At 69.0% G+C, this 45,345-nt stretch carries 50 protein-coding genes and 1 pseudogene; 29 read left to right on the top strand and 22 right to left on the bottom strand.

The annotated features are described in order from the left end of the window. Nucleotides 1–132: 132 nt before the first annotated feature. Both ABZ552_RS32385 and ABZ552_RS32380 read right to left on the bottom strand, forming a co-directional pair. Complete coding sequence (locus ABZ552_RS32385) at nucleotides 133–1,938, bottom strand: acetyl/propionyl/methylcrotonyl-CoA carboxylase subunit alpha (RefSeq protein WP_281875304.1); 1,806 nt, start codon at nucleotides 1,936–1,938, stop codon at nucleotides 133–135. A 197-nt stretch (nucleotides 1,939–2,135) separates the two neighbouring features. Beyond that, nucleotides 2,136–3,053, bottom strand: a complete 918-nt coding sequence (locus tag ABZ552_RS32380) for a sulfurtransferase (RefSeq protein WP_281881139.1) — start codon at nucleotides 3,051–3,053, stop codon at nucleotides 2,136–2,138. A gap of 168 nt (nucleotides 3,054–3,221) precedes the next feature. Here ABZ552_RS32380 and ABZ552_RS32375 point away from each other — a divergent pair, with 168 nt between their 5' ends. Further along, a complete protein-coding gene (locus ABZ552_RS32375; protein ID WP_281875303.1) occupies nucleotides 3,222–3,998 on the top strand; it encodes a transcriptional regulator in 777 nt (258 codons plus the stop codon). Here the strand turns inward: ABZ552_RS32375 and ABZ552_RS32370 are convergent. The 3 genes from ABZ552_RS32370 to ABZ552_RS32360 form a co-directional block, all read right to left on the bottom strand. Continuing rightward, nucleotides 3,927–4,559, bottom strand: a complete 633-nt coding sequence (locus ABZ552_RS32370; RefSeq protein WP_281875302.1) for a Maf family nucleotide pyrophosphatase — start codon at nucleotides 4,557–4,559, stop codon at nucleotides 3,927–3,929. The two genes, ABZ552_RS32375 and ABZ552_RS32370, sit on opposite strands and share 72 nt — an antisense overlap. Then, nucleotides 4,556–4,891, bottom strand: a complete 336-nt coding sequence (locus ABZ552_RS32365) for an acyl-CoA carboxylase subunit epsilon (protein ID WP_281875301.1) — start codon at nucleotides 4,889–4,891, stop codon at nucleotides 4,556–4,558. Before ABZ552_RS32365 ends, ABZ552_RS32370 begins: the two co-directional genes overlap by 4 nt. 192 nt (nucleotides 4,892–5,083) lie before the next feature. Further along, complete coding sequence (locus ABZ552_RS32360) at nucleotides 5,084–6,724, bottom strand: acyl-CoA carboxylase subunit beta (RefSeq protein ID WP_357441679.1); 1,641 nt, start codon at nucleotides 6,722–6,724, stop codon at nucleotides 5,084–5,086. 204 nt (nucleotides 6,725–6,928) lie between these two features. On the opposite strand from ABZ552_RS32360, the gene ABZ552_RS32355 reads away from it, so the two are divergent. Continuing rightward, nucleotides 6,929–7,120: a hypothetical protein gene (locus ABZ552_RS32355; protein WP_281875300.1), complete on the top strand. Its 192-nt coding sequence runs from the start codon at nucleotides 6,929–6,931 to the stop codon at nucleotides 7,118–7,120. 28 nt (nucleotides 7,121–7,148) lie between these two features. After that, complete coding sequence (locus tag ABZ552_RS32350) at nucleotides 7,149–7,949, top strand: biotin--[acetyl-CoA-carboxylase] ligase (RefSeq protein WP_281875299.1); 801 nt, start codon at nucleotides 7,149–7,151, stop codon at nucleotides 7,947–7,949. Nucleotides 7,950–8,047: 98 nt separating this feature from the next. Here ABZ552_RS32350 and ABZ552_RS32345 read toward each other — a convergent pair whose 3' ends face one another. Next, nucleotides 8,048–9,001 carry an acyl-ACP desaturase gene (locus ABZ552_RS32345; RefSeq protein WP_281881138.1) on the bottom strand — a complete coding sequence of 318 codons (954 nt, stop codon included), beginning with the start codon at nucleotides 8,999–9,001 and terminating at the stop codon, nucleotides 8,048–8,050. A gap of 158 nt (nucleotides 9,002–9,159) precedes the next feature. Between ABZ552_RS32345 and ABZ552_RS32340 the strand changes: the two genes are divergently transcribed. From ABZ552_RS32340 to ABZ552_RS32330, 3 genes are read left to right on the top strand one after another with little or no spacing between them, the layout of a single operon-like run. Beyond that, complete coding sequence (locus tag ABZ552_RS32340; protein ID WP_281916732.1) at nucleotides 9,160–9,705, top strand: PH domain-containing protein; 546 nt, start codon at nucleotides 9,160–9,162, stop codon at nucleotides 9,703–9,705. A 17-nt stretch (nucleotides 9,706–9,722) separates the two neighbouring features. After that, nucleotides 9,723–10,400: a response regulator transcription factor gene (locus tag ABZ552_RS32335; protein ID WP_039796233.1), complete on the top strand. Its 678-nt coding sequence runs from the start codon at nucleotides 9,723–9,725 to the stop codon at nucleotides 10,398–10,400. A gap of 1 nt (nucleotide 10,401) precedes the next feature. Further along, a complete protein-coding gene (locus tag ABZ552_RS32330; protein ID WP_357441676.1) occupies nucleotides 10,402–11,706 on the top strand; it encodes a HAMP domain-containing sensor histidine kinase in 1,305 nt (434 codons plus the stop codon). A 1-nt stretch (nucleotide 11,707) separates the two neighbouring features. On the opposite strand, the gene ABZ552_RS32325 is transcribed toward ABZ552_RS32330, so the two are convergent. Next, nucleotides 11,708–12,247 (bottom strand): GtrA family protein, encoded by a 540-nt coding sequence (locus tag ABZ552_RS32325; RefSeq protein ID WP_350356349.1) that lies wholly within the window; start codon nucleotides 12,245–12,247, stop codon nucleotides 11,708–11,710. 87 nt (nucleotides 12,248–12,334) lie between these two features. Here ABZ552_RS32325 and ABZ552_RS32320 point away from each other — a divergent pair, with 87 nt between their 5' ends. Further along, on the top strand, nucleotides 12,335–13,507 hold the full coding sequence (locus ABZ552_RS32320; protein WP_357441685.1) for a 5-(carboxyamino)imidazole ribonucleotide synthase: 1,173 nt from the start codon (nucleotides 12,335–12,337) through the stop codon (nucleotides 13,505–13,507). Further along, on the top strand, nucleotides 13,500–14,015 hold the full coding sequence (gene purE / locus ABZ552_RS32315) for a 5-(carboxyamino)imidazole ribonucleotide mutase (RefSeq protein ID WP_281875297.1): 516 nt from the start codon (nucleotides 13,500–13,502) through the stop codon (nucleotides 14,013–14,015). The genes ABZ552_RS32320 and purE overlap by 8 nt, the downstream gene beginning before the upstream one ends. Before the next feature lie 11 nt (nucleotides 14,016–14,026). Here purE and ABZ552_RS32310 read toward each other — a convergent pair whose 3' ends face one another. Both ABZ552_RS32310 and ABZ552_RS32305 read right to left on the bottom strand, forming a co-directional pair. Further along, the gene (locus ABZ552_RS32310) at nucleotides 14,027–14,578 is read right to left on the bottom strand and encodes a PIN domain-containing protein (protein ID WP_357441674.1); all 552 of its coding nucleotides are present in this window, start codon (nucleotides 14,576–14,578) and stop codon (nucleotides 14,027–14,029) included. 17 nt (nucleotides 14,579–14,595) lie between these two features. Beyond that, entirely contained in the window at nucleotides 14,596–15,063 is a 468-nt protein-coding gene (locus tag ABZ552_RS32305; protein WP_357441672.1) for an excisionase family DNA-binding protein, read from the bottom strand. A 165-nt stretch (nucleotides 15,064–15,228) separates the two neighbouring features. On the opposite strand from ABZ552_RS32305, the gene ABZ552_RS32300 reads away from it, so the two are divergent. The 8 genes from ABZ552_RS32300 (at nucleotide 15,229) to ABZ552_RS32265 (ending at nucleotide 22,073) form a co-directional block, all read left to right on the top strand. Continuing rightward, entirely contained in the window at nucleotides 15,229–16,428 is a 1,200-nt protein-coding gene (locus ABZ552_RS32300; protein WP_357441670.1) for an FAD-dependent oxidoreductase, read from the top strand. A 152-nt stretch (nucleotides 16,429–16,580) separates the two neighbouring features. Continuing rightward, nucleotides 16,581–17,540, top strand: coding sequence for an RNA polymerase sigma-70 factor (locus ABZ552_RS32295; protein WP_357441668.1), 960 nt, complete (start codon nucleotides 16,581–16,583; stop codon nucleotides 17,538–17,540). 27 nt (nucleotides 17,541–17,567) lie between these two features. Next, nucleotides 17,568–18,608 (top strand): ABC transporter permease, encoded by a 1,041-nt coding sequence (locus tag ABZ552_RS32290; protein WP_357441666.1) that lies wholly within the window; start codon nucleotides 17,568–17,570, stop codon nucleotides 18,606–18,608. A 161-nt stretch (nucleotides 18,609–18,769) separates the two neighbouring features. After that, nucleotides 18,770–19,456 (top strand): TetR family transcriptional regulator, encoded by a 687-nt coding sequence (locus ABZ552_RS32285; RefSeq protein WP_281916738.1) that lies wholly within the window; start codon nucleotides 18,770–18,772, stop codon nucleotides 19,454–19,456. 165 nt (nucleotides 19,457–19,621) lie between these two features. Next, entirely contained in the window at nucleotides 19,622–20,779 is a 1,158-nt protein-coding gene (locus tag ABZ552_RS32280; protein ID WP_195088219.1) for an acyl-CoA dehydrogenase, read from the top strand. A gap of 171 nt (nucleotides 20,780–20,950) precedes the next feature. Then, nucleotides 20,951–21,241, top strand: a complete 291-nt coding sequence (locus tag ABZ552_RS32275) for a barstar family protein (RefSeq protein WP_281875289.1) — start codon at nucleotides 20,951–20,953, stop codon at nucleotides 21,239–21,241. 12 nt (nucleotides 21,242–21,253) lie between these two features. Further along, on the top strand, nucleotides 21,254–21,877 hold the full coding sequence (locus ABZ552_RS32270; protein WP_357441663.1) for a DUF5753 domain-containing protein: 624 nt from the start codon (nucleotides 21,254–21,256) through the stop codon (nucleotides 21,875–21,877). Next, nucleotides 21,867–22,073 carry a DUF397 domain-containing protein gene (locus ABZ552_RS32265; RefSeq protein ID WP_281875286.1) on the top strand — a complete coding sequence of 69 codons (207 nt, stop codon included), beginning with the start codon at nucleotides 21,867–21,869 and terminating at the stop codon, nucleotides 22,071–22,073. The genes ABZ552_RS32270 and ABZ552_RS32265 overlap by 11 nt, the downstream gene beginning before the upstream one ends. Before the next feature lie 115 nt (nucleotides 22,074–22,188). On the opposite strand, the gene ABZ552_RS32260 is transcribed toward ABZ552_RS32265, so the two are convergent. The 4 genes from ABZ552_RS32260 to ABZ552_RS32245 all read right to left on the bottom strand — a co-directional run bounded on the left by ABZ552_RS32260 (nucleotide 22,189) and on the right by ABZ552_RS32245 (nucleotide 25,194). Continuing rightward, complete coding sequence (locus ABZ552_RS32260) at nucleotides 22,189–22,386, bottom strand: hypothetical protein (RefSeq protein WP_281875285.1); 198 nt, start codon at nucleotides 22,384–22,386, stop codon at nucleotides 22,189–22,191. After that, nucleotides 22,383–23,294 carry a hypothetical protein gene (locus ABZ552_RS32255; protein WP_357441661.1) on the bottom strand — a complete coding sequence of 304 codons (912 nt, stop codon included), beginning with the start codon at nucleotides 23,292–23,294 and terminating at the stop codon, nucleotides 22,383–22,385. The genes ABZ552_RS32260 and ABZ552_RS32255 overlap by 4 nt, the downstream gene beginning before the upstream one ends. A 213-nt stretch (nucleotides 23,295–23,507) precedes the next feature. Continuing rightward, entirely contained in the window at nucleotides 23,508–23,792 is a 285-nt protein-coding gene (locus ABZ552_RS32250) for a GNAT family N-acetyltransferase (protein ID WP_281875283.1), read from the bottom strand. A gap of 43 nt (nucleotides 23,793–23,835) precedes the next feature. Next, nucleotides 23,836–25,194 carry an FAD-linked oxidase C-terminal domain-containing protein gene (locus ABZ552_RS32245; protein WP_281875282.1) on the bottom strand — a complete coding sequence of 453 codons (1,359 nt, stop codon included), beginning with the start codon at nucleotides 25,192–25,194 and terminating at the stop codon, nucleotides 23,836–23,838. A gap of 213 nt (nucleotides 25,195–25,407) precedes the next feature. On the opposite strand from ABZ552_RS32245, the gene ABZ552_RS32240 reads away from it, so the two are divergent. Further along, nucleotides 25,408–25,737 carry a hypothetical protein gene (locus ABZ552_RS32240; RefSeq protein ID WP_357441659.1) on the top strand — a complete coding sequence of 110 codons (330 nt, stop codon included), beginning with the start codon at nucleotides 25,408–25,410 and terminating at the stop codon, nucleotides 25,735–25,737. Between the two features lie 69 nt (nucleotides 25,738–25,806). Beyond that, on the top strand, nucleotides 25,807–26,325 hold the full coding sequence (locus tag ABZ552_RS32235; RefSeq protein WP_281881134.1) for a GtrA family protein: 519 nt from the start codon (nucleotides 25,807–25,809) through the stop codon (nucleotides 26,323–26,325). 46 nt (nucleotides 26,326–26,371) lie between these two features. Here the strand turns inward: ABZ552_RS32235 and ABZ552_RS32230 are convergent, their stop codons facing one another. The 3 genes from ABZ552_RS32230 to ABZ552_RS32220 are packed head-to-tail and all read right to left on the bottom strand — an operon-like array spanning nucleotide 26,372 to nucleotide 28,323. Continuing rightward, the gene (locus ABZ552_RS32230; RefSeq protein WP_357441657.1) at nucleotides 26,372–27,022 is read right to left on the bottom strand and encodes a Type 1 glutamine amidotransferase-like domain-containing protein; all 651 of its coding nucleotides are present in this window, start codon (nucleotides 27,020–27,022) and stop codon (nucleotides 26,372–26,374) included. A 6-nt stretch (nucleotides 27,023–27,028) separates the two neighbouring features. Continuing rightward, complete coding sequence (locus ABZ552_RS32225; RefSeq protein WP_357441655.1) at nucleotides 27,029–27,865, bottom strand: maleylpyruvate isomerase family mycothiol-dependent enzyme; 837 nt, start codon at nucleotides 27,863–27,865, stop codon at nucleotides 27,029–27,031. Next, nucleotides 27,862–28,323 carry an HIT family protein gene (locus ABZ552_RS32220; RefSeq protein WP_281875278.1) on the bottom strand — a complete coding sequence of 154 codons (462 nt, stop codon included), beginning with the start codon at nucleotides 28,321–28,323 and terminating at the stop codon, nucleotides 27,862–27,864. The genes ABZ552_RS32225 and ABZ552_RS32220 overlap by 4 nt, the downstream gene beginning before the upstream one ends. A gap of 395 nt (nucleotides 28,324–28,718) precedes the next feature. Between ABZ552_RS32220 and ABZ552_RS32215 the strand changes: the two are divergent. The 6 genes and pseudogenes from ABZ552_RS32215 to ABZ552_RS32190 form a co-directional block, all read left to right on the top strand. Continuing rightward, nucleotides 28,719–29,891: pseudogene (locus tag ABZ552_RS32215) on the top strand (Re/Si-specific NAD(P)(+) transhydrogenase subunit alpha); the annotation flags it as partial. Nucleotides 29,892–29,929: 38 nt separating this feature from the next. Next, nucleotides 29,930–30,256 (top strand): NAD(P) transhydrogenase subunit alpha, encoded by a 327-nt coding sequence (locus ABZ552_RS32210; protein ID WP_195088241.1) that lies wholly within the window; start codon nucleotides 29,930–29,932, stop codon nucleotides 30,254–30,256. Between the two features lie 4 nt (nucleotides 30,257–30,260). Continuing rightward, nucleotides 30,261–31,679, top strand: coding sequence for an NAD(P)(+) transhydrogenase (Re/Si-specific) subunit beta (locus tag ABZ552_RS32205; protein ID WP_281916744.1), 1,419 nt, complete (start codon nucleotides 30,261–30,263; stop codon nucleotides 31,677–31,679). Nucleotides 31,680–31,806: 127 nt separating this feature from the next. Next, complete coding sequence (locus ABZ552_RS32200; protein ID WP_357441652.1) at nucleotides 31,807–32,928, top strand: DUF5925 domain-containing protein; 1,122 nt, start codon at nucleotides 31,807–31,809, stop codon at nucleotides 32,926–32,928. Nucleotides 32,929–33,107: 179 nt separating this feature from the next. Then, a complete protein-coding gene (locus ABZ552_RS32195) occupies nucleotides 33,108–33,851 on the top strand; it encodes a hypothetical protein (RefSeq protein ID WP_281916746.1) in 744 nt (247 codons plus the stop codon). Between the two features lie 21 nt (nucleotides 33,852–33,872). After that, entirely contained in the window at nucleotides 33,873–34,325 is a 453-nt protein-coding gene (locus ABZ552_RS32190; protein WP_357441650.1) for a nitroreductase family deazaflavin-dependent oxidoreductase, read from the top strand. A 5-nt stretch (nucleotides 34,326–34,330) separates the two neighbouring features. Here the strand turns inward: ABZ552_RS32190 and ABZ552_RS32185 are convergent, their stop codons facing one another. Beyond that, nucleotides 34,331–35,653, bottom strand: coding sequence for an MFS transporter (locus ABZ552_RS32185; RefSeq protein WP_357441649.1), 1,323 nt, complete (start codon nucleotides 35,651–35,653; stop codon nucleotides 34,331–34,333). Between the two features lie 296 nt (nucleotides 35,654–35,949). Here ABZ552_RS32185 and ABZ552_RS32180 point away from each other — a divergent pair, with 296 nt between their 5' ends. Together ABZ552_RS32180 and ABZ552_RS32175 are read left to right on the top strand one after the other, a co-directional pair. Continuing rightward, nucleotides 35,950–36,903 (top strand): AraC family transcriptional regulator, encoded by a 954-nt coding sequence (locus ABZ552_RS32180; RefSeq protein WP_281916748.1) that lies wholly within the window; start codon nucleotides 35,950–35,952, stop codon nucleotides 36,901–36,903. Beyond that, nucleotides 36,900–37,322: a thioesterase family protein gene (locus tag ABZ552_RS32175; RefSeq protein ID WP_281875270.1), complete on the top strand. Its 423-nt coding sequence runs from the start codon at nucleotides 36,900–36,902 to the stop codon at nucleotides 37,320–37,322. The genes ABZ552_RS32180 and ABZ552_RS32175 overlap by 4 nt, the downstream gene beginning before the upstream one ends. 16 nt (nucleotides 37,323–37,338) lie before the next feature. Here the strand turns inward: ABZ552_RS32175 and ABZ552_RS32170 are convergent, their stop codons facing one another. Genes ABZ552_RS32170 through pdhA form a run of 3 tightly spaced genes read right to left on the bottom strand, consistent with a single transcriptional unit; the run spans nucleotide 37,339 to nucleotide 40,880 of the window. Beyond that, entirely contained in the window at nucleotides 37,339–38,757 is a 1,419-nt protein-coding gene (locus tag ABZ552_RS32170; protein WP_357441647.1) for a dihydrolipoamide acetyltransferase family protein, read from the bottom strand. A gap of 30 nt (nucleotides 38,758–38,787) precedes the next feature. Next, nucleotides 38,788–39,771, bottom strand: coding sequence for an alpha-ketoacid dehydrogenase subunit beta (locus tag ABZ552_RS32165; protein WP_281875268.1), 984 nt, complete (start codon nucleotides 39,769–39,771; stop codon nucleotides 38,788–38,790). Beyond that, nucleotides 39,768–40,880 (bottom strand): pyruvate dehydrogenase (acetyl-transferring) E1 component subunit alpha, encoded by a 1,113-nt coding sequence (gene pdhA / locus ABZ552_RS32160; RefSeq protein ID WP_281875267.1) that lies wholly within the window; start codon nucleotides 40,878–40,880, stop codon nucleotides 39,768–39,770. Before pdhA ends, ABZ552_RS32165 begins: the two co-directional genes overlap by 4 nt. Before the next feature lie 147 nt (nucleotides 40,881–41,027). Between pdhA and ABZ552_RS32155 the strand changes: the two genes are divergently transcribed. Together ABZ552_RS32155 and ABZ552_RS32150 are read left to right on the top strand one after the other, a co-directional pair. Then, the gene (locus ABZ552_RS32155) at nucleotides 41,028–41,519 is read left to right on the top strand and encodes an Lrp/AsnC family transcriptional regulator (protein ID WP_281875266.1); all 492 of its coding nucleotides are present in this window, start codon (nucleotides 41,028–41,030) and stop codon (nucleotides 41,517–41,519) included. Nucleotides 41,520–41,607: 88 nt separating this feature from the next. Continuing rightward, the gene (locus ABZ552_RS32150) at nucleotides 41,608–42,414 is read left to right on the top strand and encodes an SDR family oxidoreductase (protein ID WP_281875265.1); all 807 of its coding nucleotides are present in this window, start codon (nucleotides 41,608–41,610) and stop codon (nucleotides 42,412–42,414) included. A gap of 318 nt (nucleotides 42,415–42,732) precedes the next feature. Here the strand turns inward: ABZ552_RS32150 and ABZ552_RS32145 are convergent, their stop codons facing one another. Beyond that, entirely contained in the window at nucleotides 42,733–43,950 is a 1,218-nt protein-coding gene (locus ABZ552_RS32145) for a benzoate/H(+) symporter BenE family transporter (RefSeq protein WP_281916750.1), read from the bottom strand. Between the two features lie 186 nt (nucleotides 43,951–44,136). Here ABZ552_RS32145 and ABZ552_RS32140 point away from each other — a divergent pair, with 186 nt between their 5' ends. After that, nucleotides 44,137–44,943 (top strand): sulfurtransferase, encoded by an 807-nt coding sequence (locus ABZ552_RS32140; RefSeq protein WP_281919463.1) that lies wholly within the window; start codon nucleotides 44,137–44,139, stop codon nucleotides 44,941–44,943. Between the two features lie 15 nt (nucleotides 44,944–44,958). Here ABZ552_RS32140 and ABZ552_RS32135 read toward each other — a convergent pair whose 3' ends face one another. Continuing rightward, nucleotides 44,959–45,321 (bottom strand): hypothetical protein, encoded by a 363-nt coding sequence (locus tag ABZ552_RS32135; RefSeq protein WP_159839282.1) that lies wholly within the window; start codon nucleotides 45,319–45,321, stop codon nucleotides 44,959–44,961. Between the last annotated feature and the right edge of the window lie 24 nt (nucleotides 45,322–45,345).

The following is a 45,345-nucleotide window of genomic DNA, read 5'->3' as shown; positions in this document are numbered from 1 at the left end:
AACTCCTAAACCTCCAACACTCATCCAATAACAGCCCATCTGCCTCTGGGGGGGGGCGCCCGCCCTTTAAACAAAGTCGCGGCGCCCGCCCCCCCCCCCCCCCCCCGCCCGTGTGTCCGGCTCCGCCGGGTACTACTTGATCTCCGCCAGCACGGTGCCCTGCGTGATCGCCGCGCCCGCCTCGACGGACAGGCCGGTGACCACACCCGCCTTGTGCGCGTTGACCGGGTTCTCCATCTTCATGGCCTCGAGCACCACGATCAGATCGCCCGCCTCGACCGACTGGCCCTCTTCCACGGCGACCTTGACGACGGTGCCCTGCATCGGAGCGGTGACCGCGTCACCGGAAGCCGCGCCGCCGCCCGCGCCGCCCCGCTTGCGCGGCTTGGGCTTCTTGCGGATCACACCGGCGCCGTTGCCCGCCGCACCGGCCGCTCCGGCGCCGACGGTGAAGTTGCCCGGCAGCGACACCTCGACCCGGCGGCCGCCGACCTCGACGACGACCTTCTGCCGCGGCGCCTCTTCGTCCTCCTCGGCCGGGGCGCTCGCGCCGGTGAACGGCTCGACGGTGTTGACCCACTCGGTTTCGATCCACTTGGTGTAGACGTCGAACTTCTCGCCGTCACCGATGAACGCCGGGTCCTCGACGATCGCCCGGTGGAACGGGATGACCGTGGCCAGGCCGTCGACCTCGAACTCGGCCAGCGCGCGCCGCGCCCGCTCCAGCGCCTGCGTGCGGTTCTCACCGGTGACGATCAGCTTGGCGAGCATCGAGTCGAACTGTCCGCCGATCACGCTGCCGGCCACCACGCCGGAGTCCACGCGCACACCGGGGCCCGACGGCTCCCGGTACACGGTGACCGGGCCGGGGGCGGGCAGGAAGCCGCGGCCGGCGTCCTCGCCGTTGATGCGGAACTCGAAGGCGTGGCCGCGCGGCGTCGGGTCCTCGGTGATCTCCAGCTTCTCGCCGTTGGCGATGCGGAACTGCTGGCGCACCAGGTCGATGCCCGCGGTCTCCTCGGTGACCGGGTGCTCCACCTGCAGGCGGGTGTTCACCTCGAGGAAGGAGACGGTCTCGCCCTGCACCAGGTACTCGACGGTGCCCGCGCCGTAGTAACCGGCTTCCTTGCAGATGGCCTTGGCCGAGGCGTGGATCTTCGCGCGCACTTCGTCGGACAGGAACGGCGCGGGGGCCTCCTCGACGAGCTTCTGGAAACGCCGCTGCAGCGAGCAGTCCCGGGTGCCCGCGACGATGACGTTGCCGTGCTTGTCGGCGATGACCTGGGCCTCGACGTGGCGGGCCTTGTCGAGGTACTGCTCGACGAAGCACTCGCCGCGACCGAAGGCGGCGGTCGCCTCACGCACGGCCGAGTCGTACAGCTCGGGGATCTCCTCGATCGAGTGCGCGACCTTCATGCCGCGGCCACCACCACCGAACGCGGCCTTGATGGCGACCGGCACGCCGTACTTCTTCGCGAACTCGACGACCTCGGTCGCGTCCTTCACCGGGTCCTTGGTGCCCGCGGCCATCGGCGCGTTCGCGCGCTCGGCGATGTGCCGCGCGGTGACCTTGTCACCCAGGTCGCGGATGGACTGCGGGGAGGGACCGATCCAGATCAGCCCGGCGTCGATGACGGCCTGGGCGAAGTCGGCGTTCTCGGACAGGAAGCCGTAACCCGGGTGGATGGCGTCGGCGCCGGACTTGGCGGCGGCGTCGAGGATCTTGTCGAACACCAGGTACGACTCTGCCGAGGTCTGCCCGCCCAGGGCGAAGGCCTCGTCGGCGAGCTTGACGAACGGAGCGTCGGCATCCGGCTCGGCGTAGACCGCGACGCTGCCGATACCGGCATCCTTGGCCGCCCGGATCACGCGCACGGCGATCTCGCCTCGGTTAGCTACGAGTACCTTTGTGATCCGCGCGCTGGCATGGCTGGGCACTGAGCCTCCTGTGTGCATTCTTCTGGTCGCTTCGCCGGGATGGGGTCGCTGCGCAGGCTCCGCTCCCATAGTCGACAAACTTACGTCTCGGGCGAGTGTAGGCAGTCTGCCAACAGACGCCGCACTCGGCTAGCCCTACTGATCAGTAGGTCGTGGATCACAACGTACGCGGCCTGTGTTTGGGACCGCGCCCCGCCCTACCTGCTCCTGGCGCGCCGCGAACCGCCGCGAGCGGGTACTTCACCGGGTTCGTCCCCTCTGGCGATCGGCATCCGCACCGAGTTTCCCCACTCCGTCCAGGACCCGTCGTAGTTGCGTACGCCCTCGCGTCCGAGCAGGTAGGTCAGGACGAACCAGGTGTGGCCGGATCGCGCGCCGACTCGACTGTAGACGATCACCTCGTCCTGGCCGGCCAACGCGCGGTAGACGTCGTCGAGTTCGGTGCGGGATCGGAAGCTCCCATCGGCCGCGAGCGCCTCCGACCACGGGATGTTCGACGCGCTGGGAATGTGGCCGCCGCGCAGTGCGGCGTCCTCGGGATCGGCCGGTTCGCCCACGCGCGTGCCCGAGTACTCCTCGGCCGAGCGCACGTCGATCACCGGCTTGCCCAAGTGGGCGAGCACGTCCTCCCGGAAGGCGCGAAAGGTGACGTCGTCCCGGCGCACGGTGGGGTAGGCGCTGCGCACCGGGTAGTCGGGCTCGAATGTCGTGTCGCGCCCCTCGGAGATCCACGCCGCGCGCCCACCGTCGAGCAGGCGCACGTCCTCGTGTCCGAACAGCGTGAACACCCACGCGGTGTGCGCCGCCTGCGTATTGCCCCGATCCCCGTAGATCACAACCGTGTCGTCACGTTCTATCCCTTTGGCGCGCATCAGTTCGGTGAAGCGGGTTCCGTCGATATAGTCGCGCGTGACCGGATCGTTCAGATCGCTTCGCCAATCCAGCTTGGTGGCGCCCGGAACGTGCCCGATGTCGTAGAGCAGCGTGTCCTCGTTGGCCTCGATGATCTTGAGTCCGCGCGCGCCTATGTTTGCCGACAGCCACTCCGTGGTTACTAGTCGGTGAGGATATGCGTAGGAACCGAGTGAGGGATGAGGGTCCGGAGCGACGGGCACGGTGTTGGGTCCTTCACGCATGGGTGGACGGTGGTGACAGCGGTTCGAGGCCTCACAGCGATCGTAGGTGTGAGGCGACACTGACCTTCGTTTCAGATCACAAATCGGATGAGGGCCGAATAAAGGGCACCCACATCCGATAAAGTCTCCCGGGAGGAGGGGTGAGCTATGTCCGATTCTTGGCCGCGGCGGCGACTGCTCGCGATCCTACGTGGCGCCAGCGAGCCTCTCGACGCCCAGGAACTGGCCAGAATCACCGGACAGCACGTCACCACGGTCCGTTTCCACCTCGATGTGCTCACCAGAGAATCCCTCGTCCGGCAGTTCCAGCAGCCGCCACGCGGGCGTGGGCGGCCGCGCATCGGATACAGCGCGGTGCAGCGATCGGTCGGCTACCAGGATCTGGCGCAGGTGCTCGCCGACCAGCTCGGCCCGGACTCGCGGCGCAGGTCGGAGGCCGCGATCGCGGCGGGCCGCGCCTGGGGCAGCCGGCTCGACGTCGGCGACCATCGGGTGGAGTCGCTGGAGGACGCCAAGGACCTCACGATGACGTTGATGTCGGAACTGGGTTTCGCCCCGGAGCGTGACCCGTCTCCGGAGACCGAGGGCAAGGCGCTGATCCGGTTGACGGCGTGCCCGTTGCGCGAACTCGCGCGGACGCACTCCGAAGTGGTTTGCGGCGTGCACCTCGGTCTCATCGAGGAGGTGCTCGACCGGGGCGGTGCGCAGGGGACGATCGACGTGCGGATGCATCCGTTCGTCGAGCCGGAGCTGTGCGTGGCCCGGCTGGAACTCATCGCGGCCCAGCGCGCCGAGGCCCAGCAGGCGGCGACGGTGCCCCCCGGTGGCGACGCCGAAGCGCTGACCGCGCCGTCAGGCCGTGTGGCCCCACAGTTGCGTAACGCCGATCCCAACGTCGCCAAGCAATCGGCGCAGCAGTGGTAGCCCGATCCCGATGACGCTGGACGGGTCGCCATCGATGCGATCGACGAACCAGCCGCCGAGCCCGTCGAGGGTGAACGCGCCCGCCACCTGGAGCGGCTCACCGGTCGCGATGTAGGCGTCCAGCTCGTCCGGCTCCGGCTTGGCGAAATGCACGGTGGTGCTGCTGCAATCGACCGCCTCGGCGGTGATGTGGCCATCCCGCATCCGCACCACGCAGTGGCCGGTGACCAGATCCGCGCTGCGTCCGGCCATGTCGCCCCATCGTGCGCGAGCGACCTCGGGGGTGTGCGGTTTGCCCTGCAGCTCGCCGTCCACGAGCAGCATCGAGTCGCAGGCCACGACAACGCAATCGGCCGCGAATTCCGGGATCGCGGCCGCCACGGCGGCGGCTTTGGCGCGCGCCAGCTCCACCACGACCCCCTGAGGTGGCGTGCCCTCCGGGAGGGCGGCGGCGACCGCGTCCTCGTCCACGGCGGAGACCCGGACTATCGGGTCGATGCCCGCCGAGCGGAGAACCTCCCGGCGGGCCGGGGACGCGGAAGCCAGGATCAGCCGCGTCACCCGCGCAGGTGGGACAGCAGCGGGAAGGAGTAGGGGGAGAACGGTGAAGAGCCGCGGTGCATCAGCGTGGGATGGCCCCACAGGTCGGGCGGACCCGAGGGCCCGGCCGGCGCGGCGCTGTTCGCGGCGGCGGACAGCACGCATACCAGCGCGGCGAGTTCCTCATCGGTCGGCGAGCCCTTCACGACACGGAAGAACGGCTCCGGGGTGGCCTCGGCGGATTGCGCTGTCGCGGTCGGACCGGTGGACGCACCGGCCTCGTCTGCGATCGGGTCGACTGTCAGATCCAGTTCGACGGCGCTCAACACATCTTCTTCTGCCACGGTCGTCACAGTGCCAGGTCCTCTCTTCGCCCTTATCAGCGGAACTGATCAGGCTGTTCCCGTTTTCCGACAAGTTATGGATGAAGCAACTGTCCTCGGACGCACTCATTGCTTCTCTGCAACAAGCCGGTACACGCCAGAGTAAGTGTTACCGAGACCGATGCCACCCTTTGCGCGCGGCCTATCGAGGGTATCGCTCGATCACAGCGGGATGTTGCCGTGTTTCTTCGGCGGCAGGGTCACCATCTTGCGTTCGAGCAGTCGCAGCGCGGACACGATCTGGCCACGGGTGTGCGAGGGCGGAATGACCGCGTCCACGTAGCCGCGCTCGGCGGCGACGTACGGGTTCACGAGCGTGTCCTCGTACTCGTTCTGGAGCTCGAGCCGCAGCGCATCGACGTCTCCGCCGTCCTTGGCGGCCTGCTGCAGCTGCTTGCGGTAGACGAACCCGACGGCGCCGGACGCGCCCATGACGGCGATCTGCGCGGTGGGCCAGGCGAGGTTCACGTCGGCGCCCATGTGCTTGGAACCCATGACGTCGTAGGCGCCGCCGTAGGCCTTGCGGGTGATGATCGTGATTTTGCCCACAGTGGCCTCACCGTAGGCGTAGAGCAGCTTCGCGCCGCGCCGGATGATGCCGTTGTACTCCTGGCCGGTGCCGGGCAGGAAGCCGGGCACGTCGACCAGGGTGATGATCGGGATGTTGAACGCGTCGCAGGTGCGCACGAAGCGCGCGGCCTTCTCCGAGGCGTCGATGTCCAGGCAGCCCGCGTACTGGGTGGGCTGGTTGGCCACGATACCCACGCTGCGGCCGTCGATCCGGCCGAAGCCGACGATGATGTTCATCGCGCGCTCGGCCTGCACCTCGAGGAACTCGTCGTCGTCGAGCAGGCGACGGATCACCTCGTGCATGTCGTAGGGCTGGTTCGGCGAGTCCGGGATGATCGAGTCCAGCTCGAGGTCCTCGTCGGTGAGCGAGTCCTCGATGGCGCCGTCGATCGGGTCGGTGGCCGGGAACCGCGGGGCCTCGGCGCGGTTGTTGCTCGGCAGGTAGGACAGCAGGTCCTTGACGTAGTCCAGGGCGTCCTGCTCGCCGGAGGCGACGTAGTGCGCCACGCCGGACTTGGTCATGTGCGTGTGCGCGCCGCCCAGGTCCTCCATGGTGACGTCCTCGCCGGTGACCGTCTTGATGACGTCCGGGCCGGTGACGAACATCTGGCTGGTGCCGTCGACCATCACGACGAAGTCGGTGAGCGCGGGGGAGTACACGTGACCGCCCGCGGCCGGGCCCATGATCAGCGAGATCTGCGGGATCACACCCGAGGCCTGGATGTTGCGGTGGAAGATCTCGCCGTACAGACCCAGGGAGACCACGCCCTCCTGGATACGCGCGCCCGCGCCCTCGTTGACGCCGATCAGCGGGCGGCCGGTCTTCAGGGCCAGGTCCATCACCTTGACGATCTTCTCGCCGTAGACCTCACCGAGGCTGCCGCCGAACACCGTGACGTCCTGGCTGAAGATGCAGACGTCGCGGCCGTCGATGGTGCCGTAGCCGGTCACCACGCCGTCGCCGAGCGGCCGGTTGTTCTCCAGGCCGAAGTTGACGCTGCGGTGGCGGGCCAGTGCGTCGAGCTCGACGAAAGAGCCTTCGTCCAGCAGAGCGAGGATGCGCTCGCGGGCAGTCATCTTGCCCTTCGCGTGCACCTTGTCGACCGCGGCCTCACCCATCGGGTGCTTGGCCTCTTCCAGCCGATTCCGCAGGTCAGCCAGCTTCCCGGCGGTGGTGTGGATATCGGGGGAGCCCGCCGGACCTGATGCGGGCTGCTGCTGGACACTCGTCATGGCTTCGGAGTGTAACCAGTACCAGTGTTTCCCGGTAACCCAGACGGGGGCTACCGGTGAGTAAAAACCGCAGCTAGATCAATTTTCCTAGGCAAACTTCCTGGTCGGTAGCAGGGTCGGAAGGCGAAAAATGAGTATCGCCCGCTGGTGGGGTCCGAATAGCCTGAGGGCGAATGATTTCCGGGCTCAGGGGAGGAGCGCGTGATGTGGGAATGGGGTAGAACCTTCGCCGAATACGCCGCCGCCGCGGCGTGGACGCGAACCGCCGAAACGGAGCCGAAGTACGGCGAGCCGGAGTGCTGGGCCGAGACCGCCGAAGGCGAGCCCGAGGACGGCGACCGCATGGGCGCGGCGGCGCGTGACCCGATCTTCTCCGGTTACGACCTGGTCGGGTAGCGCCCCGCACGGCGAGTAGCCTGCCGGTGTGCAGAGGCCACCGTTGGATGCAGAGCAGTTGCGGCGCAGTGCCGCCGACACGCCCGAGCTGTCGTTCTTCTCGCGGATCGATGTGGTCGAGTCGACCGGGTCCACGAACGCGGATCTGATCGCGCGGGCGGCGGATCCGGACGCCGACCACGTGGTTCTGCTGGCGGAGACGCAGGTGCAGGGCCGGGGCAGGCACGCGCGACCCTGGGTCAGCCCGCCCCGGGCGCAGCTCGCGATGTCGCTGTTGGTGCGGTTGCCGGGGATCGGGCCCGCGTCGCTGGCCTGGCTGGCTCTGCTGACCGGCATCGCCGTGGTGGACGCGCTGCGGACCACGGCAGGCGTGGCCGCGGAACTCAAATGGCCCAACGACGTGCTGATCGAGGGCCGCAAGGTGGCGGGCATCCTGGCCGAGGTCGCGTCGAGCGGTGGCGCGCCCGCGGTGGTGATCGGGCTCGGGCTGAACGTGAGTCTCACCGAGGAAGAACTGCCGGTGCCACACGCCACGTCGCTGACCATCGCGGGCGCGCGGGAGACCGATCGCACGGTGCTCGTGCGATCCCTGCTCGTCGAGTTCGTCCGTCGCTTCACCGCGTGGCGCGACGCGGACTGGGCGACCGACGAGCTCGCCGCCGCCTACCGGGAGCGGTGCGCCACGATCGGCACCGAGGTCCGCGCCGAGCTACCCGGTGGCCGGACGCTGACCGGCGTCGCCGCGGGCGTCGACGATTACGGCCGCCTGCTCATCGGCGACCAGGCGGTGTCCGCGGGCGACGTCACGCATCTGCGCGCCCAGTACTGAGCGGCGTGCCCGGCCGGTACCGAGCGGCGTGCCCGGCCCCGGTACCGAGCGGAATGCTCGGCCGGTACCGAGGGGCGTGATCGGCTTGGTTCCTGGCCTCAGACGGACTCGGTGACCCCGCGCGCGGCCTCGCGGGCGAGCGCCCGGTCGCGCTGCTCCTCGAACTTGATCACGTTCTTGCCGAGCTTCTCGACGAATTCGCCCAGTTCGTCGCGCGCCTGCTCGCCGCGCGGCCCGAAATCCGAGCGCTCGAAGACGTTCCACTGCTTGAGTACCGGCTCGACGACCTCCTCCAGATGCTGGCGCAGGTCGTAGATGCCGTGCTTGGCCATCAGCACGCCGTAGCGGCGGAAGTTGGGCATCCCGGCGCCGGGCATCAGGAAATTCGTGATGATCCTGGTGATCGCGGGCATGGCCTGGTCGGGCACGAGATCCAGCGCGGCGCCGCACACCGAGCGATAGAAGATCATGTGCAGGTTCTCGTCGGCGGCGATGCGCTGGAGCAGGCGATCGGCGACGGCGTCGTCGCACGCCTTGCCCGTATTGCGGTGCGAGACACGGGTGGCCAGCTCCTGGAAGGTGACGTAGGCGACGCTCGCCAGGAATCCGCCCCAGCCCTGCGGTGACTGGACGCCGTTGCTCATGTGGATCATCCGCGCCTCTTCCAGTGCGACCGGATCGACGGCGCGGGTGACGACCAGGTAGTCCCGCATGGCGATGCCGTGGCGGTTCTCCTCGGCGGTCCAGCGGTCGACCCAGGTACCCCACGGGCCGTCCTCGGAGAAGTTCAGCGCGATCTCTCGGTGGTAGGAGGGCAGGTTGTCCTCGGTGAGCAGGTTGGTGATCATGGCGACCCGGGCGACTTCGCTGAGGCGCGATTGCTCCGGCTCCCAGTCCACGCCGCCCAGGGCGGCGAAATTGCGGCCTTGGCTCCACGGGACGTAATCGTGCGGATTCCAGTCTTTCGCCATGGAGAGGTGCCGGTGCACATTCTGCTCGGCGACGGGTTCGAGTTCGGTCAGGATCTGCAGCGGGGTGAGGTCTTTGGTCACGCGTTCCTCCACGGTCGGATCGGCGGTGATGGTGAGCCGGGCGTTGCGCGATACAGAGAGCCACTGCGCGGAATCGTCACACGCAGGGTGCCGATTGTGCAGCATGACGCGCTGCGGTGTCGGTCGTTCCGGGATCTTCACGCGGTAGTGTTCCTGACATGGGTTATCCCGAGGATGTGCTGGCACCCGACGAACGGTTGCTGCTGCATCGCCACCCGCATTGGAAAATGCTCTTCTGGCCGATCGTGACGCTCATCGTGGCCACGGCGCTCGCCGGTTTCACCGGGGGACTCGTTTCGCAGAAGGCCACCGGCACCACCGGTTCGGCGCTGCTCATCACGGTGCTCGTGGTGTATGCGGCGATTCTGCTTTGGCGTTGTGTCGCACCGATTGTCAGCTGGAAATCGACCCATTTCATCGTCACCGACCGGCGAGTGCTGGTGCGCCAGGGGGTGCTCACCCACACCGGCATCGATATCCCGATGAGCCGGATCTCCAGTGTGCAGTTCCGGCACGGGCTGTTCGACCGGCTGCTGGGCACCGGGACGTTGATCATCGAGTCGTCCTCCTCGGAGCCGTTGGAGTACGACGACATCCCGTCGGTGCAGCAGGTGCACGCGCTGCTGTACCACCAGGTGTTCGAGGTCGAGCGCCATCGCGACGGCCGGGACGAGCGCCGGGACGACCGTCCCAGCTACCGGTGAGCCCGTAACCTGGGCGTATGACCGCTGTACTGCTGGCCGAGGACGACGACGCCATCGCCGCCCCGCTGTCGCGCGCGCTCGGCCGCGAGGGCTACTCGGTCACCGTAGAGAGTTTCGGCCCGGCCGTGCTGCAGCGAGCCCTGGAGGGCGGCCATGACCTGCTCATTCTCGACCTCGGCCTGCCCGGTATGGACGGGCTGGAGGTGTGCCGCCAGGTGCGCGCCCGCGGGGCGGACCTGGCCGTGCTGATGCTCACCGCGCGCACCGACGAGGTGGATTTCGTGGTGGGACTGGACGCGGGCGCCGACGACTACGTCGGCAAGCCGTTCCGGCTCGCCGAGCTGCTCGCCCGGGTGCGAGCGCTGTTGCGGCGCAGCGGGATCGGCGACGACACGGTGGAGGTGGGCGGCATCCGCCTGGAGCCCGCCGCGCGGCGCGTGCTGGTCAACGGCGTCGAAATCGGTTTGGCCAACAAGGAATACGAGCTGCTCAAGGTGCTGATCGACCGGGCGGGTCAAGTGGTGCCGCGCGAGACCATCCTGCGCGAGGTCTGGGGCGACGCGGAGCTGCGCGGTTCCAAGACGCTGGACATGCACATGTCCTGGCTGCGCCGCAAGATCGGTGACGAGGGCCCCATGGCCGAACGGCGCATCGTCACCGTCCGCGGTGTCGGATTCCGGCTGAACACCGACTGACGTGCGCCGCCGGATCCTGCGTTCCATGCTCACCGTGCTGACCCTCACCACGGTGGTGCTCGGCGTGCCGCTCATCTACACGGCGTGGTTGTGGGTGGAGGACATCACGCGCAACGACCTGCAGAACCGGCTGGACCGGATCGCCACGGAGATCATCGCGCAGGAACGCGACGGCACGGTGTCCGGCGAGCTGGACATCCGGTCGGTCGCGCCGTTGGTGCCCGAGAACGGCAGGCTCACCATCGTCTACCCGTCGCGACAGGACAACGCTTCCCGCCGCGACGTCGGTGTGGCCGAGGTGCCCGACCCGCTGGTCGAGTCGCTATCGATGGGCAAGTCCGCGTCGCTGCGCTTGGAAGTGCCGTCGGCGCCGATGCACGCCATGCAGCGCCAAGCGGTCGCGGTGGTCGCGCTGGCGGTGCTCGCCTCGCTCGGCGCGGCGGTGTCGGTCGCGGTGGTCACCGCCCGGCGGGTGGCCGATCCGCTGCGGGATGTCGCGGCGCGCGCGGCGCGGCTGGCGATGGGGGACTTCCGGGCCGATCCGCGCAGGCACGGCATCGCGGAACTGGATCGCGTCTCCGACGTGCTCGACTCGGCGACCGTGGAGATCGCCGGACGACTCCAGCGCGAACACGCCCTGGTGGCGGACGTGTCGCATCAGCTGCGCAGCAGGCTGACCGCCGTGCGGCTGCGGCTGGACGAGCTGTCCGCGCATCCCGACCCGGAGGTGGTGCACGAGGCCGAGGAGGCCATGGCCCAGGTCGACCGGCTCACCGACGCGATCGACGACCTGGTCCGGGCCTCCCGCGACGAGGACGCGGCCGATCGCGATCCGCTGCCCGTGATGGACGAGTTGCGCGGCGTGGTCGCCGAATGGACCCACCCGTTCACCGAGGCGGGCAGGACACTGACGCTCACCGGCGACGAGTCGCTGCGCGCCCCGATCACGGGCTCACGGCTGCGCGAGGCGGTGGCGGTGCTGGTGGACAACGCGCTCATGCACGGCGGCGGCACCTGCACGGTGTCGGTGCGTTCGGTGCGGCCGGGCGCCGATCGCGAGCCGCTGGTCTGTGTCGAGGTCGCCGACGAGGGGCACGGGGTGCGCGACGAACTGGCCCCGCACATCTTCGACCGGGGCTTCTCCGCGGGCGGTTCCACCGGCGTCGGGCTCGCGCTGGCGCGGGCCCTGGTCGAGGCGGACGGTGGGCGACTGGAATTGCAGCGGCGCAGGCCGGCGCTGTTCGCGGTGTTCCTCGGGTCCTCGAAAGCCCGCCCGGCGAACACCGTGGCGCCCGAGCCGCGGTGACTCAGCCGCGGCCGAGTTCCTCTTCCACGAGGTCCACGAATTCCGCTTCGAGTTCGCTCATTTCGTCCGGGAAGACCCAGCGGCGCATCGCCCAGAAACGGAAGGCCATCTGCAGCAGATTGCCGATGATGAAGGCGCTGATGAAGTCGGCGATGTTCTCGACGGTGAAGCTCACATTGGGCTGACGCAGGTCGAACACATAGCTGGAAATCCACAGCGGCGTGAAGGCCAGCACGACGCCGACGCCGCTGACGGCGAAGAACAGCAGCGCTTCGTGATGCCGTTCCCGTCCGCCGCGATTCTTGAACGACCATTCCCGGTTCAGGATGTAGGACGCGATCACGGCGATGACGCCGGAGATGATCTTGGCCGTCACCGGTTTCTCCGCGAGCACCGTCCACTTCAGCATGTAGAAGATGCCGCTGTCGATCACGAACGTGGTCGCGCCGACGATCGCGAACTTGATCAATTCCCGATGCCGGTACGCGATATCTTGCAGCGGCTTGGGGAGGACGCTGACCACGTCGTCGACGAATGACACAAGACCGGAGTGTACCGGTACCGATCATTCGCGCCGGACATGACAATATTGTCCGACGTGAGCGCACGTTCCTTCGATCCATCGGCCATGCCCACCGTCACCATGATCGGTGGCGGTCAATTGGCGCGCATGACCCATCAAGCGGCGATCGCGCTGGGCCAGCGGCTGCGCGTGCTCGCCGAGAACCCCGACGACCCGGCCGCGCAGGTCAGTCCCGAGGTGGTGCTCGGCAGCCACACCGACCTGACCGCGCTGCGCAAGGCGGCGGTCGGCTCGCACGCGCTGACCTTCGACCACGAGCATGTGCCGACCGAGCACTTGGAAGCGCTGGTCGCCGAGGGTGTCAATGTGCAGCCGCCGCCGCAGGCGCTGGTCTACGCGCAGGACAAGCTGGCGATGCGCACCAAGCTGAGCGGACTCGGGCTGCCCGTGCCCGCGTTCACCCCGGTGAACTCGGTCGACGACGCCGTGCGGTTCGGCGACGAGCACGGCTGGCGGATCGTGCTGAAGGCGGTGCGCGGCGGTTACGACGGGCGCGGCGTGTGGATGCCCGAGTCCGCCGACGCGGCCGCGGCGATCGTCACCGATCAGCTCGGCCGCGGCGTCCAGTTGCTGGCGGAAGCGAAGATCGACCTGCGGCGCGAACTGTCGGCGATGGTGGCCCGTTCGCCGTTCGGGCAGGCGGCGACCTGGCCGGTGGTGGAGACGGTGCAACGGAAGGGGCAATGCGCGGTGGTCATCGCGCCCGCGCCCGGCCTGCCGGAGGACACGGCCGCGGCGGCGGAGACCATGGCGTTGAACCTGGCCAAGGAACTCGGTGTGGTGGGCGTCATGGCGGTGGAGCTGTTCGAGACCACCGGCGGCGAACTGCTGGTGAACGAGCTGGCCATGCGCCCGCACAACTCCGGGCACTGGGGGATGGACGGCGCGCGCACCGGGCAGTTCGAACAGCATCTGCGCGCCGTGCTCGACTACCCGCTCGGTGACACCGCGCCGCTGGCCCCGGTGACCGTGATGGCAAACATCCTCGGCGCGCCGCAGGCCCCGGCGATGTCGATGGACGAGCGGCTGCACCACCTGTTCGCCCGGATCCCGGAGGCGAAGGTGCACCTGTACGGCAAGGGGGAACGACCCGACCGCAAGATCGGGCACGTCAACATCCTCGGCGACGACGTGGCCGAGGTCCGGGAGAAGGCCGAGCGGGCGGCGCACTGGATGTCGCACGCGATTTGGACCGACGGATGGGATCCGCATGAGTGAAGAACTGGCTATCGCCCCGGCTGTCGGCCTGATCATGGGCAGCGACTCCGACTGGCCGACGATGGAGGCGGCCGCCGAGGCTCTGGCCGAGTTCGGGATCCGCTTCGAGGTGGGCGTCGTCTCGGCGCACCGCACCCCGCAGCGCATGCTCGACTACGCGCGGTCGGCGGCGGGTCGCGGATTGAAGGTCGTCATCGCCGGCGCGGGCGGCGCGGCCCACCTGCCCGGTATGGTCGCCTCCGCGACGCCGCTGCCGGTGATCGGCGTGCCGGTTCCGCTGAAGTACCTCGACGGCATGGACTCGCTGCTGTCCATCGTGCAGATGCCCGCGGGCGTGCCGGTCGCCACCGTCTCCATCGGGGGCGCCCGCAACGCGGGCCTGCTCGCCGCCCGCATCCTCGCCGCCCACGACCCGGCCCTGCGCACCCGCATGGAACAGTTCCAGGCCGGCCTCGAACAGATGGTCCTGGAAAAGGACGACGCCCTGCGCACCAAGCTCTTGGGCTGAGCGGTAGACGGTCAGCGGTCGCGCCTGCCTGCACGCAAGTTCGCGACCGCTTCCACCAATCCGGCATTCTCCAAGGCGTCCAGCACGTCTTCGATGGTTTCCGGTGGGTTGATCCGTGAATCGGCGATCTGCTGAATGCACGCCCAGACCACACGGTCGTCCAGATCGATCTGGTCGAGCAGGAAATCGTCGGGGCTCTTCGCCTCGATATGCCAGGGTTCCAGTGCATCGTCCGGGAAGTCCGCCAGGTTGGACGTCACGATGACTTGCGCCTTCGCTGCGATGGCTGCTGCGAGAACATGCCGATCATCTGGGTCCGGCAGCTTCACCGCTTCGATCAGAGGTTCGTATCCGTAGACTCGGCAATCCGGCACGGCATCGTTCATCAACGTGCGCAGTCGGGCCAGCCGGTCGACCGGAATGTCCGGCCGTTTCGCCGACAGGTTGTTCAGTGCCTCGTCCAGGATGCGATCAGTCCACTTCGCTTGTACGGCACCCGACCGTGCGAGGCGGATGAGTAGATCCCGCAGCGTATTGCCATACAGCACATTGGCGTCGTACACGACAACGAGAGCCATGGTCAGATGCCGAGGTCCTGGCCGAGTTGCGCCAACTCGTCCATCGCGGCTCGACTCTTGACCTCGGCTCGCCGCTGGTATTGCTTCAAGTCGTCGTATCGGATCCGGCGATGACGGCCTACTCGACGAAAGGGAATCTCGCCTGTTTCCAACAGGGTCACGACGTAGGGGCGCGACACGTTCAGCATGTCTGCCGCCTGCTGCGTGGTGAGTTCGGCATGGGAGGGCACCACGGTGACACCGCGTCCCTCCGCCGCCTGCGCCAGGATGAATGCCAACAAGCTGACGGCCTGTCGAGGCAACACCAAAGCGTCGTCACCTGGATGCTCAGGGGCGACCTGAATGGTCTGATCGCCGGGGTGCCGCATCAGATAGTCCTTGATCCGACGCATTGCGCGAGCTGCGACGTCTGCATCGATCGCTCCCGGTTCGGCACGCTTCGCATCGCGAATGTTTGCCACACTGATCACCTCCTTATCGAAGTATACGAAGCATTCGAAATATTCGAAACAGGCTCGCATGTAGCCGCCCGCATTCCGCGAGCCAACTCGGAAAAGTGATCTGTGTCACAACATGTCAGGAAGTTCGGAGACGCGGTGTCTTGTGCTCGAGCCTCTCGGAGCGAAGGAGACACCATGAGCGAGAAGATCGATGTGGTTGTGATCGGCGGCGGATATGCCGGAGTGATGGCGGCCAATCGCCTGACCCAGCGTGCGGACGTGCGGGTGACGGTGATCAATCCGCGCTCGGCGTTCGTTCCGCGGCTGCGGCTGCACCAGCTGGTCGGCGGGACCCATGACGCGGTGGTCGACTATCAGGAAGTTCTTGCCGAGGGGGTGCGGCTGGTGGTCGACAGCGTGACGCGGATCGACGCGGCGGAGCGCAGCGTGACGCTGGCCGACGGCGGTGCGATCGGCTACGACTATCTGATCTACGCGGTGGGCAGCGGCAGCGCGGCTTCGCGGGTGCCGGGTGCGGACGAGTTCGCTTACCCCATCGCCACTTTGGAGGCGGCGCGACGGTTGCGGTCGGTGCTCGACGACACACCGCTGTCGGCTGCGGTGACGGTCGTCGGAGGTGGGCCCACCGGTATCGAGACTGCCGCGGAGCTGGCGGAACAGGGCCGCGCCGTCACGTTGGTCTGCGGCGCGGTCGTCGGTCCGTACCTGCACCCCCGGGCCCGGCGTACCGCCCGCAAATACCTCGTCAAACTGGGGGTCACCCTGGTGGAAGGCCCTGACGCGGCGGTCACGGCGGTGACACCGGAGGCCGTCGAGCTCGGTGACGGTCGCACGTTGGCGAGTCGGGTCACCATCTGGACGGCGGGTTTCGGTGTGCCCGATCTGGCTGCCCGCAGCGGGCTGCGCACCGACACCGCCGGGCGCCTGCTCACCGACGAAACCCTGACCAGCGTCGACGACGACCGCATCGTCGCGGCGGGGGATTCGGCGGCGCCATCAGACCTGCCGTTCCGGATGAGCGCCTACGCCGCGGGCTGCCTCGGGGCCCATGCGGCCGACACGGTGCTGAACCGGATCGCGGGTGCGCAGCCCGCGCCGGTCGACCTGTCGTTCCCCGCGATGTGCCTCAGCTTCGGCCGGGATGCCGGGATCTTCCAGCTCGGCCGCAAGGACGACACCGCGATGCCGCTGTATTTCAGTGGGCTCGCGGGCACGAAGCTCAAGGAGTTCGCCTGCGCCTCCAGCGTCAAGCATCTGGTGAACGAAGCGCGCAAGCCCGGGTCGCACCACTGGCCCAAGGACGGCAAGCACCGGCCGCAGCTGTTGCAGGCACAGGGCGTCGGCGCGCCGGTCGTCGCCGAACGGGTGGTGTAGAAACCGCCATTCGAGTGGTCGCGGCGGCTGCGCAGGCTGGGGCAGCGTCGTGCCGCTGCCCCACTCGCGCGATCTCGCGAACGGCGGCGCATGTCGTCCGGGGTGCGCTGTCCGCCCACGAATCGGATCGAACGTCTACAGAAGAGGACCTCATGGAACCAACCAGCGGCGCCGATGGACAACGGTCGACCGACCGCGAGGCGGACAGCCGGGACAGCGGCGACCATGCCACGGCAGAGGCGACCGAGACGTTCCTCGCCCATCGCAACCTTCTCTTCACGGTCGCCTACGAGATGCTCGGATCGGCGGCCGACGCCGACGACGTCTTGCAGGAAACCTGGTTGCGCTGGGTCGGCGTCGACGCGGCGCACGTCACCGAGCCGCGCGCCTATCTGGTCCGGATCGCCACCCGGCAAGCGCTCAACCGGTTGCGCTCGGTGAAGCGCCGCAGGGAGGCCTACGTGGGCTCCTGGCTGCCGGAACCGCTGCTCACCACTCCGGACGTGGCCGCCGACGTCGAACTCGCCGAGAGCGTGTCGATGGCGCTGATGCTCGTGCTCGAGACTTTGACGCCGACCGAACGGGCGGTTTTCGTGCTGCGCGAAGCCTTCGGATTCGGCTACGACGAGATCGCGGCCGCGGTCGACAAGACCCCAGCGGCCGTCCACCAGATCGCGCACCGCGCCCGCCGCCACGTCGACGCCCGCCGCCCCCGCCGCTCGGTCACCGCGCGCCAGGCCGAGGCGGCGGCCGAGGCGTTCCGGCGCGCGCTCGAGACACGGGATGTGCAGGGTTTGCTCGACGTGCTCGCCCCGGACGTCGTCGCCATCAGTGACGGCGGCGGCATCAAGCAGGCCACGCCCCGGCCGGTCGCCGGCGCCGACAAGGTGGCCCGGTTCATCGTCGGCGGCCTCACCAAGAACGACGTCGCGCTCACCGTCGAGCCGACCACGGTCAACGGCAGCCCCGCGCTGGCGCTGCACATGGACGGGGAACTCGACGGCGTGCTCGCGATGCGCGTGGAGGACACCCGCATTACCGGCATCTACTACGTGCGCAACCCGCAGAAACTGACCCACGTCGACTCCGAAACACCGCTGACCTTGCGCTGAGTCGGCCCCACTGCTCGAGGAGAGAACATGACCACGCGGGCGCCGCTCGCCGATCCGTTTCCGTCGCGCCGGCCGACGGTGGCCGGGGCAGTCGTGCTGCTCACGGCGCTCGTCAGCGTGCTGCTCATCGCCTTCGCCTGGCCGTCGGTGCGGTCGTCGGTCCACGATGTGCCGATCGCGGTCGCGGGGCCGAGCCCCGCGGTCGCGCAACTGCGCACCGCACTCGATCAACGGCTCCCTGGCGGCTTCGAGATCAGCGAGGTAGCCGACACAGCGGCGGCGGAACGACTCATCCGCGACCGGAAGGTGTACGGGGCCATCGATCTCAGCTCCGGCGCCCCGCAGGTCGTCGTCGCTTCCGCCGCAGGACCCGCGGTCGCTCAGACCTTGCATGGCGTCGCGACCGGCCTGGGGCAGTCGGGGACGTCCGGCACGGCGGTCCGCGACCTCGTCGCTCTGCCCGCCGACGATCCGCGCGGCGCAGGCTTGTCCGCGGGCGCCTTGCCCCTGGTCATGGGTGGTCTGCTGGCCGCGGTGCTGCTGATCCGGCTTGTTCGCGGCACATTCCGCCGGGTCATCGGGGCGCTGGCCTTCGCGCTCACCGGCGGCCTGGCAGTGACCGCGATCCTGCAGTTCTGGCTCGGCTCGCTGAGCGGTTCCTACCTCGCCAACACCGGCGCCGTCGGCCTGTCCATCGCGGCCACCGCGCTGACCGTCCTCGGGCTGGAGGCGCTGCTCGGCTACGCCGGGATCGGGATCGGCGCCGTGGTGATGATGCTCATCGGCAACCCCCTCTCGGGCACGGCGACCGCACCCGAGATGCTGCCGGGCTGGTCCGGCGCGCTCGGCCAGGCGCTGCCGCCCGGCGCTGGTGGCCGGTTGCTGCGCTCGACCGCCTTCTTCGACGGCCACGGGGCAACCCACGCCGTGCTCGTCCTGCTGGCCTGGCTCACGCTCGGCATCGCACTGTGCCTGGTCAGCGGTCTGCGTGCGCGTCGCGCCGCCATCGGCTCGGCGGGATTGCGAACAGCAACGGCGGATGGCGCCCCGGCAGCGCTGAGCAGCTGAAGCACTCCGAGGGCCGTCTGACCGATACCGGACTGACGGCCCTGAAGTGCGTCTGTCGACCCTGCCCGGCATCGGCGGTCGCACGGTCCCGGCTTCGTCGGACTCAGAAGGTCCCGGTGTGGGGGATTCGCTCTCCCGGCCGCTGACTACGGTGTGAGGTCGTGACTACAGGGGATATCGCTCGGACGCGGGGAGGCGACGACACCGCGCACTTTCGACTGACGGTGGTGGATCAGGCGCTGCGGTTGTTCGCCGAGAAGGGGTACGAGGCGACGACGGTGGACGAGATCGCGGAAGCGGCGGGGATCTCCCGCCGGACGTTCTTCCGGCAGTTCCGGTCGAAAGAGGATGTGATCTTCGCCGACCACGAGTCGCAGCTGGCGCAAGCGGCGGAGTTCCTCGCCGCGTCGGCCGACGACCCGTGGGAGGCGGTGTGCGCGGCGGTGGTGCAGGTCTTCGAGCGTTTCACGCAGTGGCGGGAGATCGCGGCGCGGCGGTATCAGGTGGTGCGGCGGGTGCCCGCGCTGCGGGAGCGCGAGATCGTCACGGTGTTCCGCTACGAGCGGTTGTTCACCGACTACCTGCGCGAGCGGCTGCCCGACGCCCCCGACCTGGCGCGGGTGCAGTTCGCCGCCGCCGTGACCGCGACGCACAACTACCTGCTGCGCCGGATGGTGCGCGGCGAGTCGGACGCGGGCGCCGCCGACCTGCGGGTGGAGCTGGCCGCGATCCCGCGCGGCGCGGGCCGTGCCGTGAATCCCGACGAGCTGGTCGTCGCGGTGTTCCCGCGCGACGCCCCGCCCAGGCAGATCGCGGACTTGCTGGTTCGCAAGCTCGGTACCCTGTGAGCTGACCCGGAGTGCGACCGATCTGACACTGAGTGCCACATCATCTCCCCACGTGATTGCCGTCCATGTGGGTATACTCGACGGTTAGATGGCACTGAGTGCCGATGTGCTGCTTTCGTTCGAGGGAAAGCGGCGCCGACCACCGACGACCAGGAGTGAAGCCCGATGGCGGGAAACCCCGATTTCGACCTGTTCAAGCTCGAGGACTTCCACGATGAGCTGCGCGAAGCGATCCGCGCTCTCGCGGAGAAGGAGATCGCCCCGCACGCCAAGGACGTCGACGGCAACTCCCGCTTCCCGGAGGAGGCCCTGACCGCGCTCAACGCCTCCGGCTTCAACGCCGTGCATGTGCCCGAGGCCTACAGCGGCCAGGGCGCGGACTCGGTGGCCACCTGCATCGTCATCGAAGAGGTCGCGCGCGTCTGCGGGTCGTCCTCGCTGATCCCCGCCGTCAACAAGCTCGGCACCATGGGCCTGATCCTGAACGGCTCCGAGGAGCTGAAGCAGAAGGTACTGCCGGACATCGTCAACGGTGAGATGGCCTCCTACGCGCTGTCCGAGCGCGAGGCCGGCTCCGACGCGGCCGGCATGCGCACCCGGGCCAAGCAGGAGGGCGACGACTGGATCATCAACGGCTCCAAATGCTGGATCACCAACGGCGGCAAGTCGTCCTGGTACACCGTGATGGCGGTGACCGACGCGGAGAAGGGCGCCAACGGCATCTCGGCGTTCATGGTGCACAAGGACGACGAGGGCTTCGTGGTCGGCCCGCTGGAGCACAAGCTCGGCATCAAGGGCTCGCCCACCGCCGAGCTGTACTTCGAGAACTGCCGGGTGCCGGGTGACCGCATGATCGGCGCGCCGGGCACCGGCTTCAAGACCGCGCTGCAGACCCTCGACCACACCCGCCCCACCATCGGCGCGCAGGCCGTCGGCCTGGCTCAGGGCGCGCTGGACGCGGCCATCGCCTACACCAAGGACCGCAAGCAGTTCGGCAAGTCGATCGCCGACTTCCAGAACACCCAGTTCATGCTCGCCGACATGGCGATGAAGATCGAGGCCGCTCGCCTCATGGTCTACACCTCGGCCGCCCGCGCCGAGCGCGGCGAGCAGAACCTCGGCTTCATCTCCGCCGCCGCCAAGTGCTTCGCCTCCGACGTCGCCATGGAGGTCACCACCAACGCCGTCCAGCTGTTCGGCGGCGCCGGCTACACCACCGACTTCCCGGTGGAGCGCATGATGCGCGACGCGAAGATCACCCAGATCTACGAGGGCACCAACCAGATCCAGCGCCTGGTGATGTCGCGCGCGCTGCTCAAGTGATGTTTCGGTAGACGTTCGGGCGGTCCTGGAACGCACCTCAGGCCCTTTTCGGGCCGTCGAGGTGTATGGGCCGCCCGAACGTCTGTCTTTCGCCCGCTCGAAGCTGCCATCCAAACGACATAGAGTGCCGCACTGGCTCCTTCATCCAACTGTCGAACTGGAAGCAACACCATGCGCGTCACCATCGATGGAACACGGATCCGGATCCATGCGGACCTGCACCACGCTCTGTGGGCACCCCTGGACTTCGGCCCGTACTACGGGCACAACCTGAACGCTCTGTGGGACCGCCTGTCCACGGACGTCGAACGCCCGGTCGAGATCGTCTGGGAGAACTCCGGTATCAGCAGAGAACTGATGGGCGTCGAATCTTTCGAAGCGATCGCTTCCGTGCTGATCAGAGCCGCCGAGCAGGACGAGTCGAACCCGGTGGACAAAAGGCTCACAGTGCGTTTCGTCTAATGGGCGAATCCAGTGAACCGAAGTCGGCTCACTGGATTCGCGGAACCACGCAAACCCGATCCGGTGACAGCCCTCGGAGCGCGGCCGGACTTCAGCCGACTTGGGCGAAGAACCGCCGGATGTCGCCGACGAGCAGTTCGGGTGCCTCGTGTGCGGCGAAGTGGCCTGCGGCATCGTTCGGACCGCCGATCGCCGAGCCTGCGTCGTAGGAGTCAGAACATCGTCACCCGCAGGACACAGCCGGTCACACTCGATGTGGTGATCGGCGAAGCCTCGCTACGGCGCGTGGCCGGTAGCCATGCGGTCATGGCGACGCAAAACCGCTATCTGGCAGATGTGTCCACAAGGGACAACGTCACTATTCGCGTGCTGCCATTCGATGCAGGGTTCCCAGGCGGAGTGTCCATGCCTCCCTTCGTCATCCTCTCCTTCGGGGATAGCGGCCCTGTGGATCAGATCGAGCCGCCCGTCGTCTACCTCGAAGGCGCGGTGGGCGATATGTACCTCGAGGATGCCGACGACGTGCGGTTCTACACTCAGCGGTACGACCGCATCAGGGAAGCTGCCTTGGATGTCAATTCAAGCAGGACTCTGTTGCGGCAGGTAGCGAGGGAGCATGAGCAGCGTGGACGTTGAGCTATCCGGGGCAAAGTGGTTCAAGAGCAGCCGTAGTCAGGCCGGTAAGGAATGCGTGGAGGTCGCGTTCCTCACCGGAGGCGGAGTCGGCGTACGTGACTCCAAGAACCCGACCGGCCCGGCCCTGAAGTTCACCTCAGCCGAGTGGAACACCTTCACCACTGGCATAGTCGACGGCCTCTTCAACCGCCCCTGAACCAATCAACACCCCGGAGCATCCGTGAGTGGCACATGGCCGCGGCAAACCGTGAGTAGACCTCACAGTGGTGTGCCACTCGCGGAGGTGCGGCATGGTCGGCGGGCGCTGGTGACTAGGGCAACTCTCGCGCCTTGCGCTTCCATTCCTCTATCAGGGCACGGTTGCGGATATCGAATTCCCGGCGGTCGGCATCCGGCCAGGTGTCCATGTCCATGTCCAGCGCGCGTGATGTCACGAAGTCCATGAATGCGTCGGACATCGCCTTGCTGCGAGCGCGAATGAATTCCTCTTCTGCGGGCGTCACGTTCACAGGACCCTCACTCCGTACCATGCTGTACCCTTCATCAACGTCTTGCCGAGTTGGTGGTCGTCACCGGTCAAACTCGCGAGTTCGTTCGGCGACGGATATTCGATGACACGCCCCCCGAATCTGCGCAGGATGTCGTCGAGTTGTACCCGATCGGCCGGCGAGCACTGATCGTATATTTTGCGGATCTTATCCGTGATCGAGGAAACCGAAGACTCGATGAGCCCTGGACTCGTGTCGAAGTCGTATCCCGCACGCGCCCAAGCGTACCCGCCGTCGTCCGTCGCGAAAACCTTCAGTCGATCTACTCCCGATCTGCGGTAATAGCCCTCCATCGCGGAGTTGAACGCGGTGGCGAACCCCTTCCCCGTGGCATCGTCGTCGAGATCCATCACTCGATTTTCGACAACTATCCGCCCCTGCTCGTCTTTGTATATTTTTCTCTCGAGTATGCCGACCATCCCCTTGTCGGGGTCACGGATCGATGCATGGTATTTGAATCCTTCGGCGTCGTCGAGGTAATTCGCCTGAGCGATATGCACATCGTACGGGCCGTACCTTCGATTCAGCGCGGAGAGTGTCGCCAGGAGTTTTTCGTCGTCGGCGGACGAGCCGCGGATGAATCTTTCGAGTGGAGGAATGGACGAAAGATCGGGGATCTCGAGCTTCCTGCCGGAAGTGCGCGTCGGCGTGGACGAAGTCGACGAAGTCGTTTGTGATCCGCTCGCCGCATGTCCGGTGGACGTCCGGATCCGTGCTGCGCCACGTTCATCCTGTGCGCCCATTTCCTCGAGCAGATCTCGAACTTTCCCCGTTCGGTCGCCGGTGACAGCCTTATTGTGCTCAGCGTACTCGAGGAAACTGTCGACGATCCGGCCCGAGGCGTCGCGGACCAGTCGAGATATCCACACAGATCGAACCTCCCCGAAAAATTTTCGTCTGTGGATTCGAGGCGGGGTGCTCTACCCGCGCCTCTGCATCGAACCTCCGACTCCGACGAGGGTCCAGTCCATACATTTGCTGGATTGACGGGTACATCACCGGGGTTTCAGGACACCGGGGCGTGTCGCGGACGAGGCAGCCGACGCAGTGCTGAGCCGGAGAAGCCGTGCCGCGACGATCGGTCAGGAGACCATGTCGGCGTATTCGCGGTGTTCGGTGATGAACTGCTCCACATACCAGCAGGTGGGGATGACGGAGAAACCCGCTGTGCGGGAGTCGTTGAGGGCGAATTCGACGACTTGGGCTGCTACCCCGCGGCCCCGGAACTCGGGGAAGGTCAGCGTGTGGTGGAAGTCGCGGACCTTGAGGTCTTCGCGTTCGGCGTAGTCGGCGTACCCGGCGAGGGTGTCATCGATGTAGATCTCGTAGCGGGTGTCGGCGACGTTGTGTTCGAGCCTTGTCGTCATAGTCGGGTAGAACTCCTTGTCGGTACGGAATGTTCCGGCTCGGTCACAGGATCGCGCCGGGGTTGAGGATGCCGTCCGGGTCGAGCGCGTCCTTGATGCGGCGGGTCAGGGCCATCACGTCGGGGCCGAGCTGGTCGGGCAGCCAGGCCTTCTTCAAACGGCCGACGCCGTGCTCGCCGGTGATGGTGCCGCCGAGAGCGATGGCGAGGTCCATGATCTCGCCGAAGGCGCGGTGCGCTCGCGCGGTGTGGTCCGCGTCGGCGGGGTCGTGCACGATCAGCGGGTGGGTGTTGCCGTCGCCCGCGTGCGCGATCACCGACACCGTCACCGCGTTGCGCTCGGCGATCTCGGCCACGCCGGTCACCAGGTCGCCGAGCCGGGGCAGTGGCACGCCGACGTCCTCGAGCAGCAGCGGCCCGAGTTTCTCCACGGCCGGAATCGCCAAACGCCGTGCGGCCGCGAACGCCTCGCCCTCGGCAGGGTCCTCGGTGTGGAAAACCTCGGTGGCCCCTGCCTTCTCGCAGGCCGCCGCCATGACCTCGGCCTCGCGCCGGGCGTACTCGCCGGGTGCGTCGGAGCGCGCGACCAGCAGCGCGGCCGCCTGCCGGTCCAATCCCATCCGCAGCTCGTCCTCGACGGCGTTGATCGACACCGAGTCCATGAACTCGAGCATCGACGGCCGCAGTTCGCCGGTGATGGTCAGGATCGCCTCCGTGGCCGCGGTGAGCGTCGGGAAGCTCGCGACGACCGTGCTCTGCGGCGGTTGCGCGGGCAGCAGCCGCAAGGTCAGTTCGGTGATCACCCCCAGCGTGCCCTCGCTGCCGACGAACAGCTTGGTCAGCGACAGCCCGGCCGAGTCCTTCAAGCGCGGACCGCCGAGCCGGACCACCGCGCCGTCGGCGAGCACGACCTGCATCCCGAGCACGTAATCGGTGGTGACGCCGTACTTCACACAGCACAGGCCGCCCGCGTTGGTGGCGGCGTTGCCGCCGATCGAGCAGATCTCGAACGACGAAGGGTCCGGCGGGTACCACAGACCGTGCTCCGCGACCGCGCGCTTGACCTCGGCGTTGAGCAGGCCCGGCTGCACCACGGCGGTCCGGGTCACCGGGTCCACGGTGATCGCGCGCATCCGCTCGGTGGTGAGCACGATGGCTCCGTCGACGGCCGTGGCGCCCCCGGACAGCCCGGATCCGGCCCCGCGCGGGATCACCGGGACACGATGCGCGGTGGCCCACCGCAGCGTCGCGGCCACGTCGTCGGTGCCGGTGGCCCGCACCACGGCCAGCGGGGTTCCGGCGCCCGGGTCGCGCGCCCAGTCCTGCCGGTAGCCGGCCAGCAGGTCGGGATCGGTGAGCACCGTGCCGTCGGGGAGAGCGGCGATCAACTCATGCAGGTCCACCACTTCACGCTAGCTTCCCGCGCCGGGTATTCGCTGATCGGCCGACCCGCGGCCGGATGCCCCAGAATGTGATGTCACCCGCCACAGTGGTATTACCGCCGTCGGGAGACCAGAATGCCGACAGAGGCTTGACTGTCGGGGCATCGAGTTCTCCCGGGGCCGCCTCGTCGCGGCGCCGGCAGTCATGCGGTTCGCCGCGTACCACGTGGAGGGATGGAACGGATGCAGGGCGAACAACCCAGTCGCCGGGAACTGGTCGCCGCGATGTTCTCCAGCGAGTTCGTCGAGGACGGCATCGACGCGGACGCGCTGCGCCGGGTGCATGCGGGCGAGCACGAGGAGTGGCTGACCGCGCTGGACCGCTCCGGTGTCTTCGGCAGGGAAGCCCTCGCCGAGCTGGCCGACCTCTGGCGCCGCGAGCCCCGCGAGTTGCTGGATACATTGCTGGCCGACGCGGACGATGTCGCGCGGCGACGGTGCCTGGCGGCCTGGGCCGGGTTGGACCACGACGCGGACGGTCCCGGCCGGGCGCAGATCAGCTGAGCCACCGGGCGGTCGCCGCCCGCTCATCTGCCGGACATCTGCCGCTGGCACCCTGGTCGCGTGCACGAGCTGTCCGAGACCGCCGACACCATCGCCGATCGGTTCACCCGCTGGTGCGCGGCGGTCGTCGCCCGGCTGCCGTTCGGCCTGGACCGTCTCGTCCCGCCGACCTTCCTCGGCTTCGCGCTGATCAACAGCGGCACCTTCGCTGTCGACTTGGCGCTGCTCACCCTCTTGCACGGGTGGTTCGCGCTGCCGGTGTGGTTGTCGGTGACCGTGGCCTACGTGTGCGCGTTCGGCCTGAGCTTCGTGCTCAATCGCACGTTCAACTTCCATTCGCACGCGCCGGTGGGCAGGCAGGCCGCGGTGTACGTCGTGGTGGTCGTGCTCAACTACCTCGCGTTCATCCTCGGCGTCGGCAGCGGACTCGCCGCGCTGGGGCTGCAATACCACCTGTCCCGGATGCTGGCGGGCGCGTGCGAAGCGGTCTACATGTACAGCGCGATGCGCTGGGTGGTCTTCCGCCGATCAGTCGAGCCGGAGGCGGCGCCCGACGTCGACGTGAGTTCCCAGCCGAAGTCGGTCTGACCAACTCGACCCGTGACTACCGTGTGCTCGAGCGGCCGCGGATGTGTCAGGACGCCGGAGCGATCAGCGCTTCGACGCGCTCGCCGTCGACGACGATCGCGTCGTCGTCGGTCAGCGCCCAGTGCGCGACGCCTTCGGCGCGATACCGGGCCGCGAGCCGAGTGCAGTCGCCGTCGGGGTCGGTGGCCGAATCGACGTGCGGCACGATCCGGCGGTCCACCAATCCCAATCCGTCCCAGCGCGGTTCGACGCCACACGCGGGCGCGACCTCGTCGGGGTCGTCCACCGATTCCAGCCCGTGCAGGTCGGGGGTCAGCAGGCAGGCCCCGGCGCTGTAACCGGCGTAAGCGAGCGCGTCGGCGGCGAGCAGCCGGGGAAGGACGCGGTCCGCGCCGCTGCGGGCGAACTGGGCGCGCAAGACGAACGTGTTGCCACCGCGCACCCACACCAGCGGGAATTCGGCCAGCTTCCGTTCCAGCTCCGCTTCCCGGCCGACGTACTCGCGCAGGTCGAGCACCTCGGGTCGGTAACCGAGCTTGCGCAGCGGCGACATGTCACTGGTCACCGCGCCCGCCCACGCCTGCGGCCAGGCGTCGCAGGCGTTCGGGATCAGCGCGACCCGGCCGGGCGGGCCCGCCAGCGCGGCGAGCCGGTCGTAGTGCGCGCCGAAGCGATAGCTGGACAGGAACAGTCGCACCGCGGCTCAGATGGTGAAGGCCAGGTGGCGGACGATGCGCTGCCCGAGTTCGCTGTCGCCCCGGATGGCGATCTCGTCCAGGTGCTGGTCGGCGGTCGTGCGCCCGCCGCCCAGCCGCACGAAAAGCCCGGAGTCCAAGCCGATTTCGATGGTGGCCGGTCCGTCGAAGGCGTCCACGTAGCGCGCCCGGCCGGCCACCTGGATGCGCAAGGTCCTGGCCAGGGGCCCGGTCAGCGCGAAGGCGATCCGCGCACCGTCCGGCGCCTCGCCCTTCTTCACCACTACGCGCGGGATGCTGCCCGCGAACTCCTGGAACGCCAGCTGGCCGCGCGGACCGCCCTCGTCCACCGGCGTGCCGAGCGCGTCGGCGATGTCGAGTTCGTGCATCCAGCAGTCGAACAACCGCACCCGCATGAATCTGCCGTAGGTCACCTGTCCGATCGGCGAGATCGTTTCCTTCTCCCACTCGGCGTCGCCCATCGCGGCGAGCGCGGCGCGCCTGCGGTCGACGACGCCGCGGTAGAACTCCAGCAGCCGCGCGCCGGACAGGGGACGCAGCCGGTCCACCCAGATCTCGTTGAGCACCGCGGTCTCGTTGCGCACATAGGGCAGCGTGCTGACGTCGGTCTTCGGCTTGGTCGGGTCGTGCGCGGGCGGCCGGTCGCCCAGCAGCCAGGATTCGGTGCCGACGACGTGGGCGACGACGTCGAATACGGTCCAGCCGGGCAGCGACGACGGAGTCCGCCAGCGCTCCTCGTCCAAAGGCGCGATCAGAGCGTCGATCGCGTCCCATTGCTGCGACAGCAGCTCGATCAGCGCGGTCCGATCCAACGTCTCGGTCATCCGTCGATTTCCTTTTCCGGGCCTTCGCCCTCGTTCTCCAATGCCGCGATGCCCTCCCGGATGGCCGCGGCGGTGGCGACCGGATCGTGCGGGCGCCGCAGCAGAAACCCCTTGGCGAACCGTAGCTTGTCGCCGTGGCTGCGCGGGATCACGTGCAGGTGGACGTGCGGCACGGTCTGGAACGCGGCGGTTCCGTCGTTGAGGATCAAGTTGGCGCCGTCGGCGGCGAGACTGCTGCGCCGGATGGCCAGTGCGAGCCGATGCCCGATCCGGAAGACCTGCGCGCCGAGTTCGGCGTCCAGATCCTCCAACTCGGCGGCGTGCCGTTTCGGGATGACCAGCGTGTGCCCACGGGCGATCGGCCGGACGTCGAGGAACGCGCAGAGCGCGTCGTCCTCGTACACCTTCGCCGCCGGTGCTTCGCCTGCCACGATGCGGCAGAAGACGCAGTCGTTCACACGCTGGACCATACGGCGTACGAGCCGAGCGGAACACCCCGGACCGTCGATCGGCATGACGCACGTCACTGCGCCGCTGTGCGCCGCACGTCCGATCAGGTGCCTGACCTCGAGGTTGGTAACGAACTTCTCCGTACGGTCTTGCCGTGTTCACCTGCGGCGACCACGATCACACCGAGAAGAGAAAAAGGTGGACCGCCGCTCGGCGCCTGGTGGTCCGCTCGGTGACGTCCGGCGTACCGGCGGGATTCGCCCGGCGTGTGTGACGGGCATCTCAGCTAGGCTCACGGCGGGCCAGGTACAGTGGCGAGGATTTGGGCGAACTTACTCGACAGTAACATCGTCCGGTCGTCTACCCGTTGCCTGAAGCTCAGTAAGAGAAGGAAGTCTGACAAGTGGAGACAACGCAGAGCGTAGGCGATCCATCGCCGCGCGGCGCGCGTGTCGGTGTCGTTCGCGAATCCAACGCGGGCGAACGACGTGTCGCATTGGTGCCCAAGATCATCCCGAGCCTGCTGAAGCAAGGCGTGGAGGTGGTCGTCGAGTCCGGAGCCGGGAAGGGCGCGCTGATTCCCGACCAAGCCTATGTGGAGGCGGGCGCGTCGATCGGTGACCCGTGGTCGGCCGACGTGGTGGTGAAGGTGGCCCCGCCCAGTGACGCCGAGGTGGCCAAGCTGTCGTCGGGGCAGACGCTGATCGGGTTCCTCGCCCCGCGCAACGCCGACAATCAGATCGGCGCGCTGAAGGCGGCGGGGGTGCAGGCCTTCGCGGTGGAGGCGATTCCGCGGATCTCGCGCGCGCAGGTGATGGACGCGCTGTCCTCGCAGGCGAACGTCGCGGGATACAAGGCGGTGTTGCTGGCGGCGTCGGAGTCGACGCGGTTCTTCCCGATGCTGACCACCGCCGCGGGCACGGTGAAGCCGGCGACGGTGCTGGTGCTCGGCGTGGGTGTCGCGGGCTTGCAGGCGCTGGCCACGGCCAAGCGCCTCGGCGGGCGGACCACCGGTTACGACGTGCGGCCCGAGGTGGCCGATCAGGTGCGGTCGGTGGGTGCGCAGTGGCTGGATCTGGGCATCGATGCCGCCGGTGAGGGCGGGTACGCCCGTGAGCTCACCGACGAGGAGAAGGCCGAACAGCAGAAGGCGCTTGAAAACAGCATCAAGGGCTTCGACGTGGTGATCACGACCGCGCTGGTGCCGGGGCGTCCCGCGCCCAGGTTGGTGACGGCCGCGGCGGTGGAGGGTATGAAGCCCGGCAGCGTGATCGTGGACCTGGCCGGGGAGACCGGCGGCAACTGCGAGCTGACCGAGCCGGGGCAGACCGTGGTCAAGCACGAGGTGACCATCGCTTCCCCGTTGAATCTGCCCGCCACCATGCCCGAGCACGCTTCGGAGCTGTATTCGAAGAACATCGCGGCGCTGCTGGAGCTGATGCTGGTCGACGGCAAGCTCGCCCCGGATTTCGGTGACCAGGTGCTGGCGGATTCCTGCGTGACCCGTGATGCGACCGAAGCGGCCGAGGCGCCCGAGGCGGCGCAAGCCGCGGAGTCGGTGGAGGCGGAGCCGGTGGAGGCGAAGGACGCGACCGAGGCGAAGGTGGATAGCTGATGTATACCGAACTTCTGGCGAATATCGCGATCCTGGTGCTGTCCGGGTTCGTCGGTTTCGCAGTGATCTCCAAGGTCCCGAACACGCTGCACACGCCGCTGATGTCGGGCACCAACGCCATTCACGGCATCGTGGTGCTGGGTGCGCTGGTCACGCTGGGCAAGATGGAAGACCCGTCGATCGGCATCCAGATCATCCTGTTCGTCGCGCTGGTGTTCGGAACCCTGAACGTGGTCGGTGGTTTCGTGGTCACCGACCGCATGCTCGGCATGTTCAAGGGCAAGAAGCCGGTCGCGGCCGAGGCTGCTGAGAAGGCGGGGAAGTAGACCAATGGACAACCTCGTCAACATCCTCTACATCGTCGCGTTCGCGCTGTTCATCTACGGCCTGATGGGTTTGACCGGGCCGAAGACCGCAGTGCGCGGTAACTGGATCGCCGCGATCGGCATGGGCATCGCGGTGGTCGCGACGCTGATCTCCATCCGGGAGACCACCAACTGGATCCTGATCGTCGCCGGGCTCGTGATCGGTGTGGTGCTGGGCGTGCCGCCCGCGCGGTACACGAAGATGACCGCGATGCCGCAGCTGGTGGCCGCGTTCAACGGCGTCGGCGGCGGCACGGTCGCGCTGATCGCGTGGGCGGAATTCCTGGACACCACCGGCTTCTCGGCGTTCAAGCACGGGGAATCCCCGACCGTGCACATCATCGCCGGGTCGTTGTTCGCCGCGATCATCGGTTCGGTGTCGTTCTGGGGCTCGCTGATCGCGTTCGGCAAGCTGCAGGAGATCCTGCCCGGCCGCCCGATCGGCGTCGGGAAGCTCCAGCAACCGTTGAACCTGTTGCTGCTGGTAGTGGCCGTCGCCGCGGCGGTGGTGATCGGTGTGCGCGCCGCCGACGGTGGCGCGGCGTGGTGGTGGATGGTGCTGCTGCTGCTCGCCGCCGGTGTGCTCGGGTTGATGGTCGTGCTGCCGATCGGCGGTGCCGACATGCCGGTGGTCATCTCGCTGCTGAACGCGCTGACGGGTCTGTCGGCCGCGGCCGCGGGTCTGGCGTTGAACAACACCGCGATGATCGTCGCGGGCATGATCGTCGGCGCGTCCGGCACCATCCTGACCAACCTGATGGCCAAGGCGATGAACCGGTCCATCCCGGCCATCGTCGCGGGCGGCTTCGGCGGCGGCGGAACCGCGCCGGGCGCTGGTGGTGGTGAGCAGAAGCAGGCCAAGGCCACCTCGGCCGCGGACGCCGCGATCCAGATGGCGTACGCCAACCAGGTGATCGTGGTGCCCGGTTACGGCATGGCGGTCGCGCAGGCGCAGCACGCGGTCAAGGAGATGGCCTCGCTGCTGGAGGCCAAAGGGGTGGAGGTCAAATACGCCATCCACCCGGTCGCCGGTCGCATGCCCGGTCACATGAACGTCCTTTTGGCCGAGGCCGAGGTCTCCTACGACGCGCTCAAGGAAATGGACGACATCAACGGCGAATTCGGCCGCACCGATGTCGCCCTGGTGATCGGCGCGAACGACGTCACCAACCCCGCCGCCCGGGAGGACTCCTCGAGTCCGATCTACGGCATGCCGGTGCTCAACGTCGACCAGGCCAAGTCGGTGATCGTGCTCAAGCGCTCGATGAACTCCGGCTTCGCCGGCATCGACAACCCGCTGTTCTACGCCGACCACACCTCCATGCTGTTCGGTGACGCCAAGAAATCCGTCGGAGCGGTCACCGAGGAACTCAAGGCGTTGTAGTCCAGACGTTCCCGCGAATCGCCCCTCCGCCCGCCCGGGCGGAGGGGCGCTTTCGTAATTCGATGGACACCGTGCGCCGCCGCCCCGGATCATTCTCGGAGTGTCCGCACGTCATGAGCCTCTTCGGTTGATCGGTCCCGGGGAGCCCTCGGCCGATCCCGCCGAGCGGCTGCCGTGGACCGTCGTCGTCGATTCCACGTACTCCATCCGCGACGCGATCGATGCCCTCGCGCTCGGTCCGTTCCTGCGCGGCGACCAGCCCTGCGCGCGCACCGCGCATCTGGAGCGGGTGCGGCCGGACGCGCCGCTGCGCCCCGGACGCGGCCGCGTGGCGCGCACGGTGCGCGACAACGACAGCGAGGCGACGCTTGTGGTCGGCCCCGGCTGGTCGCTGCGGTCGGTGCGCTGGTCCGGCGGTTCGGCGATGGTCGAGGTCACCGCCGTCACCGACACGCTCGCCGACGAGTTGCTCGCCGAGGCGATCCGGGACGCGGCGGCTCCGCCGGAAGTGGGCGAGACGATCGAGATGGGCTTCTGGCACATGCACACGCACGGCCCGCAGCGCCGCGCGCGCTCGATCTCCGCGCCCGAGTGGTCGTCGATACGCGGCAATTACGCGGGGCAGGTCGCCGCCGCGATGGACCGGCTGATGTCGCTCACCGCCGACGATGTCCGCGGACGGCTGGTGTTGCTGCACGGGCCGCCCGGCACGGGGAAGACCACCGCGCTGCGCGCGCTGGCACGGGCCTGGGGAGCATGGTGCCAGTTCGATTGCGTGCTCGATCCCGAGGTGATGTTCGGCAAGCCCGGCTATCTGATGGACGTGGCCGCGGGTGTCGACAACGCCGACGAGGGCGCGCCGCGCTGGCGGATGCTGGTACTGGAGGACTGCGACGAGCTGATCCGCGGGGAAGCGAAGGAGGCGGCGGGGCAAGGACTGTCGCGGCTGCTGAACCTGACCGACGGCATGCTCGGCCAGGGCCGGGACGTGCTCGTCGCCATCACCACCAACGAGGACCTGTCGCGCCTGCACCCCGCGGTGACGCGACCGGGCCGGTGCCTGGCGAGGATCGAGATCGGGCGGCTGTCCCCAGGGGAGGCGGCGGCTTGGCTGGAACGAGAGCAGCGGGGCGCGGCCGCCGCGTTTCCGGACGGCGCGAGTTTGGCCGAGCTCGTCTCGGTGCGCGACGGCGAGGCACGGATCGACGCCGTCGCCGTGGACGCGGTGAACCCGGGACTGTACCTGTGAGCCTGCCGGAAGGACTCCGGTGAGTCGAAGCCGTTGCGCCGGTGGGCCGATCCGGCGAGTGGGTGCGGCGAACCGGCTGGTATCCCGCACGGCGGTACGCGCACCGATCGGCTAGATTCCATGGGTTCGCCCGTCGCCCCAGTGCGCACGGATTCAAGCGAGACCCGGGGAGGGGATCCATGACCACGCCACCGAACCAACCGTATCCAGGACAGCCCGGCTATCCGCAGCAGCCGCCTGCGGGCGCACCGCAGGGCTATCCGGGCCAGCCGGGCTATCCCGGTCAGCCGCAGGGTTACCCCCAGCCCGGCCAGCCGCAGCCCGGTTATCCGCCGCAGGGCGGTTTCCCGCCGCAGCCGGGCTATCCCGGTGGCGGCTTCCCGCCGCCGGGACCGCCGCCCCAGCAGAATCGGAGCGGCGGTGGCGGCGTCGGCAAGATCCTGGCCGTGCTCGGTGTCGTCGTGGTGCTCGGCCTGCTGGTCGTCGGCGCCCGCACCGTCTTCCGCTCGGATGGCGAGAAGATCGAGATCGGTCAGTGCGCGAAGTTGTCGGGCACCACGATCAAGGCCGAGTTCGCGACCAAGGAATGCTCCGACCCGGAAGCCAATTACGTGGTGGCGCAACGGCTCGACGGCTCGAACGCGGACTGCCCCACCAAGGATTACGCCAGTTACTACCAGACCGGCGGCAACGAGTACACGCTGTGCCTGCGGTTGAACGTCAAGGAGGGGGACTGCATCGACGGCGGTTTCCTCGGCGCCAGCACCAAGGTGGCCTGCGGCTCGACGGCGGACTTCAAGATCGGCCGGATCGTGCGCGGCACCGCGGACAAGTCCGCATGCGGAGCGAAGGCGACCGAGAACGACACGATCGTCTACCCGAAGCCCGAGCCGATCACCCTGTGCTTGGTGTCGCCCAAGTAGCGGCCGGGCCGGACTGAAACGATGACGAGCATCGGCGCGCGGTTGCTGCGAACGAGATGGTTCGTGCGCGCGCCGATCACGTTGTTCCGCGCCCGCCTCGGTTTCCTGTTCGGTGGACGGCTGCTGCTGCTGCTGGAACACACCGGCCGCCGCTCGGGGCGCGCACGTTTTGTGGCGCTGGAGACCGTGGCCCGGCCGAGCCGCGACCGCGTGGTGATCGCGTCCGGCTTCGGGACCCAGGCGCAGTGGTTCCGCAATCTCGCCGCCGATCCGCACTGTCACGTAAGTATCGCCGCGCACGTGCGGGTCCCGGCGCTGGCCCGGGTGTTGAGCCCCGACGAGTCCGCCCTCGTCCTCGACGGCTACCGGCGCATCCATCCGGGGGCGTACCGCAAGCTCGGCCGGATAGTCGAGGAAGCCACCGGCACGGGTATCGATGCCGTGCCGATGGTCGAACTGACGTTGGATCTCTGATCCGGTCAGTCCGCCCGCGGCGTGGCGACGACGTTCGCGTACCGGCAGCAGAGCAGTATCGCGATCATCGGCACGACCATCGCCGTGGTCAGCGACATCACGGCGGTGAGCCAGCCGATGATCGTGGGACCGGCGAGCAGACCGAGATAGCCGATGCTGAACACCCGCGACATGTCGGTCGCGGCCCGGGCGGAGCCGAGATTCCCGGCCGCGGTGAAGATCTGCGGGATGCCGCCGGCGAGGCCGAGCCCGGCCATCGTCCAGCCGAGCAGCGTCAGCGGAATCCACGGCGAGACGACGATCACGCCCAGGCCGACGGCCGCGATGAGCGAACCGTAGCGCACCACCGCGACCCGGCCGAAGGCGTGGCTGACCCGGTCGGTGCCGAAACGCCCGATCGTCATCGTGGTGGAGAAGGCGCCGAACGCCAGCGCCGCCGTCGCCGCGTCGGCGTCCAGATGCTCGCGCATCTGCAAGGCGCTCCAGTCGGCGGCCACCCCTTCGGCCAGGAGCAGCGCGAACGCGATAGCGGCCAGCGCGAACACCTTCCGGCCGCGATCGCGGGCGCTGAGGCGCGGATCCGGCGGCTTACCGGCGGGCAGGTGCGGAGGCCGCACGGCTTCCGAGCTCGGCTTGACGTCGTGCCGGGACGCCGCGCTCTCGGGCGCGGTCGCACCGTGGTCCGGCGGCGCGTCGTCGAGGTCGGTGGCGTGCACGGACGCGAGGTCGTGGGGCGCGTCCGCGCCGGATCTGCTTTCCCGCAACAAGCGCGGCACCAGTGCGAGGGTCAGCGCGACACAGCCCACCGCCGCGAGAACCAGGGTCACCCGAATGTCCCAGCCCGCCCGGAGCGCGGCGGCCCCGAGCAGTGAACCGAGCAGGCCGCCGCCGGAGAACAGGGCATGGAAGGCGGCCATGATCGGCCGCCGGTAGGCCCGTTCCACCAGCACCGCTTGGGTGTTCATCGACACGTCCAGCGCGCCGTTGCCGAAACCGAAGCAGGCCAGGGCGAGCGCCAAGGTGAACGGTCCGGTGGCGAGGCCGGGACCGACCACCGCCACGGACGCGATGCACGCGGCCGTGCCGACCAGCGCCCTGCTGCCGAGCCGATCGGCGAGCGGACCGGCCAGCCGCATCCCGGCGATGCCCGCACCGGACATCAGCAGGATGAACATGCCCAAGGTGGATTTCGAGACGCCCGTGCGGTCGGTGATGACCGGGATGTGCACCACCCACATGGCGAGCAGGAAGCCGTTCAATGCGAAGACCGTGAACACCGCGGCGCGCGCGACGCGGACCGGGCGATCGACCGTCGGGCTCAACACCATGTCGACGGTACCGAGGAAACATCCGCCGCGGCCAGCCTCGCCCGCGGAACCGGCCCAGGGCATCGTCGACCTGGTCGTGCGGCCGTGCGGGACGCTCGACACTGCGCGTCACGTCCGCGAGCGAGTCTCTTTCACTATGTCGAACGTCACGCCGGGGCGGGACATTCCAGATTTCCGTGACCGGCCGTCTCCGTGACGCGGCACCAGCTCGTGCGCGCGCCGGTACATCCGCCCTGGCCGAGACGGGTCATGGCTTACTCGGCCCGTGATCATGCGTGATCGTCTACCGTGGAAGCGTGGATGCGCTCGCCAGTCTGCTCGAAGGCCCTCGCGCTCGCGGCGCGTTCCTGATGTGTTCGCTGCTGGATCCGCCGTGGTCGCTGCGCATCCAGGACGAGGCCCCGCTGACCGTGCTGTCGATGATCCGCGGCGGCGCGTGGATCGTCACCGACGAGGGCGCGCCGCGTCGGCTCGGCGCGGGCGACGTCGCGATCTTCCGTGGACCCGCGCCGTACACGGTGGCCGACGATCCGGCGACCGAACCGCAGATCATCATCCATCCCGGTCAGGTGACGAAGACGCCGGAGGGCGAGATCCTCTGCGAGACATTGAGTCTGGGTGTCCGGCAGTGGGGGACCGATCCGGACGGCGCGACGCTCATGGTCACCGGATCCTACGAGTCCGCGGGCGCGGCCAGCCTGCGCCTGCTGCGCGCGCTTCCGCCGGTGCTGGTGTTGCGGCGCTGCGAGTTCGACAGCCGGGTGCTCGACATCCTGGTCGACGAGGTGACCAGAGACGAGCCCGCGCAGAGCGCGGTGCTGGACCGCCTGCTGGATCTGGTGCTGATCGCCGCGCTGCGCGCCTGGTTCTCGCGCAACGACGCGCCCGCCTGGTACCACGCGTACGGCGACCCGCTGGTCGGCAAGGCTTTGCGCCTGTTGCAGCACAATCCGGCGCACGGGTGGACGGTCGCGGGCCTGGCCGAGGCGGTGGGAGTGTCGCGGGCCGCGCTGGCGCGCCGGTTCACCGATCTGGTGGGCGAGCCGCCGATGGCGTTCCTCACCGAATGGCGGCTGGCGCTGGCCGCCGATCTGCTGCAGGAGTCCGACGCCACCATCGAGGCCATCGCGCGGCAAGTCGGCTACGGCAGCGCGTTCGCGTTGAGCACCGCGTTCAAGCGGCACTTCGGCGTCTCCCCGCGCGACCACCGGCTGGGCGTCGTCTCCGCTGAGCTATCGTCGGCCGGGTGACGCAGCAGTATCCGGTGCTCTGGCCGGTGCCGACCCGGTGGGCCGACAACGACCACTACGGGCACGTGAACAACGTGACCTATTACTCGTACTTCGACACCGCGGTGAACGCGTGGTTGATGCACGCCACCGGAACCGACATCCGCGAACTGCCCGCGCTCGGCGTGGTGGCGCAGACCTCCTGCCAGTATCTCGGCTCGATCAGCTTCCCGGACCAGTTGCAGGTCGGCTTGCGCATCTCCCGGCTCGGGCGCTCCAGCATCACCTACGATCTGGCCATCTTCCGTGAGGCCGACGGCGCGCTGGAACTGGCGGCCACCGGGGTCTTCGTGCACGTCTACGTGGACGCCGAGACCCGCAAGCCGGTCGAGATCCCGGAGGTCATCCGCACGGCCGCGGCGGCGCTCGTCACGGACTGACCGCAGCCTGCCCGCCTCACGCGCGGCTGAGCAGGGTGAGCGGGTCTTCCAGGAATCCCGCGACGGTGGCCAGGAAGCGGGACGCGAGCTCGCCGTCGATCATGCGGTGATCGAAGCTCACGCCGAGGGTGGTCACCCACCGAATCGCGATCTCGTCGCGCACCACCCACGGTCGCCTGCCGATCGAGCCGAGGCACAGGATCGCTGCCTCGCCCGGATTGACCAGCGGGACTCCGGCGTCCACGCCGAAGACGCCGACGTTGGTGATGGTGAACGTGCCGCCGCGCAGGTCGGCGGGTGTCGCGTCGCCCGTGCGGGCGGTGTCGGCGAGCCAGCCGATTTCCCGGGTCAGGTCGCGCAGGTTGAGGGTCTGCGCGTCTTTGATGTTCGGGACCAGCAGCCCGCGTTCGGTGGCCACCGCGATGCCCAGATTGACGTAGTGCTTGGTGACGATCTCCTGAGCGGCTTCGTCCCAGCAGACGTTCATGCCGGGGAAGTCGGAGAGCGCGGCCAGCGTCGCCTTGCCGACCAGGGCCAGCGGCGTCAGGGACAGGCCCGCGAAGGGCTTCGTGCTGCGCAGATGATCGAGCAGTTCCATCGCGGCGGTGCAGTCCGCGGTGACGAACGTGCTGGCCTGCGGGATGGTTCGCGCGCTGGTCAGCATCGCCGCGGCGGTGCGTTTGCGGATGCCGCCGATCGGGGTGCGTTCCTCGCGCGCGGACGGGCGGACCGCTTCGGGGGGCACGATGGCCTGGTCCGCCGGACGCGGCTGGGAGACGGGTACCGCGCCGCGCACGTCCTCGACGGTGACCGCGCCGCCGGGCCCGGAACCCGCGATGAACCACAGGTCGAGGCCGAGTTCGCGAGCCAGTTTCCGCGCGGCGGGCGTCGCTGCCGCCCGTGCCGCGCCGGGCGCGGTCTCCGGTTGCCGCTCGTGCGGCTGCGAGGTCGGGCTGTCCGCGCCGCCGGATCGCGGAACGTTGGGCTCCGCCGCCTGATCGCCCACGGCGTCGGATCGCGAAACGCCGGGCCCCTTCCTCTCCCCGCCGTCCGTCCGCGAAACGCCGGACCCGGCAGGAGGACGGCGCCGGGACGTCGTTTCCGCCTCGGGACCGTAGCCGACCAAGACCGAAGCGCGGCCCGCCTCGCTCGTGTCGTCGGCTCCGGCCGTCTGGACGCGAATGAGCGGCGCCCCGACCGCGACGGTGTCGCCCGGCCGCGCCAGCAGTTCGATCACTCGGCCCGCGAACGGCGACGGCAACGCGACGACCGCTTTGGCCGTCTCCACGTCGGCGATGGGCTGGTTCAACTCGACCGTGTCGCCGACCGCCACCGCCCACGACACCAGTTCGGCGTCGGTCAAGCCCTCCCCGAGGTCGGGTAGCCGGAACTCCAGCACGGACGCCGAAAGATCCTGGCGGGCATGGTCTTCCACGCGGCACCTCTCACTACGGCGAAGCCCGCCTCAGGCGGCGAGGGTACGGTCGACCGCATCGAGAATGCGGTCGGGGTCGGGCAAATGGTGCTTCTCGAGCTTAGCCGGGGGGTAGGGGATGTCGAATCCGCCGACGCGCAGCACGGGCGCTTCCAGGTGATAGAAGCAGCGCTCGGTGATCCGCGCGGCGATCTCGGCCCCGAGCCCGGCGAACACCGGCGCCTCGTGTGTGACGATCAGCCGCCCCGTCTTCGCGACCGATTCCTCGACGGTGCCGAAGTCGATCGGCGAGAGGCTGCGCAGGTCGATCACCTCGAGCGCGTGTCCTTCCCGCGCGGCGATCCGCGCGGCCGACAGCGCGGTCGCGACGGTTCCGCCGTAGGCGACGACGGTCGCGTCCGAACCCGTGGTGCACACGCGCGCGCGATCCAGGGGCAGGCCGCCGTCGCGGTCGAGCGCGGCGAAGTCGACGTCGGCCTTGTCCCAGTACCTGCGCTTGGGCTCGAAGAAGATCACCGGGTCGTTCAGCGCGATCGCCGCGCGGATCATCGAATAGGCGTCCGCGGGGTTGCTCGGTGTGACCACGCGCAGCCCGGCGGTGTGCGCGAAATAGACCTCGGGCGATTCGGAGTGGTGCTCGACCGAGCCGATGCCGCCGCCGAACGGGATGCGAATAGTCAAGGGAGCGTGCACTTTTCCCTGTGTTCGGTAATTGATCTTGGCCACGTGCGAGACGATCTGATCGAACGCGGGATAGACGAACCCGTCGAACTGGATCTCGCACACCGGCCGGTAGCCGCGCAGCGCCATGCCGAAAGCCGTTCCGACGATGCCCGATTCGGCCAGCGGCGTGTCGATGACGCGATTGTCGCCGAAGTCCTTCTGCAGCGTGTCGGTGACCCGGAACACCCCGCCGAGGCGGCCGATGTCCTCGCCCATCAGCAGGACCTTCGGATCGTCCTCCAGCGCGCGGCGCAAGCCGGTGTTGAGCGCGGCGGCGAAGGTGGTGATCATCGCGGGACTCCTTCTCCTCGTGCGGAGAAGCCGCCGGGATCGCCGGCCAGGTACTCCGCGTACGCCCGCCGCTGTTCGGTGATCAGCGGGTGCGGGGTGGTGTAGACGTGGTCGAACAGCTCACTCGGCGCGGGATCGGGCAGGTCGACGGTCGCGGCGCGCACCGCGCGGGCCACCGCGTCCGACCGGTCGGCGACCCGGCGTGCGAACGCGTCGTCCCAGTGGCCCTCGCGCTCGAGCAGCCTGCGGATCCGGTCGATCGGATCGCGCCGAGCCCACTGCTCGGTCTCGGCGGCCGAGCGGTAGCGGGTGGGATCGTCCGCCGTGGTGTGCGGACCCATCCGGTAGGTGAGCGCCTCGATCAACGACGGGCCGCCGCCGGAGCGCGCCCGCGCGATCGCCTGCCTCGTCACGGCGAGCACGGCGAGCACGTCGTTGCCGTCGACCTGCCTGCCCGGCATGCCGTAGCCGTACGCGCGGCGGGCGATCGGCGTCGCGCTCTGTACCCGCACCGGCGCGCTGATCGCCCACTGGTTGTTCTGGCAGAAGAACACGACGGGCGCGCTCCAGGTCGCGGCGAACCCGAGCGCTTCGGCCAGATCGCCCTGGCTGCTGGCACCGTCGCCGAAATAGGCGATCGTGGCGATCTCGGCGCCGTCCAAGTGGGCGGCGAAGGCGTATCCCGTCGCGTGCAACCCCTGGGAGCCCACGACGATATTGGGATTGGTCATGTTCACCGCGTGCGGATCCCAGCAATGATGGGCGACGCCGCGCCACAGCCGGGTGAGATCGGTGGGGGGCACGCCGCGGCAGTAGGCGACCGCCGTCTCGCGATAGCTGCAGAACACGTAGTCGTCGGGATGCAACGCGTGCGCGGAGCCGACCTGTGCGGCCTCCTGCCCGAGCAGGGGCGCCCAAAGGCCCAGCTGGCCCTGCCGTTGCAGCGCGGTGGCCTCGACATCGATCCGGCGGGTGACCACCATGTCCTCGTACAGCGCTCGCACCTGCTCCGGCCCCACATCGGCGACCAGCGCGGCGTGCTCGCGATCGAGGACGCGGCGACCGTCCGGCTGGACCAACTGCACCGGGAATTCGGTCTTGCCCGGCATGGGCGATCACCTCCTCACCAGGTCGTCGACGCACACGATGTGGTCTACCTCACAGCATCCACCCGAATGCGGACTGCGCAAGTGGCCGACCAGCGGATGGGCAGAATGCTCAATTCGGCACCCCGGCGTGATGTCATACTGCGTGGTATGACCAGAGAAAACGTCGGCGTGAGGCTGGACGCCACCGACGCCAGGCTGTTGCTGGAACTGGTCGCCAATCCCAGGGCGACGGGTGTGGAGCTGGCCACGCGGCTCGGCCTGTCCCGCAACACCGTGCAGGCCCGCTTGTCCCGCTGGGAGGCGGGCGGCGTGCTCGGCAGCTTCGAGCGGCGCGTCGAGCCGCGCGCGCTCGGCTATCCGCTGGCGGCGTTCGTCGCGGTCGTCGTCGACCAGCACCGGCTGGATTCGGTGGTGGACGAACTCGCCGAGGTGCCCGAGGTCACCGAGGTGTGCGGCATGACCGGACTCACCGACCTCACGGTGCGGGTGGTCGCGCAGGACGCCGACGACCTGTATCGCATCGCCGGGCAGATCCTCAAGATCCCCGGCGTCGAGCGGACCAACATGGCGCTGGTGATGCGCGAGCTGGTCGGTCCGCGCACCGCCCCGCTGCTGGACCGGCTGGCGAATTCCGGCTGACCGCCGGCGCGGCATTCCGGCCGCCGCTCCGCCACCGCAGCCCACGCGGTGTCGGCAGCGGGCCGGTGCGGCCCGCTAGGGTGCGGGGATGGAGATTTCGGGCAAAGTTGCCATTGTCACGGGGGCGGGCGCGGGGATCGGGGCGGCGCTGGCCGCCCGGCTCGTCGACGCCGGTGCGCGTGTGGTGCTCGCCGACCTCGACGAGGCGAGCGCGGTGCGAGTCGCGGAGTCTCTCGGGCCGGGGGCGGTCGCGGTCGGCGGGGATGTGGCCGACGAAACGGTGATCCGCGCGTTGATCGATCGCGCCGAGGCGGAGTTCGGGCCGGTCGACCTGTATTTCGCGAACGCGGGCATCGGCGGGGGCGCGGGTCTGGACAGCACCGACCAGCAGTGGTCGGCCGCGCTGGAGGTCAACGTGCTGGCCCACGTCCGCGCCGCGCGGCTGCTGGTGCCCGGATGGCTGGCGCGCGGCGGCGGTTACTTCGTCGCCACGGCGTCGGCGGCGGGACTGCTCACCCAGCTCGGTTCGGCGCCCTACGCGGTGTCCAAGCACGCGGCCGTCGGTTTCGCGGAGTGGCTGTCGGTCACCTACGGCGACCGGGGGGTCCGGGTGAGCTGCGTGTGCCCGATGGGCGTGGACACGCGGTTGCTGCGGGGCGGCCTCGTTCCGCCCGAGCACGCCGCCGAGGCGGAACTCGCGGTGAAGGCGGTCACGAGCGCGGGCGCGGTGCTGTCCCCGGAGGACGTCGCCGAGATCGTGCTCGCCGGGGTGGCCGAGGAACGCTTCTTGATCCTTCCGCATCCGGAAGTGCTGAAGATGTACCGCCACAAGGGCTCCGACTACGATCGCTGGCTCGACGGAATGCGCCGCTTCCAAGCCGCGCTCCGGGCGTAGGCTGCTCCCGGCTCCCGGCTCCCGGCTCCCGGCTCCCGGCTCCCGGCTCCCGGCTCCCGGCTCCCGGCTCCCGGCTCCCGGCTCCCGGCTCCCGGCTCCCGGGCGCGGGCAGTGGTCTGGACTTCGCGCTCATCTCGTGGCCGCCTCGGACCGGCGCGGGCTGGGGCGGCCCTGGTCCGGCTGCTGTCGCCGGTCGGCTGTGGAGGCTGTGTTCGGCTCGGTGGGCAGCTGTTCGGCCCGGCGGGCGTTGTGATCGAAGGTCGCCTACTGCTGAGCCTCTGATCGGTCCGGCGCGGGCTGTGGTCGGCCTCGGTTCAACTACTTCCGTTCCGGCTGACGCAACACGCTCCGCACGACGAGCCCGGCGAGCAGCGCCCAGAAGGCCGCGCCGATGCCGGCGAAGCCGACGCCGGAGGCGGCGATGACGAAGGTGACGACGCCCGCCTCGCGGTGTTCGGAGCGCAGCGCCGCGCCGAGCGCGGTCGCCAAGGTCGCCAGCAGGGCCAGCCCGGCCACGGTTTCCAGCGTGCCCGCCGGAGCGGTGGCGATCAGCGTGACCAGCGCGGCCGAGCCCAGTGCGAGCACGAGGTATATCCCGCCCGCGGTGAACGCGGCGATCCAGCGTCGCTTCGGGTCCGGGTGCGCGGCGGGCGCGGCCGACAGCGCGGCGCTGATGGCGGCGAGATTGATCGCGTGCCCGCCCGCGGGCGCGCCGACGACGGTGCCGAGCCCGGTGACGGTCATCACCGCGCGCCAGGGCACCCGGTAGTCGAACGAGGCCAGCACCGCGGTGCCCGGAATGTTCTGCGACGCCATGGTGACGATGTAGAGCGGGATCGCCACGCCGATCAGCGCCTGCCAGCTCCAGTGCGGCACCGTCAGTTCCAGCCGCGGCGCCATCGCGCCGACGTCGAGGCGCCGGTGCTGCACCGCGATGCTGATCGCGGCCCCGATCGCCGCCGTCGCGAAGGCCGCGATCACGGCCCAGCGCTGCGCGTACCGTTGCAGCACCAGCCAGACCAGGATCACCGGCGCCACCACCGCCGGGCTCGTCTGCACCGCCCGGACCGGCGCCAGGCACAGCGGCAGCAGCACACCCGCCAACATGGCCTGCGCTATCTCCACCGGGATCGCCGCGACCAGCGCGCCCAGCCGCTGCCACAGCCCGGTGACGACGATCAGCGCGCCCGTCACCACGAACGCCCCGATCGCGGCGGGCCAGCCGCCCGCCACCGCGCCCGTCCCCGCCAGCAGCGCCGCGCCCGGCGTGGACCAGGCGAGCGTGATCGGCATCCGGTAGCGGTAACTCAGCGCCAGCATGCCGATCGCCTGCGTGACGCACAGCGCGAGCAGACCCGACGCGGCTTGCGCGGAACTCGCGCCCACCGCGGTCAACCCGCTCAGCACCACGGCGAAGGAGCTCGTGAACCCGACCAGCGCCGTCACCGCGCCCGCGCTGATCGGCGGCACGAGCCCGGCCCGCGCCCGTTCGGGTTCCCGGGTCGCGGTGGTTTCGGCAGTGGAAGCGTTCGACATCGGTCGGATATTGCCGCTGGTCACGAGGGCGTGTCGCCTGCCAGTGCGCCGAAACTGGCCTGACTTGGCCGCCCGGGCGGCACGCGGCACGAGAGTTCGGCGACATCTGCACATCCGGGTGCGTAGGGTGGGGGAGTCGGTGCGCGAGGACGCGATTCGGGACGAGGAGCTGAGTTGAGCGCGGTACTGATCTCACCGGAGGAACTGCGGGAAGCGTTGGCGGACAAGCGGCTTCGCCTACTGGATGTGCGATGGGCGCTGGGCGACCCGGACGGGCCGCAGCACTACCTCGACGGTCACATTCCCGGCGCGGTGTTCGTCGACCTGGAAACCGAACTGGCCGCACCGCCTTCACCCGCGCGCGGCAGGCATCCCCTGCCGGACCCCGCACAGCTGGAGAAGTGCGCGCGCAGCTGGGGGCTGCGCGAGGGCGATCCGGTCGTCGTCTACGACGCCACCGGCGGCATGGCCGCCGCCCGCGCCTGGTGGCTGCTGCGCTGGGCGGGCGTCGCGGACGTGCGCATTCTCGACGGCGGGCTGCCCGCCTGGATCGGCGCGGGCGGCCCGGTCGCGACCGGCGCCGAGCCCGACCCCGAGCCCGGCGATGTCGAACTGCGCCCCGGACAGCTGCCCGTGATCGACGCGGACGCGGCCGCTCGCTGGAAGGGCGTGCTGCTGGACGCCAGGGCGAGCGAGCGCTTCCGTGGTGACGTGGAGCCGATCGATCCTCGGGCCGGGCACATCCCCGGTGCGCTCAGCGCTCCGACCGCCGACAATCTCGACGCGGAGGGCCGCTTCCGCGCGGTGGAGGAACTGCGCGACCGCTTCGCCGGGTTCGGATCCGGGCCGGTGGCCGTGTACTGCGGCTCCGGCGTGACAGCGGCGCACCAGGTCGCGGCGCTCGCTGTCGCGGGCGTGGAGGCGGCCTTGTATCCCGGGTCGTGGTCACAGTGGTCGAACGATCCGAAACGGCCGGTCGCGACGGGTAGCTGATCCGCTGCCGCGGACCTACAGCCAGGCGCGGGCCAAGAGATCGTCGTCGGCGACCTCGCTGGCCCGGGGCGGGAACCGGGTGGCGGCGATCGACTCGATATGCGTTCCGTCGTGCCCGATCACCCACGAGCCGCCGCGCTCCTCGCATTCGGCGATCTTGGCGAAGGTGGTGAGCAGGAACGTGATCGCCTCGCGCGGGTCGGTGGTGCGGGCCAGCCGCTGCGATTCACCGGGTCTCGACAGGTCCAGCCACACGCCGCACTGCCCGTCGAGCCGCATGCCGACGATCTTGTCGGCATGCACGAAGGTGAATTTCCGCCGTTCCCACGCGGTCGTCGGGGTGAAGCTCTGCTCGAGAACCTGGAGCAGGATCGTCATGCTGCTTCCTCCGCTTCCTTGACA

Source organism: Nocardia sp. NPDC019219, assembly GCF_040632645.1.
Lineage (GTDB): Bacteria > Actinomycetota > Actinomycetes > Mycobacteriales > Mycobacteriaceae > Nocardia > Nocardia sputorum.
The sequence above is the reverse complement of the archived record's forward strand: the minus strand, read 5'-3'. Positions and strand labels throughout refer to the sequence as shown.

What these genes read in the sequence shown, in the direction of transcription:
- ABZ552_RS32375 (WP_281875303.1), top strand. Translation starts at nt 3,222, where the DNA reads ATGTCCGATTCTTGGCCGCGGCGGCGACTGCTCGCGATCCTACGTGGC.
- ABZ552_RS32360 (WP_357441679.1), bottom strand. Translation starts at nt 6,724, where the DNA reads ATGACGAGTGTCCAGCAGCAGCCCGCATCAGGTCCGGCGGGCTCCCCC.
- ABZ552_RS32355 (WP_281875300.1), top strand. Translation starts at nt 6,929, where the DNA reads ATGTGGGAATGGGGTAGAACCTTCGCCGAATACGCCGCCGCCGCGGCG.
- ABZ552_RS32340 (WP_281916732.1), top strand. Translation starts at nt 9,160, where the DNA reads ATGGGTTATCCCGAGGATGTGCTGGCACCCGACGAACGGTTGCTGCTG.
- ABZ552_RS32335 (WP_039796233.1), top strand. Translation starts at nt 9,723, where the DNA reads ATGACCGCTGTACTGCTGGCCGAGGACGACGACGCCATCGCCGCCCCG.
- ABZ552_RS32320 (WP_357441685.1), top strand. Translation starts at nt 12,335, where the DNA reads ATGCCCACCGTCACCATGATCGGTGGCGGTCAATTGGCGCGCATGACC.
- purE (WP_281875297.1), top strand. Translation starts at nt 13,500, where the DNA reads ATGAGTGAAGAACTGGCTATCGCCCCGGCTGTCGGCCTGATCATGGGC.
- ABZ552_RS32300 (WP_357441670.1), top strand. Translation starts at nt 15,229, where the DNA reads ATGAGCGAGAAGATCGATGTGGTTGTGATCGGCGGCGGATATGCCGGA.
- ABZ552_RS32295 (WP_357441668.1), top strand. Translation starts at nt 16,581, where the DNA reads ATGGAACCAACCAGCGGCGCCGATGGACAACGGTCGACCGACCGCGAG.
- ABZ552_RS32290 (WP_357441666.1), top strand. Translation starts at nt 17,568, where the DNA reads ATGACCACGCGGGCGCCGCTCGCCGATCCGTTTCCGTCGCGCCGGCCG.
- ABZ552_RS32280 (WP_195088219.1), top strand. Translation starts at nt 19,622, where the DNA reads ATGGCGGGAAACCCCGATTTCGACCTGTTCAAGCTCGAGGACTTCCAC.
- ABZ552_RS32275 (WP_281875289.1), top strand. Translation starts at nt 20,951, where the DNA reads ATGCGCGTCACCATCGATGGAACACGGATCCGGATCCATGCGGACCTG.
- ABZ552_RS32250 (WP_281875283.1), bottom strand. Translation starts at nt 23,792, where the DNA reads ATGACGACAAGGCTCGAACACAACGTCGCCGACACCCGCTACGAGATC.
- ABZ552_RS32240 (WP_357441659.1), top strand. Translation starts at nt 25,408, where the DNA reads ATGGAACGGATGCAGGGCGAACAACCCAGTCGCCGGGAACTGGTCGCC.
- ABZ552_RS32225 (WP_357441655.1), bottom strand. Translation starts at nt 27,865, where the DNA reads ATGACCGAGACGTTGGATCGGACCGCGCTGATCGAGCTGCTGTCGCAG.
- ABZ552_RS32210 (WP_195088241.1), top strand. Translation starts at nt 29,930, where the DNA reads ATGTATACCGAACTTCTGGCGAATATCGCGATCCTGGTGCTGTCCGGG.
- ABZ552_RS32205 (WP_281916744.1), top strand. Translation starts at nt 30,261, where the DNA reads ATGGACAACCTCGTCAACATCCTCTACATCGTCGCGTTCGCGCTGTTC.
- ABZ552_RS32195 (WP_281916746.1), top strand. Translation starts at nt 33,108, where the DNA reads ATGACCACGCCACCGAACCAACCGTATCCAGGACAGCCCGGCTATCCG.
- ABZ552_RS32190 (WP_357441650.1), top strand. Translation starts at nt 33,873, where the DNA reads ATGACGAGCATCGGCGCGCGGTTGCTGCGAACGAGATGGTTCGTGCGC.
- ABZ552_RS32185 (WP_357441649.1), bottom strand. Translation starts at nt 35,653, where the DNA reads ATGGTGTTGAGCCCGACGGTCGATCGCCCGGTCCGCGTCGCGCGCGCC.
- ABZ552_RS32165 (WP_281875268.1), bottom strand. Translation starts at nt 39,771, where the DNA reads ATGATCACCACCTTCGCCGCCGCGCTCAACACCGGCTTGCGCCGCGCG.
- pdhA (WP_281875267.1), bottom strand. Translation starts at nt 40,880, where the DNA reads ATGCCGGGCAAGACCGAATTCCCGGTGCAGTTGGTCCAGCCGGACGGT.
- ABZ552_RS32155 (WP_281875266.1), top strand. Translation starts at nt 41,028, where the DNA reads ATGACCAGAGAAAACGTCGGCGTGAGGCTGGACGCCACCGACGCCAGG.
- ABZ552_RS32150 (WP_281875265.1), top strand. Translation starts at nt 41,608, where the DNA reads ATGGAGATTTCGGGCAAAGTTGCCATTGTCACGGGGGCGGGCGCGGGG.
- ABZ552_RS32145 (WP_281916750.1), bottom strand. Translation starts at nt 43,950, where the DNA reads ATGTCGAACGCTTCCACTGCCGAAACCACCGCGACCCGGGAACCCGAA.
- ABZ552_RS32135 (WP_159839282.1), bottom strand. Translation starts at nt 45,321, where the DNA reads ATGACGATCCTGCTCCAGGTTCTCGAGCAGAGCTTCACCCCGACGACC.